General features: G+C 47.7%; 38 protein-coding genes and 1 pseudogene. 5 read left to right on the top strand and 34 right to left on the bottom strand.

Annotated elements, in window-relative coordinates; translation table 11 throughout:
* Positions 1 to 513: 513 nt before the first annotated feature.
* From dusB to pth, 11 genes are all read right to left on the bottom strand, one after another.
* Entirely contained in the window at positions 514 to 1,530 is a 1,017-nt protein-coding gene (dusB, locus tag ACKTSF_RS10290) for a tRNA dihydrouridine synthase DusB (protein ID WP_407889153.1), read from the bottom strand.
* Positions 1,531 to 1,539: 9 nt separating this feature from the next.
* Positions 1,540 to 2,427 carry an Hsp33 family molecular chaperone HslO gene (gene hslO / locus ACKTSF_RS10295; protein WP_407889155.1) on the bottom strand — a complete coding sequence of 296 codons (888 nt, stop codon included), beginning with the start codon at positions 2,425 to 2,427 and terminating at the stop codon, positions 1,540 to 1,542.
* Positions 2,428 to 2,625: 198 nt separating this feature from the next.
* The gene (gene ftsH / locus ACKTSF_RS10300) at positions 2,626 to 4,743 is read right to left on the bottom strand and encodes an ATP-dependent zinc metalloprotease FtsH (RefSeq protein WP_407889157.1); all 2,118 of its coding nucleotides are present in this window, start codon (positions 4,741 to 4,743) and stop codon (positions 2,626 to 2,628) included.
* Positions 4,744 to 4,853: 110 nt separating this feature from the next.
* Positions 4,854 to 5,396, bottom strand: a complete 543-nt coding sequence (gene hpt / locus ACKTSF_RS10305) for a hypoxanthine phosphoribosyltransferase (protein ID WP_020090275.1) — start codon at positions 5,394 to 5,396, stop codon at positions 4,854 to 4,856.
* 16 nt (positions 5,397 to 5,412) lie between these two features.
* Entirely contained in the window at positions 5,413 to 6,780 is a 1,368-nt protein-coding gene (gene tilS, locus ACKTSF_RS10310) for a tRNA lysidine(34) synthetase TilS (RefSeq protein ID WP_407889159.1), read from the bottom strand.
* Positions 6,781 to 6,972: 192 nt separating this feature from the next.
* Positions 6,973 to 7,527 carry a S1 domain-containing RNA-binding protein gene (locus ACKTSF_RS10315; protein ID WP_407889161.1) on the bottom strand — a complete coding sequence of 185 codons (555 nt, stop codon included), beginning with the start codon at positions 7,525 to 7,527 and terminating at the stop codon, positions 6,973 to 6,975.
* A gap of 484 nt (positions 7,528 to 8,011) precedes the next feature.
* Entirely contained in the window at positions 8,012 to 8,422 is a 411-nt protein-coding gene (locus ACKTSF_RS10320) for an FtsB family cell division protein (RefSeq protein ID WP_407889163.1), read from the bottom strand.
* Between the two features lie 110 nt (positions 8,423 to 8,532).
* On the bottom strand, positions 8,533 to 8,808 hold the full coding sequence (locus tag ACKTSF_RS10325; RefSeq protein ID WP_407889165.1) for an RNA-binding S4 domain-containing protein: 276 nt from the start codon (positions 8,806 to 8,808) through the stop codon (positions 8,533 to 8,535).
* 1 nt (position 8,809) lies between these two features.
* Positions 8,810 to 10,390, bottom strand: coding sequence for a polysaccharide biosynthesis protein (locus ACKTSF_RS10330; protein ID WP_407889166.1), 1,581 nt, complete (start codon positions 10,388 to 10,390; stop codon positions 8,810 to 8,812).
* Between the two features lie 209 nt (positions 10,391 to 10,599).
* Positions 10,600 to 14,133 (bottom strand): transcription-repair coupling factor, encoded by a 3,534-nt coding sequence (mfd, locus tag ACKTSF_RS10335; protein WP_407889168.1) that lies wholly within the window; start codon positions 14,131 to 14,133, stop codon positions 10,600 to 10,602.
* Between the two features lie 17 nt (positions 14,134 to 14,150).
* Positions 14,151 to 14,708, bottom strand: a complete 558-nt coding sequence (pth, locus tag ACKTSF_RS10340; protein ID WP_407889170.1) for an aminoacyl-tRNA hydrolase — start codon at positions 14,706 to 14,708, stop codon at positions 14,151 to 14,153.
* A 578-nt stretch (positions 14,709 to 15,286) separates the two neighbouring features.
* Between pth and ACKTSF_RS10345 the strand changes: the two genes are divergently transcribed.
* From ACKTSF_RS10345 to cbpA, 3 genes are all read left to right on the top strand, one after another.
* Complete coding sequence (locus tag ACKTSF_RS10345) at positions 15,287 to 16,246, top strand: L-lactate dehydrogenase (RefSeq protein WP_407889172.1); 960 nt, start codon at positions 15,287 to 15,289, stop codon at positions 16,244 to 16,246.
* Between the two features lie 538 nt (positions 16,247 to 16,784).
* On the top strand, positions 16,785 to 18,173 hold the full coding sequence (locus tag ACKTSF_RS10350) for a L,D-transpeptidase family protein (RefSeq protein WP_407889173.1): 1,389 nt from the start codon (positions 16,785 to 16,787) through the stop codon (positions 18,171 to 18,173).
* A 201-nt stretch (positions 18,174 to 18,374) separates the two neighbouring features.
* The gene (gene cbpA / locus ACKTSF_RS10355; RefSeq protein WP_057732787.1) at positions 18,375 to 19,016 is read left to right on the top strand and encodes a cyclic di-AMP binding protein CbpA; all 642 of its coding nucleotides are present in this window, start codon (positions 18,375 to 18,377) and stop codon (positions 19,014 to 19,016) included.
* Between the two features lie 396 nt (positions 19,017 to 19,412).
* Here cbpA and ACKTSF_RS10360 read toward each other — a convergent pair whose 3' ends face one another.
* From ACKTSF_RS10360 to ACKTSF_RS10405, 10 genes are all read right to left on the bottom strand, one after another.
* Positions 19,413 to 19,811 carry a type II toxin-antitoxin system PemK/MazF family toxin gene (locus ACKTSF_RS10360; RefSeq protein WP_020090454.1) on the bottom strand — a complete coding sequence of 133 codons (399 nt, stop codon included), beginning with the start codon at positions 19,809 to 19,811 and terminating at the stop codon, positions 19,413 to 19,415.
* A 37-nt stretch (positions 19,812 to 19,848) separates the two neighbouring features.
* A complete protein-coding gene (locus tag ACKTSF_RS10365) occupies positions 19,849 to 20,076 on the bottom strand; it encodes a hypothetical protein (protein WP_407889175.1) in 228 nt (75 codons plus the stop codon).
* An 84-nt stretch (positions 20,077 to 20,160) separates the two neighbouring features.
* On the bottom strand, positions 20,161 to 21,288 hold the full coding sequence (gene alr, locus ACKTSF_RS10370) for an alanine racemase (protein WP_407889177.1): 1,128 nt from the start codon (positions 21,286 to 21,288) through the stop codon (positions 20,161 to 20,163).
* Complete coding sequence (gene acpS / locus ACKTSF_RS10375) at positions 21,288 to 21,650, bottom strand: holo-ACP synthase (RefSeq protein ID WP_407889179.1); 363 nt, start codon at positions 21,648 to 21,650, stop codon at positions 21,288 to 21,290. The genes alr and acpS overlap by 1 nt, the downstream gene beginning before the upstream one ends.
* Positions 21,651 to 22,090: 440 nt before the next feature.
* Positions 22,091 to 23,233 carry a baeRF6 domain-containing protein gene (locus ACKTSF_RS10380; protein ID WP_407889181.1) on the bottom strand — a complete coding sequence of 381 codons (1,143 nt, stop codon included), beginning with the start codon at positions 23,231 to 23,233 and terminating at the stop codon, positions 22,091 to 22,093.
* A 472-nt stretch (positions 23,234 to 23,705) separates the two neighbouring features.
* Positions 23,706 to 25,295 carry a degradosome RNA helicase CshA gene (gene cshA, locus ACKTSF_RS10385; protein WP_407889183.1) on the bottom strand — a complete coding sequence of 530 codons (1,590 nt, stop codon included), beginning with the start codon at positions 25,293 to 25,295 and terminating at the stop codon, positions 23,706 to 23,708.
* Between the two features lie 194 nt (positions 25,296 to 25,489).
* Positions 25,490 to 26,875, bottom strand: a complete 1,386-nt coding sequence (locus ACKTSF_RS10390) for a UDP-N-acetylmuramoyl-tripeptide--D-alanyl-D-alanine ligase (RefSeq protein ID WP_407889185.1) — start codon at positions 26,873 to 26,875, stop codon at positions 25,490 to 25,492.
* Positions 26,876 to 27,091: 216 nt separating this feature from the next.
* Positions 27,092 to 27,877, bottom strand: coding sequence for a hypothetical protein (locus tag ACKTSF_RS10395; protein ID WP_407889187.1), 786 nt, complete (start codon positions 27,875 to 27,877; stop codon positions 27,092 to 27,094).
* Positions 27,878 to 27,950: 73 nt separating this feature from the next.
* A complete protein-coding gene (gene htpX / locus ACKTSF_RS10400) occupies positions 27,951 to 28,844 on the bottom strand; it encodes a zinc metalloprotease HtpX (RefSeq protein WP_407889188.1) in 894 nt (297 codons plus the stop codon).
* Between the two features lie 8 nt (positions 28,845 to 28,852).
* The gene (locus ACKTSF_RS10405; RefSeq protein WP_407889190.1) at positions 28,853 to 29,431 is read right to left on the bottom strand and encodes a LemA family protein; all 579 of its coding nucleotides are present in this window, start codon (positions 29,429 to 29,431) and stop codon (positions 28,853 to 28,855) included.
* 104 nt (positions 29,432 to 29,535) lie between these two features.
* Here ACKTSF_RS10405 and ACKTSF_RS10410 point away from each other — a divergent pair, with 104 nt between their 5' ends.
* On the top strand, positions 29,536 to 29,994 hold the full coding sequence (locus tag ACKTSF_RS10410; protein ID WP_407889192.1) for a low molecular weight protein-tyrosine-phosphatase: 459 nt from the start codon (positions 29,536 to 29,538) through the stop codon (positions 29,992 to 29,994).
* 82 nt (positions 29,995 to 30,076) lie between these two features.
* Here the strand turns inward: ACKTSF_RS10410 and ACKTSF_RS10415 are convergent, their stop codons facing one another.
* The 13 genes and pseudogenes from ACKTSF_RS10415 to ACKTSF_RS10475 all read right to left on the bottom strand — a co-directional run bounded on the left by ACKTSF_RS10415 (position 30,077) and on the right by ACKTSF_RS10475 (position 54,396).
* Entirely contained in the window at positions 30,077 to 32,455 is a 2,379-nt protein-coding gene (locus ACKTSF_RS10415; RefSeq protein ID WP_407889194.1) for an L-type lectin family protein, read from the bottom strand.
* Positions 32,456 to 32,789: 334 nt separating this feature from the next.
* Complete coding sequence (locus ACKTSF_RS10420; RefSeq protein WP_407889196.1) at positions 32,790 to 35,132, bottom strand: L-type lectin family protein; 2,343 nt, start codon at positions 35,130 to 35,132, stop codon at positions 32,790 to 32,792.
* Positions 35,133 to 35,591: 459 nt separating this feature from the next.
* A complete protein-coding gene (locus ACKTSF_RS10425; RefSeq protein ID WP_407889198.1) occupies positions 35,592 to 37,904 on the bottom strand; it encodes a lectin-like domain-containing protein in 2,313 nt (770 codons plus the stop codon).
* A 387-nt stretch (positions 37,905 to 38,291) separates the two neighbouring features.
* Entirely contained in the window at positions 38,292 to 40,616 is a 2,325-nt protein-coding gene (locus tag ACKTSF_RS10430; RefSeq protein ID WP_407889200.1) for an L-type lectin family protein, read from the bottom strand.
* A gap of 441 nt (positions 40,617 to 41,057) precedes the next feature.
* A complete protein-coding gene (locus ACKTSF_RS10435; RefSeq protein ID WP_407889202.1) occupies positions 41,058 to 43,541 on the bottom strand; it encodes a hypothetical protein in 2,484 nt (827 codons plus the stop codon).
* A 520-nt stretch (positions 43,542 to 44,061) separates the two neighbouring features.
* Positions 44,062 to 46,455: a hypothetical protein gene (locus tag ACKTSF_RS10440; protein WP_407889203.1), complete on the bottom strand. Its 2,394-nt coding sequence runs from the start codon at positions 46,453 to 46,455 to the stop codon at positions 44,062 to 44,064.
* A 428-nt stretch (positions 46,456 to 46,883) separates the two neighbouring features.
* Entirely contained in the window at positions 46,884 to 47,936 is a 1,053-nt protein-coding gene (locus ACKTSF_RS10445; RefSeq protein ID WP_407889205.1) for a WxLIP family cell surface protein, read from the bottom strand.
* A 134-nt stretch (positions 47,937 to 48,070) separates the two neighbouring features.
* On the bottom strand, positions 48,071 to 48,760 hold the full coding sequence (locus ACKTSF_RS10450; RefSeq protein ID WP_407889207.1) for a WxL domain-containing protein: 690 nt from the start codon (positions 48,758 to 48,760) through the stop codon (positions 48,071 to 48,073).
* Between the two features lie 551 nt (positions 48,761 to 49,311).
* Positions 49,312 to 50,025: a class A sortase gene (locus ACKTSF_RS10455; protein ID WP_407889209.1), complete on the bottom strand. Its 714-nt coding sequence runs from the start codon at positions 50,023 to 50,025 to the stop codon at positions 49,312 to 49,314.
* A gap of 192 nt (positions 50,026 to 50,217) precedes the next feature.
* Positions 50,218 to 51,618: pseudogene (locus ACKTSF_RS10460) on the bottom strand (FAD-dependent oxidoreductase).
* Positions 51,619 to 52,093: 475 nt separating this feature from the next.
* The gene (locus ACKTSF_RS10465; RefSeq protein WP_125701303.1) at positions 52,094 to 52,345 is read right to left on the bottom strand and encodes a type B 50S ribosomal protein L31; all 252 of its coding nucleotides are present in this window, start codon (positions 52,343 to 52,345) and stop codon (positions 52,094 to 52,096) included.
* Between the two features lie 100 nt (positions 52,346 to 52,445).
* Entirely contained in the window at positions 52,446 to 53,735 is a 1,290-nt protein-coding gene (murA, locus tag ACKTSF_RS10470; protein ID WP_407889211.1) for a UDP-N-acetylglucosamine 1-carboxyvinyltransferase, read from the bottom strand.
* Between the two features lie 124 nt (positions 53,736 to 53,859).
* Complete coding sequence (locus tag ACKTSF_RS10475) at positions 53,860 to 54,396, bottom strand: TetR/AcrR family transcriptional regulator (RefSeq protein ID WP_407889213.1); 537 nt, start codon at positions 54,394 to 54,396, stop codon at positions 53,860 to 53,862.
* Between the two features lie 542 nt (positions 54,397 to 54,938).
* Between ACKTSF_RS10475 and ACKTSF_RS10480 the strand changes: the two genes are divergently transcribed.
* A complete protein-coding gene (locus tag ACKTSF_RS10480) occupies positions 54,939 to 57,272 on the top strand; it encodes an ABC transporter ATP-binding protein/permease (protein WP_407889215.1) in 2,334 nt (777 codons plus the stop codon).
* The last annotated feature ends 399 nt before the right edge of the window (positions 57,273 to 57,671 follow it).

Consider the following 57,671-nt stretch of genomic DNA (forward strand, 5'->3'; position numbering starts at 1 on the left):
ATTGTTGTTACTTTTTGTTATAAAAGCGAATTGACTTCGCAAATATTGTTTGGGTTTGATACCAAGTATCAAACCGCCCTACACATATTTGGTTTGTCGAAACAATGTTCAGTTTTCAAAGGTCTACCAAGTTATCAGAGAAGCAATTGCTCCGTGACAACTTTTAAAGTATATCATGTTGTGAATTTCGTGTCAACATCTTTTTTCAACATCCTGAATATTTATTCAACATTAAGGACGCAATGAATATCGGATAAAACACGTTTTGACAACATAAATCATTCTATCAGTTGCTGTTTAACTCGTCAAGTACTAATTTCAAATTTGTATGACTATTCAACAATTTGTTATTTATGCATTAGCCGTCTCAAACAGCAACAGGTAATATCTTATCAATCTTCCCAAGCTAGGTCAAGAGGAAAAACACAATAAACAAAAAGAATTCAGAGATAACCTCTGAATTCTTACATTTTGCCGAAAAAGCTTAATTTAACAATCTTCAAGCGACTTGCACTATTTATCTGTAAACCGTTGAACCGGCGTCCGCTGTTCGCGTGCCGCAATCTTAGCCACGAATTGGTCTAAAATCTCAACCATGGTACTTTCATCAGTGGCATCGGTCAACGCTACTTTAGTCCGTGCCGCATGCGGAATTCCTTTGAGGTAATAAGCAACCTGCATTCGGAAATCCATCGGCCCCTCTTCCGGGCCGCGTGCTTCACACAACCGATGCAGATGTTTCTTTGCCAATGCAACCTTCTCTGCTACGGTTGGTTCCGGCAAGAGTTCACCCGTATCCAAATACTGATTGACACGACGCAACAGCCAGGGATTCCCCATGACCGCACGCCCGATCATCACGGCATCAGCACCAACCTCATCCAGCATCCGCTTAGCATCTTCCGGCGTTCGCACATCTCCATTTCCCATAAAGGGAACCGTCAAGTGCTCAGCCACCTGAGCCAAAACATCCCAGTCAGCATGACCCTGGTACATCTGCTTACGGGTTCGTCCGTGCATAGCAACCGCCGCAGCACCTGCGTGCTCTGCCGCTAAAGCATTCTCTACCGCATAAACGTGCTGACTATCCCAGCCTGTTCGCATCTTGACCGTTACTGGCTTATCAACAGCTGCGACGACCGCCGCAACCATGTCATGAACCTTATCCGGATCCAGCAACCATTTGGCACCGGCTTCGGTATTCACAACCTTATTCACCGGGCACCCCATATTAATGTCAATGATATCAGCAGCCGTCTGCTGATCCACATACTGAGCAGCTTGAACCAGCGTTTCCCGTGTTCCACCAAAGATCTGAATACTCATCGGGTGCTCACTGGGATCCACCGCCATCATATTAAGTGTCCGCTGGTTCTGATAGTGAATCCCCTGACCGGAGATCATCTCACATTCAACGAGGCCGGCACCAAAGTCCTTGCAGATTCGTCGGAAGGCAACATTAGTCACACCGGCCATAGGCGCCACAACCACCCGGTTAGGAATCTCAACATCACCGATCTTCCAAGTCATCGGGAGCACCTACTTTGCTTGAGCTTCGGCCAGGATCTGCCGTAAATCATCTTCGGAGAACTGATACTTGGTTCCGCAGAAGTGACAAACGGCTTCGGCACCATGATCCTGATCGATCATCTCTTGAATAGCTGTTGGTTGAATGGCCGCCAACGACTTTGCAAAACGATCCTTGGAACAGTCACACTTGAAGCCAACGGGCATCTTTTGTAGGATCTTGATCTCTTCATCTGGGAACAAGAGCTTCAAAATATCCTCCGGCTTCTGACCATCCAACAACAGTTCAGAGACCATTGGCATCTCCTTGATTCGTTCCTCTAAGCGTGAAATAGCTTCGTCAGAGGCGCCTGGCATCACTTGGATCATGAAGCCACCAGCAACCTTGACCGTATTGTTCGGCTGAACGAAGACAGAGACACCGACCGCACTAGGGATCTGTTCGGACTTTGCCAGATAGTAGGTAAAGTCTTCGCCTAATTCACCCGAAACTAATGGCACCTGTCCCGTGTAGGGTTGACCCAAGCCTTGGTCCTTGGTGACTGTCAACATCCCCTGGACACCCACAGCCTTCTTCACGTCGATCTTATGCTTCTCGTTCAACGGTAGGCTAATATGTGGATACTGTAGGTAACCTTTGACCGTTCCATCGGCATTTCCATCGGCCACGATGGCCCCCACGGGTCCGTGACCATTAACCTTGACCGTCAACGTTTCCTTTCCCTTCAGTAGCGAAGTCGACAGCAGCATCGTTCCAATCAACGTTCGCCCCAAAGCAGCCGTGGCTGAACTCCAAGTGTCATGCCGTTGCTGTGCCTCAGCAACTGTTTCTGTGGCATCTACCACGTAAGCCCGAAACATCCCATGATCAATCAAACTTTTTACTAAATAATCTGCCATTAAATATAAACGTCCTTTCATTGCACTTTGTCATGCCCTACATTACCAGAAAGTTCGGAATTTGCAAAGATATAGCTAACTGCACCTGTAAATTTTTGCGTAATTTCCCACCCACAGCACATTTTTACTGATGACCATCGTCCTCTATAAGTCACGAAAAGGTCCGAGACAGCCGTCCCGGACCTTAGATCGTTGCAATTATTCGGAATGGTCGGACTCATCGTGATCGTCTGGCGCTGCTGAACTTGCAGCCGAGCTAGCTGGCTCTGCTTCAGATTCAGTATCACTTGAGGCGCTGGAAGCCAACTTGGCTTCAGTAGAAGATTGACGTTCTGCTTCACGGCGTTCAAGTTCACGCTTAGACTCTTCGAAAGTTGCCGCCTTTTCGCTAGGGAATTCGTTCCCGTTGTCCGTTTCAGGCATTTTCCCAGTGTTAAACAAGCTGAGAATTTGCTTTTCGTCCAACGTTTCGTATTTCAGCAAGGCATCCGCAATAATCTTGTGTTCTGCTTTATGCTCTTCCAGAATCTGACGGGCAGTATCATGCGCTTCCCCGATGATCCGGCGAACTTCACTATCAATTAAGTTAGCGGTATGTTCTGAGTAAGTTGGTTGACCAGGATAGCCAGCCCCTGCAAATGGTTGTCCGCCAGCGCTTTCCAGCGCAACAGTCCCCAGTGCATCACTCATCCCATATTGGGTAACCATGGAACGGGCAATTTGCGTTGCCTGTTCAAAGTCATTGGAGGCGCCAGATGATTCAGAGTGGAAGATTAACTCTTCAGCCGTCCGACCACCCATTAAACCAGCAATCTGTTCCATGGCATCCTTTTTGGACATCAGCATCTGGTCTTCACGCGGTAACATGATGGCATATCCGCCAGCACGCCCACGAGGGACGATGGTTACCTTGTGGACCACGCGAGCGTCATTTAAGACTAACCCCACGATGGTATGCCCGGCTTCATGGTAAGCAACCGTCTTACGCTCATCAGGACTGATGACCCGGTCCTTCTTAGCAGGCCCAGCGATGACACGGTCTTCAGCTTCATCCAAATCAGAAGCATCGATCTGTGTCTTATTCCGCCGTGCAGCTAATAAGGCCGCTTCATTCAACAGGTTTTCCAAGTCGGCACCCACGAAACCAGGAGTCTGCTTAGAAATTTCCTTCAAATCAACATCATTGGCTAATGGCTTGTTCTTGGCGTGAACCTTCAAAATAGCTTCACGACCCTTAACATCTGGCCGGCCAACGAGAATCTTCCGGTCAAACCGACCTGGCCGCAGCAAGGCGGGGTCCAACACGTCGGAACGGTTCGTAGCGGCCATCACAATGACCCCTTCACTCCCCGTAAACCCGTCCATTTCAACCAATAATTGGTTCAACGTTTGTTCACGTTCATCATGGCCACCGCCCATACCGGCACCCCGTTGACGACCAACCGCATCGATTTCATCAATAAAGATGATCGAAGGTGCGGCCTTCTTGGCCTGTTCAAACAAATCCCGGACACGGCTAGCCCCGACACCGACGAACATTTCCACGAAATCTGAACCAGAAATCGAGAAGAATGGTACCGCAGCTTCACCAGCAACGGCTTTCGCCAGCAACGTTTTACCAGTACCAGGAGGACCCTCCAGCAAGACACCAGATGGTATCCGGGCACCTAACGCCACAAACTTACGTGGATTCTTCAAGAACTCAACAACTTCAACAAGTTCTTGCTTTTCCTCTTCCTCACCAGCAACGTCGGCAAAGCGAACCTTGTTCTCTTTGCTATCGGCTGGTTTGGCCTTACTCTTCCCAAAGCTCATGACCTTGCCATTGCCGCCACCTTGGCCGGCTTGACCCATCATCATGTAGAAGAAGAAGAAGAAAATAACTAGTGGCGCAACATAGACTAATAAATTAATCCAGAAGCCACTCGACTCTTCCGCTTTGGTGTTCATCTTAACATTGTGGTTCTTGGCAACCTTATCAATCTCAGAAACCGTTGAGTTATTGGTCAAGACTTGTGTGCTAAAGCTAGTCACTGCTGTGCTCTGTGAGCCGCCGAGACTAAATCCGGTGTTGGTTGTGCGCTTTTGCGCGTTCCGATATTCCCCGGTAATCTTGTAAACTCCCCCAGATGGTTGAATGGAGAATTTCTTGATCTTGTTTGCATTCAGATCTTTAACGAATTGACTCGATTGGATCTCTTGAGTTTGAGAGCTGTTGCCGTTACCGTTGAACAGGTAAACTACACCAATGACCAACAAGAAAATCACAATGTAAAACAGACTATTACGGAACAGTCCATTTCGTCGATTATTCATGTCGTGCCTCCTCACTCACAGTTCCCAACATCTTACTGTAGGAACGAATTTTAGAGCATATGCCCCTTTGACTAAATAAGATGTTATCACAATTGACTATCATTGACTAATTATTTATCTGAATAAACGGATGGCTTCAAAACACCAACATACGGGAGATTTCGATATTTTTCTTCGTAGTCCAACCCATAGCCGACCACGAACTCACTTGGCACGTTAAACCCAACGTAATCCGCCTTGGCTTCGACCACCCGACCACTCGGCTTGTCCATCAGCGTGCAGACCCGAATAGAGTTCGCTTTCCGATCCTTCAGTAGATCTTCCAGGTACTTTAATGTCCGACCCGTATCAATGATGTCTTCTACTAAGATAATGTCACGTCCTGTCACATCAGTGTCCAAGTCCTTCAGTAACCGAATCGTCCCAGAAGATGCCGTGCCACCGTTATAACTAGAGACATCGATGAAATCAATCGTTGCATAGATATCCATATCGCGAATAACATCTGTCATAAATAGAATAGCACCCTTCAAGACACAAATAATTAATGGTGTCTTATCCCGGTAGTCTTCTGAAAGTTGCGTACCTAACCGTTTGCAAGCCGCGGCAATGTCTTCCTCACTGTAAAGGACCTTTAAAATATCGTTATTCATGCTGTTCCCCTTTCGCCTATTCATGCTCTAATTTAATGTGATAGTTTCTTGTGCGCGCACGCTGTGGCTGAACTGCCCACTTCACCCCGAGCACCGCAATCACCTCATCTTGGACCGTCACCAGAACTGGTACGCTCGTCCGTTCTTCACGGGGAACCTTGGCATTAATCAATGCCCGCCGAACCGTCTGGTGATGCCCATCACCTAACCGCAACCGATCCGCTGCCTGCCACGACCGAACCCGTAATGGGAATTGATCCGCTGTCAGAGCGACGACTTCGTTTTGTGGTGAATGATCACGATCATCTGTGGTAAAACAGCCAAGTCGCCAGCCATTTCCCAACGTTCGCCATTGGTTTAATACTACCATAAAACTAAAAACTTCCTCGGATTTTTGCCGGAAATTTTCGAATTGCTTGAATGTAAACGTTCCATACTTTTTATCCAGTGACCAACCAGCGCCCAGATCAACTGTACCGGTCGGGTGCTGTGCGTTCGCCAATAACCGCTCACACGCTTGAAGCACCCTAGTTTCTGTGCGCAACGTTGGCTCACATTGCTTGATCAGTCGGGTCAAAATAAATTGTCGTCTGGCAGCCGGTTGCTTGAGGAACGCCTGTGTTTCAACGACTAACGGATCCCGATGCTGCACGATTTGTGACAAGCTGTCAGTCACGGCCTGATCTGCCACCTGGAGTACCGCTTGAAGCTGGCTGGCATACTCTCGTAAATGCCGCTCAACCTGCGGATTTTCTTCCCGCATGGCCGGCAGCAATTGTAGACGAATCCGATTACGGCTAGCCGTCAGCTCATGATTCGTGCTGTCCTCATACCAGGGAATCTGCCGTTGCTTGGCATAGGTCCGTAAGACCGTCTTTGTAAAGGGCAAAAGTGGTCGAATCAAACGGCCCGTGTGAAACAAACGACTGGCAGCCATCCCTGTGAGCTGATCAAGTTGCCCCCCCCGTAACAGTTTAAATAAAATGGTCTCGGCCTGCTCATCGGCCTGATGGGCAGTCGCAATCCAATCAGCGTCTTGTGCCACTAGCTGTTCCGCAAAGAACTGATAGCGAAACTGACGAGCGGCGTCCTCGATGCCATGGGTGGGCTGTTGATCCCTAGGCCAAATGGTCGCCACCAACGGGATCTGAAGCCGGTTGCACCAGTCTTTGAGGAAGGCTGCTTCCACGCGACTCTGCTCGCGTAATTGGTGATTCACATGAACAACCGTCAGCTGGGGCCGCTGGTCAACTGGTAGTTGTGCAAACAATGCCAACAATACCATTGAGTCAACACCAGTCGAAACTGCAATCAAACCATGTTGCCGGGGATCATTCCAGCCATGTAACTGACAATTGCGTTGAAAGTCCGTTTCCAGTGACACAGGCGCTCCCCCTCTTTCTGATTGTATTCGACGTTATGGGCGGTTCGACTAACCCGATGCCTAAGTGTCATTCGCCAATCGTGTCATTTGAGACCGCCATCACCGTTATAAGCCCAAACAACCATTAGTGGTTATGAAAAAGGGCCGCACAAGTGCGGTCCTCTTCATCTTGATGGCACGTTAGTCCGCTGACTAACTCCGCCGGCCGCCACGGCCGCCACGTTTGCCTTCAGTATTTCGTTTAATCGTTGCCATACGATCCTCACTTGATTTCAAGAACCCTGACATCATGTCGTCAAAATTTTCTTTATGGGGAGCCGCTTGATGGCCCGAGAATCGACCATTGGCTGAGCTATGGTGAGGCCGGGGACCGTTATTTTCAAACCGCCGACCGTGGCCATGACTTTCGCCACCATGGTTGGCAGCACTATTACCACTGCCGCCATGATGTTGTTCATGATCCCGGTGTTCATTGTGACTACTACTGTGATGGGGCCGGTCACCAGCCGGATGATCCGTCGCTTTGCGAATCGACAAACCAATCTTCCCATCGTTACCAACAGTCAAAACCTTGACCGTTACTTCGTCACCGACGGACAAAACGTCATGGATATCCTTGACGTAGCCGTCAGAAATCTCACTAATGTGCACTAATCCGGTCTTGTGGTCGCCTAAATCAACAAATGCACCAAAGTTCGTAATTCCGGAGACCTTTCCGGAAACTTTAGCTCCAACCTCGATTGCCATAAAAAAGAAGTTCCTCCTTAAAATAAGTGCTTTCAGTATAACACAATTTACCGCATTTCCACACGAGAAAAGCTAAAAAGAAAGTCCGTTAACCAATTTTTCTGAACTGTCGGAAAGCCCGCTAAATTAACTTTCGCGCTACCCATTAGTTTCTGGGTTCACTTATACTACCTGATAGCTAATCCGTTTGCCCTTTAAAGTGAGGAAATGGTTCCCGCGTTTTGCCGCGACCTTCATTCGGCTATGCAGCTATCACACGTTTTCCGATACTCCCCATTTTTTTGTTAACGTAGCTAGACATCTCACCACGTGCAAAAACCGATGGCAATATATCGCATAACAACATCAAACAATATTGCGCTGCTTTTGCGAATACCTTTATGCTACCCCCATTTACCGGAAAAGTCACAACAAACTCTCGACAAATGGTTATAAACTCATAAAATCCGCCAGCTCAACATGAACTGGCGGATTCTTAACTGAACTATTTAACAGTCACATCGCTCGCATGGTCCCCAGGTAAGCTATAGATGGTTTCCCCGGACTTCGAATAGTAGTACTTCGAGCGAACTAATCGGCCCAAATAGTCTTTGTTATTTAGTTGTTTGATTTGTAATTGAAGTTTGTGGTCCGTGGCTTTCGTGGTGGCCAGCTTTTGTTTGCTGCCAACCACTTCTTGCTGCACGTGATGCAGGCTGGCATTGGTCCGAACGAGCTGAATACCCAGAACGACTGCGAACACTGCAAAAACAGCAAGAATGCGGGTTGCACGCCGCATCCGACGTTTGCCGAGCCATTGATGATGATGAACCGTTGCCTGTTGGCGGTCCAGTCGCCGGGTATAGTCATTTTCTAAACGTTCGATCTTCGCCGGTTTCGGTTTTACGTCAGCCATTTTCCCACTCACTCCTCAGTTTTCACCAGATAGTTTAACTTGAGTATAGCAAGTTTCAATTTGCTCGTCTAGCACGTTTAGCATAATGTAAAACATTCGTCATATTTAACCTAATTTTCTTGCCGAAAATCTTGCGCGTAGTCTTCCTTGACGATGGTGTACATCCGTTCAGCATCATCTTTCTTCGTAGTTTCCAACAATTCGTTAACTTTCACCGTTAATGTTTTGTTACCGAACTTAATAACCAACTCATCATTTGTCATCACATCGCTCGAAGACTTGGCTACCTTGCCATTGATCATAATCCGACCCTTGTCAGCAATTTCTTTAGCGACTGACCGCCGCTTGATGATTCGTGAAACTTTCAAATATTTATCTAATCGCATATTATTTTCCTCCGTGTTGACTAAGTTGTTGCCATAATCTTAACACACTCTCGCCATGGGGAATCGCTAACCACTCTCGGACCGATAATAATTGCCACTTGAGGGCCAGGCCGATAAAGAGTACTCCCCCAACGGGAATCGTGACAAGTAGTCCGCCACCAATGGCCAAACGACTGGTCATCAGGGCCGGCCACCAGTGCTCCAAAGCAGCCACAGTGAGCCGAACGCCGAACACCATCAGGATGGTGCAAGCTATGAGAATTCGAATGTACGGCTTGGTCCAGATCCCAGAACGTAGTGTCACCGACGAACCGTACCAAATGACCACCAAAATAGCTCCCAGGCTAATCACCGTCAACCAGCTGGCGCCGATCGCACCAAAGTTACGGACGGCCCAGTGATTTCCGACCGTTTTGACAGCCAGACCAGCTGCCAGGGCTACCACGGTCAAACGGTACTGATCTTGGCTCTGAAGTACACTGTTGTACGTCTGAATCAATGTTGCCAGAATGATGCTGAGCATGTAGACCGCCAGCATGCCGGAACCCTGAGTATCTCCGAACAATAACCGGTTAATCCACGGCATCAAGCTGATCAGTCCGGCAGTAGCCGCTACTGCGACCATCAAGGCAATCCGCATCATGGTCGTTGTGAGTCGCTTAAAGGCCTCGGGCCGGCGTTCTTGCTGTGCCGCCGTCAGGGCAGGTAATAGTGAGGTCGCAAAAGCTACCGCGACCACTAATCCTAATTGTACCAGTGGTTGGGCACGGTCATAGACCCCTTTAAGGCTCTTTGCTGCGAGGTCTCCCATGCCACCGGCGACCAACCCATTTTTGACCGTAAATGAATCTACCAGTTGTAAAAGTACCAGCATCGCCGTCAGGAGACACAGGGTTCCCCCTTCAATCAGCAAGCGTCGACCAACGTGCGGCAGTCTAGCCACTGGCGCAACATTTCGTTGCTGCCAGTGAGGTAACACCAATAACGCCGCTATTGCAGCAATTGTGCCGCCGCTTAGCGCCCAAGTTCCCATCGTGTAGACGGACCAATCATGACTGGTCGCCCAACCAGCAGCCACCAGAATCACGACGACTCTGACCAGCTGCTCGACGACCTGTGAGCGTGCCGTGGGCAACATTTGGAAGCGACCTTGGTGATAGCCTCGCCCTACCGACAGTGCCGGCATAAATAGAAACATCCACGCCACCATCTGAATCAGTGGGGCGAGGTGGGCATCCCCCATTCCCCGAGCGATGCTGGGCGCACCCAACATCAAGCCCCCGAAGATGACGAGTGCTAGACCCCAGAGCCACCAATAGACTTGCCTGGCCACTTGTTGTTGGCTAGGTAAATCCGGTGCCTCCGCGACTAATTTGGAAATAAACACCGGTAACCCACTCAAGGCAAAAGTCATACCAATACCATAGAGTGGATAGACCTGCTGGTACACATAGAATCCGGTGTTTCCGACCATGTTCTGAAATGGCACGCGATACACGGCGCTCAGTAGTTTGGCAATGAACGCCGCAATGGAAAGAATCAGAGCGCCTTGCAAGGTCGTATTCACGTTGCGATTGCCCATCGATTCCCTCCTCCTTAGCCCTGCGGCTGGCACAGGTTTAGTTTGCGATACCCTTATTCCCCGCTTTACAGCCAAAGTTTACGCAAATATCCGCATAAATTTCACGGCATAGCCAAACGTTAAGACTGCATAACCTCACTGTCCAATCCCTATTTTCAACTAAAACAAGTGGCCGACATAGCGCAATATAACGAGTCGAAACAAGACAACTACTTCTCATCCGTCTTAGGCTTCGTCGTCTGCACGACGATATCGCGCAGGGCACCCATGAATAGTTGAACCTGTGGTAACCAGTCCTTGACCGTCATATTGGGTTGCAGGACTAATTTGACGTGTAGCCGGTCATTGTCTACCGCGACCGTGGCCTTCAGTTGGGTTGCAGCTAAGGCCTTGAAGACATCCTCGCCGCCCAAAATGTTGGTGCCTTGCTTGGAGATTGTCACGAAGACATCCCCGTTGACCCGCCGAATCTTATCTACCAAGGCTAGATCAGCCGCCAGCTTCAACTGACCGATTGTCAGCAGTTGTGCCACACTCTCCGGATAGTCACCAAAGCGGTCGATCAAGTCAGCCTGAATTTCACTAACCTCATCGTCACTCTCCAACTGGCGAATCCGCTTGTACATTTCAATTTTCTGTTGTTCATCCTCAATGTAATCGCTTGGCAGGTAGGCTTCAACACCCAGTTCGACAGTGGTATCCGTCTTCGGTTGCGTCTTCTTCCCACGCTTCTTAGCGACCGCATCACTTAACATTTGCGTGTATAAGTCATACCCAACGGAGTTGATGAACCCATGCTGTTGTTTACCCAGCAGGTTACCAGCCCCCCGAATGGAGAGGTCCCGCATGGCAATTTTGAAACCGGACCCCAATTCGGTGAAGTCCTTGATGGCTTCAAGCCGCTTCTCACTGACTTCCGTCAACACCTTGTTCGGCTTGTATGTGAAGTAGGCGTATGCCACCCGGTTACTCCGACCAATACGTCCCCGCAGTTGATACAACTGCGAAAGGCCCATTCGATCGGCATTTTCGACAAATAACGTGTTGGCGTTGGGAATATCGATCCCGGTTTCGATGATAGTCGTGGTGACCAACACATCGTAATCACCCCGTAAGAAGTCAAAGAGCACCCCTTCCAGTTGGGCTTCGGTCATCTGCCCGTGGATATAGCCAACTCGTGCTTCGGGAACTAGTGCTTGAATCTGACTGACGGTCTTTTCGATGTCGTCCACCCGGTTGTGCAGGTAGAAGACCTGACCACCCCGTTGCATTTCACGGCGAATCCCATCTTGGATAGCCCCAGCATTCTGTTCCATGACGTAGGTCTGAATGGGAAATCGGTTAGCCGGTGGCGTTTCGATCACGGACAGGTCCCGCACACCCAGCATGGACATGTGAAGTGTCCGGGGGATTGGCGTGGCCGTCAGCGTCAGGACATCCACGTTCGCCTTCATCTGCTTCAACCGTTCCTTGTGCTTGACGCCGAATCGTTGCTCTTCATCGACCAAAACGAGGCCGAGATTCTTAAATTTCACGTCTTGAGATAGCAGCCGGTGTGTGCCGACCACGATATCCAGTTGACCACTCTCCAGATCCTTGATCGACTGATGAATCTGCTTCGTCGTGCGGAACCGCGAGAACATTTCAACATTGATTGGATAACCTTCGAATCGGTTAATCATGGTGTCGTAGTGTTGCTGTGCCAGGATGGTCGTTGGGACCAAAAAGGCTACCTGTTTGCCTGCTTCAACGGCCTTAAACGCCGCCCGCAAGGCCACTTCGGTCTTCCCATAACCAACATCCCCGACCAGCAAGCGATCCATTGGCCGCGCCTTTTCCATATCGTGTTTCACTTCGTCGATCGTCCGCAATTGATCGGGCGTCTCAGCGTAAGGGAAATCATTTTCGAAATCCGTCTGCAGACCGTCATCGTTGGGAAAGGCAAACCCCTTCTCAGCTGCCCGTTTCGCATAGAGATCAACGAGTTCATCGGCAATATCTTCAATCTTCGCGGCAACCTTGCTCTTGGTCTTGGCCCACTCGGAGCCTCCAAGCTTGTTGATCCGCGGCTTCTTGTCCTCGGAGGACACATACTTCTGAATCAGGTTCAGCTGGGTTACCGGAATAAAGAGTTGCGCGTTGTCCTGGTAATCGATGGTCATGTAATCTTGGTGCACGCCATCCACCGTCAGTGTCTGCATGCCGATGAACTTCCCGATCCCATGGTTCACATGAACCACGTAGTCCCCGGGTTTCAAATCGGTATAACTCTTTAGCCGCTCTGCGTTGGCCATTGTCTGCCGCCGGGCCCGCTTCTTCGTGACCTTCTGAAACATTTCGGCTTCGGTGATCACGACCAAATTGGCTTCTGGCAACTCAAACCCGGTCCGTAACCGTTCGGGCACGAGCTGGGTCAGATTATTTTGTAAATTCTCTTCCTTGGTCAAAACAGCCTGAATTTCAAAGTCGTCCAACGTCTCTTCAATCTTGGCGAGACGCTCTTCGTCTTGAACCAGTAAGACCACCGTCTGTTTCTGCTTCTGCCAACGATCAATCTCGGTCTTCATCACGGGGAGTTGACCGAAGAACTGTTGCATGGCCCGCGTCACCACATTTGTGACGGCCTGGAAGCGGAGATTACCCATCCCCTTTTGGAACAGTGCCAGCATGACTTGCGCGTGCTGGTCATCCTTGATGATTGGCCGTAGTTCGCCGCCAAACGTCTGTTGCGCAAAGATTTGATGGTGTGTCAATTTATCCGTGGCCCAGTTGGCTTCGTCTTCCAGTAACTGCCGTTCGGCATCCTGTAGACGCGAATAGTCCCCGAACAACGCCAATCCATTAGCCGGTAAGTAGTCCAACAGTTGGTGATGTTCCGGGAATAAGTAATCGGCAAACTCCATGAGTTGGGGATCAACGGACCCCTTCCGCAAGCCATCGACCAGTGGTTTTACCTGATTGGTCAGCGTGGTCGTGGCGTCCTCATCTAGCTTGGCGACCTGTTGCGTCAGCTCAGCCATCAGTGCATCGGCACCGGTAGTCCGTTCATCGGCCGTTAAAATAAAGTCGGTTGCAGGCAGAACCTCCACCTCATCGACGTTCTCAATACTCCGTTGTGTGGCGGGATCGAAGTACCGGAGAGAATCCACTTCCGTGTCGAAGAAGTCCAGTCGGACCGGATAATCTGCCGCCAGTGGGTAAATGTCGATAATCGATCCCCGCACGGCGAAATCACCAGGTCCCGCAACAAGCTTTTGGTGGGTATAGCCCATCCCAAAGAGCCGTTGTTGCAAGTTCTCGAGATCGAAGTCGTCGCCTGTCTTGACAGTAAACCGTGCCGACGCAAAGTTTTCAGGTGCTGGTAAGAACCGACGCAATCCGGACAATGCCGTCACGATCACGACGGGCCGGTCACTCTGCAACGCCCGTAAGGCATCGATTCGTGAGGACCGGTATTCTGGCGAACTCGTAGCCACTTCGGCCGCTAATAGTTCTTCGACTGGAAATTCAAAGAGCTCATTTTCATCCAATAAGTTGGCCAAATCGTCAACGAGCTGTCCTGCGTGGTACAGGGTATCTGTCACGTAGACGATCGACCGTTGCTGTTCGTGGAGCAGGCTGGCAATGAACAACGTCTCCGCGGAACCGTTGAGTCCGGTCACCAATTGGCGTTGTCCGGTTCCTAACGTTTGGCGAACCGTCGCGTATGCCGGTGTCTGCGTCATAAATGCTTCTAAATTCACGAGATAACTTCCTCTTCTTAGTTGTACTTATTCATTAACTGAGTGAATTCCGTCCCGCTCAACCAGTCATCCAACGCTGCTACAGCTTTATCCGCGGATTGGTTGAAGAGCGGCTGCTGTTCCGTCGTGAACTTGGTCAATACGTAGTCGACGACGGACATTTTCTCGGGATGGCCAGTACCCACGCGCAGACGTTTGAAATCCTTGCTGGATACGTGGGCAATAATACTCTTGATGCCGTTGTGGCCCCCAGCTGAACCGTGATCGCGCAGGCGGATATGGCCCACGGGTAAATCCATATCATCATGGACGACAAAGATATCATCTAGGTCAATTTTAAAGTAATCCATCAAGGGATGTACCGCACGGCCAGATTCATTCATAAACGTCGTGGGTTTTACAACTAGCACCTTTTCACCATTCACAAGACCAGTCCCATAACGAGCATCCAGCTTGCGGGTGGTCAATTCAATCCCGTGTTGCTTGGCAAATTCATCGACGACCATGAACCCGGTATTATGACGCGTCCCATTATACTGAGGACCAATGTTTCCCAAACCAACGATCATTTTCATGCTTACTAATTTCTCCCTCTCATTGCAATATTCATCATTTATTTTACCGTACCTCCAGAAAAGAAGGGCAGAAACACCCCATTTCTTCTCAGTAGATGGACTTCCTAGTAACCATAAATGACCATCTCAATTCATTATTTAAAGTGGCCATTAGCATCTTCAACTGCCATCATACTGGCACATCGGCAGGTCACACAAGACTTAGTTGCCTAATATATGAAATAATTAATCTTAGCCTGTCACTCTTGCCTAGATCCCGAATCGCCTGCTGACGAGCGGTTAATCCCACCAATAGTTGTGGCAGTCAAGGGAAGCTAGAAACAAAAGAGCTGGACGGTCGCGTTTCTCCCCGTTCAGCTGGCGCAAATTATTCTAACGATACCAAATTAACATTCCTGAGTATAGCATAGTCGCCCCGTCACTGCACCGATTCTGCCCCTGGTGAACCGTTTCACTAAAAGAAAACGCTGTCTTTGCAAATTTTCAAGCCGGGCCGTGGTCGCACTCTGGTTTACATGTTATACTTGCAAGTGGGTATTTTTGCGTACCTTGATGTCAAAAATTTATTTAGGAGATGAATGGATTTGACTACTAAAAACCATCAAAAAGTAGTTCTCGTTGGTGACGGGGCCGTTGGCTCTTCATACGCTTACTCAATGATGAACCAAGGTTTAGCTGAAGAATTCGTGATTGTGGATGTTATTAAAGATAGAACTGAAGGAGACGCCTTAGACCTTGAAGATGCTCAAGTCTTCACTGCCCCTAAGAAAGTCTACTCCGGTGACTACGCTGACTGCGCCGATGCTGACATCGTCGTCATCACTGCTGGTGCCCCACAAAAACCAGGCGAGACGCGTTTGGACTTAGTTAACAAGAACTTAAAGATCTTGTCTTCAATCGTTAAGCCCGTTGTTGATTCCGGTTTCGATGGTATCTTCGTGGTTGCTGCTAACCCAGTTGACATCTTAACTTACGCTACTTGGAAGTTCTCAGGCTTCCCAAAGGAAAAGGTTATCGGTTCAGGGACTTCTTTGGACACGGCACGTTTACGCGTTGCTTTGGCTAAGAAGTTCAACGTTGACCCACGGAACGTGGACGCCTACATCATGGGTGAACACGGTGACTCCGAATTCGCCGCATACGACGAAGCAACGATCGGCTCCAAACCATTGAAGGCCATTGCCAAGGAACAAGGCGTGACTGACGACGACTTAGCTAAGATCGAAGACGACACGCGGAACAAAGCTTACGAAATCATCAACAAGAAGGGTGCCACTTTCTACGGTGTTGCCACTTGCTTGATGCGGATTACCAAGGCTATCTTGCGTGACGAAAACGCCGTATTACCTATCGGCGCTGCTTTGAACGGTGAATATGGCTTAGATGACATCTTCATCGGTACGCCTGCCGTTATTAACGGGAGTGGTTTAGCTAGTGTTATTGAAGTTCCATTATCCGACAAGGAAAAGGACTTAATGGCTAAGTCAGCTGCTACTTTGAAGCAAGTTACTAAGGACGGTTTAGCTGCCCTCAAGTAAATCAAATATACTTTGAAATCGTCGTTCCTGCGGGAGCGGCGATTTTTTTTGGGCCGGTTTGGGACGTTTCTCCCACCATGTACGTCAATACTAACAGGTCCCCTTACAATCGACAAACCAGTCAAAATCCGAAGAAATTTGGAATTCCTTTGACTTTTACCAAATTTTCTTTCCTGTTGCATATCTGGCCCCTTATTCATTCGTCACCAAATGCCTGTCACTCAAGGAATAACACCATGACTTACACCAACAATTTCTTCACAAATTTTGGGCCAATTCCCGAGCTATCACTGTTTAAGCCCCCAATGGCTTGCGCATAAATTTATAGTCCAAAGATAAGGCCTTTTACCGCCGTAACCGTCGACACCAATAATCTTAAATATTAACATCAGAAAATTAATTGGTTACGAAAGCGCTAACAACTAGGCAGTAAGATTGTTATTTAAGGTAGTTTGAAGTAAGCTAGGTTTATGCTAGGACGTGATCGTTAAGGACGACGACTTTCCTTCCACTGGCTTATTTTAGGAGGTCACTACCAATGAAAAAGAAAACCGGCTTCATAATCGGCATCGTGACCGCAATTGTCGCGGTCGGTGCGATTTACGTGGGCCAAGCTTATCACTATTCTTCAGCCAAGGTGTTCTTCAAGGATACCGAGATTGCTGGGGTCAATGTCGGCGGCAATACTGCCGATCAAGCGGCAACGAAACTCAAGTCCGCACTCAAGAATCAAGAATTAACCCTAAAGGACGGCAGCAAGACCGTTGCTACCTTCAAGACCCAAAAGGTTAACTTGAAGGTCACATCCAAGACAGCGCTACACCAGTTAATTGCCAAGCAAAACGTTTGGTCCTGGCCAGCACATGTCACGACTGCCACGGCCGACAGCATTAAGCTGAATGCCAGCAGCGCCAATCAGGAAAGTGTCAAAACGTTAGCCGACAATATTGCGACTAAGGCGAATACAACCCGAACGGCTGCCAAGAGTGCCACCTTTACCTATAAAGATGGGCAATATGAGGTCACGAAGGAACAAAACGGGAACCAATTGGATGCAGCGAAAGTTGCCACATCCATCACCAATGCCATCGAGAAGGGCGAAACCACGGTCAACGTTTCCAAGGATTATCTCAAACCCGCAGTTACCACCAAGAGCACTAGTTTCAAGACGGCTAAAGACAAGGCCGTTGCCATTACGAAGGAAAGTTACGTCTACAAGTTAAGTGGTCACAAGATCACCATCCCCGCAGCTACTTTAGCCAGTTGGCTGACTATGAAGGATGGTCAATTAGCAACCAATACGACCGCCATCAAGAGCTACCTGACCAAGCTCAGTAGCAAGTATGGCACTATCAACAAGACCCGGACCTTCAAGTCCACCAAGCGTGGCACGGTTAAGGTCAAAGCTGGCCTCTATGGCTGGAGTATCAAGGTCAAATCCGAGACACCAACCCTAAGCAAGCTGGTCTTAGCCGGCAAAGGGATGTCACGGACACCTGCCATTCAGGGTAGTGGTTACCACAATAGTGGCACCGACATCGGCAATTCCTACGTGGAAGTCGACAAGGTCAACCAACACATGTGGGTCTACAAGAATGGTAAGCTCGTGGTCTCGACGGACGTTGTAACTGGCCTGCCAACGACGGCTCACCATACCCCAACCGGTGTCTGGGTCATCTGGAGTAAGCAACGCAACACCACGTTACGCGGTGAAAACGACAACGGTTCCAGCTACGCTTCCAAGGTAAAGTACTGGATGCCAATCGATGACACCGGCGTTGGGATTCACGATTCATCTTGGCAACCCGAATATGGGGGCACATGGTATAAGAAACACGGCTCACACGGCTGTGTCAACACACCACCATCCAAGATTAAGTCTGTTTATGAGAACGTCAGTGTTGGAACACCTGTCATCGTGTTCTAATGAATTTTTAAAAAAGTTGTCATGCACCCTTTCACGTGCATGGCAACTTTTTTATGATATTTTTCATTATCCCTTTCAGACCGTCCTTTCTTTAGGAAAACTTTCCGAGTCTTTCACGAAAAAGAGCTACCATTTATTGGGGGAACTATGGTATTATTAAAGGAGATTATTAGAAGTTTCTAATTTTAGGAGGTCACTGCTATGCTGCTAAAATCCCTAGTGAAACCAAAAGAGCGGTTAGTTACGGTTCGCGAGGACGTCACCCTGGAACAGGCCCTGAAAGTCTTGGAAGATTCGGGCTATCGATGTGTGCCGATCCTAGATGAAACCGGACAGATCTTCCGGGGAAATATCTATAAGATGCATATCTATCGCCATAAATCTCGGGGCGGCGACATGCAGCTCCCGGTGACGTCATTACTGAAGAACGCCACGAAGTTTATTTCGGTCAACGCTGCCTTCTTTAACGTCTTCTTTTCCATCAAGGACTTACCTTACATCGCCGTGTTAGATGACAAGAACGCCTTCTACGGTATCTTGACCCATACGCGTCTGATGGATATGTTATCTCAATCTTGGAACGTGAACATTGGGAGTTACGTGATCACTGTCGTTTCTGCCGGTGAACGTGGCGACTTGGCTGGAATGGCTAAGATTATCACAAAGTATACGTCGATTGCCAGCGTCATCAGTTTAGACGCCCAGGAAGGTGAATTGGTTCATCGGACCATGTTTACCCTCCCCGCCGAAGTTGACGAAGAAAAGCTCGACCGCATCGTCAAAGCCCTCGAACGTAAAGAATTCCATGTTCCTGAAATCGAAGACTTACGCCACGAAAGCTAAATCAACAACAAAAAAATCGCCCCACCACTTACTGGCGGAGCGATTTTTTTGTTGCATGATTAAAGGTTGAAAGTAAAAATGTTTGCGCTACTCTTGCGACACTAGGAATTAGCACGGCTAAATTGGTAAAAACAGCCGCACTCCGGCCGCCTCCGGCTTTGATTGTGTACGTCAACTTCAATCACTAATCTCAAACTCAAACGGTTCCTAAAGTTTAAGCATAAGTCAACAACATTTCTAAACGCATAATCTATGTTTCCTCAGTCAACTATACCGGCCGGTAAGGCGGTGGTGGGACAACGTTGCCTACCGCAGGCGATCCGTTACAGCTCATCCGAAAAGTAGTAACAAAAAAGTCCAGAACAAAAAGTTCCGAACTTAACTGTCACTAAATTTCTATGTAGTGCGGGTGTTACTTCGTTTCCGCTTCTTCTTCGACTTATCCACCAAGCCCACGCTAGTCGCCAAGGCAGCATCGACCGCTGCCATGGTCTTGACATCCAAGTGGGTCACCTGATCCTTCAACCGCTGCTTATCAATCGTCCGAATTTGCTCAAGCAAAATGACGGAATCCCGCTCGATGCCGGTTCGATCTGCCGAAATACCGACGTGTGTCGGCATTTTAGGTTTCTCGATCCGGGCGGTGATTGCCGCCACAATTACGGTTGGACTGTAGTGGTTCCCCACGTTGTTTTGGACGATCAGGACGGGACGCATACCGCCCTGCTCCGAACCAACGACTGGTGATAGGTCGGCGAAGAACACATCACCGCGTTTAACTTCAACACGGGCCATGGGCCGCCATCCCCTATCTACTATTCTATTCTAGTTTTTAATGTTGTGTTCTACGAAACTTGGTCAATCGCCGCTCGGCTTCTTCTTCGCACGGCGTAAAGATTCGAGCAATATCCTGATTGATGAGTGCCATCGCTTGATACCCTGCAATTAACGAAAGTTTATCAGCTGCAGCCGACCGCAACGGTACCAACGCCTGACGCCGGACCCTCTTGGAAATGTGTAACCGTAAAGCTGGTCTGTCTAATTGCTGAGAACGGATCATGATTTTCCTCCTAGGTTGTGAATACATCTCGACTCATATAGTTTACCACGAATCACCGAACCTGGACACTATAACCCGTCTAAATTAATTCAGATACCGCCGAGGCAACCGACCGGTAAAGCCACAAGCAATCTCGTAATGGATAGTTCCACAGTAATCAGCCACGTCTTGCAACGTAATCTCAGCGCCGTGATCCTGGCCCACTAGGGTAACCATTGTGCCCCGAGAATACTCATGGGGTAAACGCACCATCAATTGGTCCATGCAGACCCGACCAATGATTTCACAAGCTTGACCGTCAATCAACACGTGGAATCCCTGCAATCGGCGTTCGTAACCATCGGCATAACCAATTGGAACGGTTCCGACCCATTCGTCTTGTTCAGCGGTATAAGTGGCCCCATAGCCGACGGCATCGCCAGCCACAATTTTCTTTGCGAAGACCACCTCACTAGTCAAGCTCAGTGCTGGCTGTAATGCATATGGCGCTTCGATGGCCGTCCCGGAAGGATTCAAGCCGTAACCAGATACCCCGAACCGGACCATATTGTCATTACATGCCGCGTGCCACAGACTCGTCGCCGAATTGGAAACGTGAACGTAACGGGGCCGATGCGGTAGATTATCCGTGAGCGCATGCCACTTAGCAACTTGTTGCTTGAAGTAGTGGTCATCCGGACTATCCGCCGTAGAAAAATGGGTAAAAATACCTTCAAAGTCCAGAGTTGACTGATGACTCTTTAAAAAGTCAATCGCCGTAGCCAATTCATGGACTGTCCGAAAACCAATCCGTCCCATCCCGGTGTCCAAGCCTAGATGAACATGTAGGGGTTCTGCGGTTGGTTCTGCGAGATCCAAATAAGCTTGGGCATCGGACAACCAGTCCGTTGCCGCAACCGTCGTAGAGATTCTCTCAGCTGCCATTAACGGTGCATCAGCTGGCGAGGTCACCCCTAGGATCAGGATGGGCTCGTTAAAACCGGCTGACCGTAATTCCAAAGCTTCATCCAAAATCGCCACGCAGAATCCAGTAGCACCAGCGTCCTTAGCTGCCTGTGCAACCTGAATTGCCCCATGACCGTAACCATTAGCCTTGACGACCATAAAAAGTTCACAGCCTTGATCTAACCGTTCAACCTCCGCGTGAATGTTGTGCCGTAACGCAGCCCGGTCAATGACCAATTGCGTTGGGCGGTGTACCCCAACTACCATTACGCTTGCCCTCTTTCTAAAATGACCTGTGTCATGACCACGGTCGCCGTGTGGGAAATCGACACGTGGGCCCGCCCAGCAAAGGGCTGTCGGCACACAATCGGTTGACCAGCATCGTTATCTCGGATCTCAACATCCTGAAAGCCTACCTCCCGGCCAATACCAGTTCCCATGGCCTTGCTGTAGGACTCTTTGGCGGACCAACGCCCAGCGATAAATTCCACTGCCCGTTGCCCACGCAATTCGTGATAATCGTCTAGTTCGGCAGGCGTCAAGACCCGTTGTAAAAACTGTGGCTGCTTCGCCACAACGTCCCTGACCCGTGCCAAGTCGGTAATATCGATACCAGTTCCGTAGATCATGATGTCACCTCTCCATAATGTCTAGGTTATATTCTAGCACAGCTGTGCCGAATTAACCTCTACAACTTAACCGGTTAAGCGAAAACATAAACTAATCTAAAGGTGTTGACTATCACCCTCTATTTTAAGCCAACTAAAGATTGGAAGTCCAAGTGAATTAACTTGGAAAATGGCGACTTTGAAACGCGGGTTGGGCGGTTCAAAGCGAGCTGGCAGACCGCTTCTCAGGCTGACGGCGTCCTACCCACAGCTTTCCAGCCTAAATTTTATGAACGGTAAGCCGGCCGTTTTAAACAATGTAGCCAACATTTTGAATCCAATTTAAAAGTAGAGGTACCCAGCCCGATAATCTATGAAAACAGCAAAAAGTGCCGGTAGACCGCCACTACGACTGGGAAGCCACCGACACCTTTACAAGTCACTTTTTTCGCCAAACCACCCTACAGTTGAACGGACTCTCTGATCCGCAACTGTGCAGCAATGGGACTACGCGTCGGCATTGCATCTGCCGGCAGTACCTCGACCTGCCCACCACGTTGCGAGACCAGCAACGCGAGGTCGTTGTACAAGTTGTTCTGTCGACTCAGAGCCGTTGCAGTCATCATGGCACCACTCTCTGTTAAGTGACCGGACTGACTCGCATCGTCTTGAACCCACAGCTTGGCAATCTGCCCTTGCACCGCAGCTGTTGCCAAGGTACCCAGATCCTGCACAACTTGATTCTGTTGCCGAACTTTGTCATAGGCATCCTGTCTAATCTGTGTGGCCTGGACGTGACGTTGCTTATTTACGCCGACCGTTAACGCCACTAGGCTCTGGTTTGCCGCCGCCAGATTCGGATTTTGTACGACCTGAACGTTGGCGTCCAAATAGGCATTCTGCGAAAGCTTGCGGAAATTCCCTTGATTGTTGGCGGCAGCAACGAGAATCAAAGGTACTTGATCAACATTAGAGACGTGCTGGCTCACGTAAGCATCAACCGCCATAAAGTAGTTTCGTTGGTCGGCAGCCTTACTGGCATCCAACGTTCCCGTTCCGCTGTAGTGCGTACTGTCCCCAGCGGAGCGTTGCCAACGACCACGATCGCGAAGCTCGCTCCCCAACGCCTTTTCCAAGGTCGTCGGCGCTTCGACTGGTAGGTTAACCAATTCAGGACGCCCATCGCGAATCTGGGCCAGTTCAAAACCCTTACTATCCAATAGCAATAGATCATAATCACTCGTCAAGTCCCGCGATTGCAAGATTGGTAAAATATTCGGCCGATACGTCACGGTCACGGTTGGCGCCACCGCAGTGTGTAACCAGTAGTGATAACTCTCCGTGGCTCCAGCCATAATTAAGAGTCCCCGGGCACTCCCATTAGTCAGTGGGCCCTGTTCGTACGGTGCAAAGAACGCCTCATACGCAGCCCACGCACGGTTAGGCGCGACACTCTCAAGCTGTCGCTTCCCCGCCTTGAGCAAACTATTGAACTGAGTCCGGTCAGTTGCCGGCAGACCAGTTACAGGCAAGATCATGGTCATGAACGGTCCTGGCTTAGTGGCAAGAGCAGTCGCAGCGTGTAAGTCAAAATGATTGGCCATAATTAGTAACCTCCGTGGTTATTTGTCTAGGGTCAGTTTACTCGATAAGGTTTATCGTATTGTTTCAATAAGACAATAATAGCATGTCGCGGAATAAAACACAACAGAAAATATACTCTCATAAATTGATTTGTGGGGTAATAAGTTTCACAATATACCACAAAGCCCGTTGTATTGGCCATCAACGGATTTTACCTTTTCCAATAATTCATTAGATGATTGCTCCTGTAATAACGTTTATGTGCGTATGGCAATCTCTCAGAGCCGCCGATTTTTCAACGTCTATCAGTCAGTCTAATTCACTTTGTGGTTGCTTATAAAGCATTTCATACTTTGCATGGTTAGCAGGTAACACTTTGACAACAACGGCTCACGTTCCACTTTCACAACGCATTAAAAAAAGTGCATAAGAAAAAGCAACTCCCAGTCTGCCTAACTGAAAGTTGCTTCCTTCTAATCAATTATCTTAAATTTAGTCTTTTTTCCGAATGGTGAACCCACGGCCACCTTCAGAACGCCGACCACCGTTGTTACCACTGCGACGATTACGATCGCCACCATGGTTACGAGAGTCATGACTACGTGAAGAATCATGTCCACCACGAGAACCGTGATGTTCGCCGCCATTACCGCCGTTACCACGACGATCTTGACGATGACGGTAGCCACCGCCACCATTGCCACCGCGACGATTGCCGCCACCATGGTGGTAGCCACCACCGTGACCCTTGCTACCGCGCTTAGGTAATGGACGTTCTGGCGTGATCTTAACAGGAACTTGGCTATTGTTGTCCTTAGTCAAATCATTCAGAAGAGCTGCGACCAAGTCTTCAGCATCATATTGTGCCAACAGACCTTCAGCCGTCTTCGCATACTTTTCAGTATCCGTCTTGTTAATCAAGTCAGCAATTGTATCCTTAGCTGCACCTAATTGACTAACAAGTGCTTCTTCATCCGAAGGTGGCTTCAAAGGAAGCATCCGCACCTTCGTTAGCTTTTCGATTTCACGCAGGTAATCCATTTCGTTAGGCGTTACGAAAGTCATGGAAACCCCATGCTTCCCGGCACGACCGGTACGGCCGACACGGTGAACGTAACTATCTGGATCTTGCGGAATATCGTAGTTGTACACGTGGGTCACATCGTTGATGTCAATCCCACGAGCTGCAACATCGGTCGCAACCAAGATATCCAACTTGCCATGACGGAATTCGTTCATGATTTGGGTCCGGCGCTTTTGCGTCAAATCACCATGAATCCCAGCAGCGTTGTAGCCACGAGCTTGCAAGCCACTGGAAAGTTCGTCAACCCGACGCTTCGTCCGGGTGAAGACGATGGTCAAATCTGGATCTTGTACATCAAAGAAACGGGTCATCACGTCAAACTTCTCAAAGTCACGAGAACGGACGTAGAATTGATCGATCAAGTCGGTCGTTAATTCTTTGGCCTTAATCTTCACGTGCTTAGGATCGTGCATGAATTGCACCCCAACCCGCTTGATTTCTGGTGGCATCGTTGCGGAGAAGAGCATCGTTTGACGCGCTTCTGGCAATTGCTTGATGATATCTTCAATGTCGTCCAAGAAACCCATGTTTAGCATTTCATCGGCTTCATCCAGAACTAACATCTGAACATGGTCCAACTTCAAGGTGTGGCGACGGATGTGGTCAAGTAAACGACCTGGCGTCCCAACAACGACTTGAGGATGATTCTTTAAGGATTTGATTTGCCGACGAATGTCAGCACCACCGTAAACAACTTGGACATTTGCCCGTTCGTTACGGCCTAATTTATAAATTTCTTCTTGGGTTTGAATAGCCAGTTCCCGTGTTGGGGATACAACCAGCGCTTGTACGTTTTCGTTCTTCTTATCAATCTTTTCAAGAATTGGTAAGGCGAATGCCGCAGTCTTCCCTGTCCCGGTTTGGGCTTGTCCAATAACGTCTTGACCAGCCAAAACCATGGGGATTGTCTCGGCTTGAATTGGGGTCGCTTCTTCGTAACCTGCTGTCGTAACAGCCTTCAGTAGGTCTTCAGAAAGACCCAGTTCTTTAAACTTCAAAAATAATTTCCTCCTAATAGGTGCATCGCCTCAGTGCCTCATAAATCTTGGAAAAAATCCGTTTTCCATGATGCGATTAACGATTGGCTAAGGCGGGGTAAGTTTGTTTCTCTAAATAAGCAACTAAGCCATCATACAACGGGGAAACAAAATAAGCAACTCCCACGACTCGTGGAAACTGCTTACATGAATATTTATTTTTCTTTCGACTCCTGTAGCGCCGCTAATACTTGCTCTAAATGAATCCCGTGCGATCCTTTTAACAAAATCTGATCATCCGCCGTCAGAATATCCTGAAGCGCCAATGTAAGCGCTGGCAAGGATTTCGCATTGAAATGGGTGACCGGCAAATCCGGCTTTTCTTGTGCCAAACGCTTTTGTAACGCAATCATGTGCGATCCGACCAGATAGATGTGGCTAATCTTATCGGGATCAATGGCACTGGCAACATCGGCATGCATCGCATCCGCCTGAGTTCCAAGTTCCAGCATATCGCCAAGAACCGCATAACGTTTGCCAACTACTGGGGTCTGCGAAAATGCCGCTAAAACCTGCTTCACAGCCGTTGGATTGGAATTGTAAACATCGCTAAGAATATCCTCACCGACGGTCCCCTTGACCCATTCAGCACGATTCTCAGTCAAGTTAACAGCTGCAAGTGCTTTCTGTGCATTCTCAGGCCGAATCCGATAAACATTGGCCACTGACAAGGCCGCCAACGCATTATTCACGTTATACGTCCCGATCATTGGAATTGTAAAGGATTTATCAGGCCAGAGGTTAGTGGTAAAACTGGTAGAGGTTGACGTTGCTTCAATATTAGTCGCAAACAGGTCAGTCGTCTCACGTTGGCCAAAGGTCCGTTTTCGAAGATTCAGATTAGCCGTCCGGTCACGTAACAATGGCTCGTCACCATTATAAACGATGATGCCATCCTCGCTGAGACCATGGGTAATCTCCATCTTGGCATCAGCAATCTTGTCTCGGGTCCCGAAGAACTCAATGTGGGCCTCACCGATCATGGTGATAACGGCAATATCGGGCGCAACCAGCTTACTCAGAAAGTCGAGCTGACCCGGCCGGTCCATTCCCATTTCCACGACCAACATTTCTGTGTTCGGTTCCATAGAGAGCACGGTCATTGGTACCCCAATTTCATTATTGAAGTTGGCGTGGGTCTTGGTCACGTTGAACTGGGTCGCCAAGATACTGGCAATCATGTCCTTAGTCGTCGTCTTCCCGTTGCTTCCAGTAATAGCAACCACCCGAGGATTAATCTTCGTGAGATAGTACTGGGCCAATGCCTGGAGTGCCTTCAGCGAATCAGCAACTTGAATCACAGGGAAGTCGGCGGGGGCCGTCGCTAAGTCCCTAGCCCAGAGCGTTGCGGCAGCGCCATGATCGATGGCCGACTGAATAAATTGATGGCCGTCCTGTTCACCCGTCAGCGGAATAAAGAGGCCTCCGGGTTGGAGGTGTCGACTGTCAAATGCCACACTGGTGACACTGATACTCCGCCATTGTTCGAAATCATTGACTGCCCCAACTGCATGGGCAATTTCAGCAAGCTGCATCTTCATGTTTTATGCTCCTATGTAACGGGCAGAGCGTAACGCCCTTCCGCCTTAAGTTAGTGTCGAGGAAGTTAGTCAGCCTCCCCAATAGTGTCGAAATGAAATACTGAGACTCATTATACCATGAATTCTAACGGACTAGCTTAAAACTCGTCAGATTTTGGGGAGCCTTAACGCACAAAACCACCGACAGCCGTTAAGCCATCGATGGTTTTGACACTTTTAGATTAAGTCTTTAACATCACTGAATACCTGATTATCGTGAATGCTTAATGCCCATTCACGCGTGGTCAGATCGTAACGCAAGCTTGCCACCTCACGAGAGTCGGCATACACCTCTTCTTGCGAGTACCAGGTGTTTTGCCGCTCTGGATGGGTAATCGCTCGTACAGGAATGACGTAGGTACGGTGCCGTTCGACCAGTTGATCGAAGGCAATGATTGTGCCATCTAACAGTCCTTGGACGAGTTGCATCAGGATCTCATGCGGAACGTCACTGATTGCCAAGGGCCGGGCAAATACCCAGCGATTGTTATGCATCGCGCGCAGATGCCGCTTGATACTAACTTCCAACACGTGATCAAAGTTTGGCAGGTTGCGGTAATATGTTTTGTAGAAGCCATCGCGTAACGTTAAATAGGCATAGTCGTTCTGCAATTTCGCATAGAACGGTGTCCGAATATGCGTTTCCATATGGGCCAGATACAGGAGCTCGGCAATTTCTGCTGGTAACAGGAAATCCAAGTCATCACCGTGAGCATAATCTACCCATTTAACAGCGTATTCGTGCTTCGCCAGCAAGTAGCGCCGAATCTGAGTTTGACCCGTGATGGTCTGCAGACGCGTGTGGGGATTAATCTCAACGTCGCTCCCAGATTCATCATTTAACAAAAGGAGCTGATTGGGTATCGCTGGGATCCCATTTAAAAAATCAGCCGGTGATATCCCCAACGAATAGATCATATTCGTCACGGGTTCTAAACTCAAATACACAAAATTTCCACGCATAGCCTTACACTCTTTCCCCTGATCTCACTGTTAATTGTACTACGAAACTCACGTAAAAACTGCACCTTTATTTTTACATTTTTTCGAGGCGCGCAATGCGATCAGCGATTGGTGGATGTGTGGCAAATAAGTCACCCAAGCGGTGCTTGTTTTTAAAGGGATCCCCAATGTATAGTGCTGAACTGTTCGGATCCGCGGCCTTCATTGGCTCACTATCATCAATCTTCCGTAGTGCATCGATCAGGCCCTGTGGATTCCGTGTCAGCTCGACGCTGGAGGCATCGGCGAGATATTCTCGATTCCGGGATAACGCCATCTGCGCAATGCTGGCAGCGAGCGGCGCCAGGATGACTAACACAATGGAAATGACTAATGCAATGGCATTGCCACCGGAATCCCGGTCACTATCACGCCGACGACCGCCACCCCACCACAACCAGTTGCTAGCAAAATTGACCAGCATCCCAATTGCAGCGGATAACGCCAACGCAATCGTTTGTAACCGAATATCGTAGTTGCGGACGTGAGAAATCTCATGCCCGATTACCCCTTCGAGTTCTTCCCGGTTTAAGCGATCAAGAATTCCCGTCGTGACTGCAACTGCAGATTTCTCTGGACTATTCCCGGTCGCAAACGCATTCGGACTGGGATCATCTATAATGAACACGCGCGGCATTGGTACCTTACCAACCATTGCCATGTCTTCAATGAGGTGCCACAGCTGTGGGGCCTGACTCACATCGGTAATCTCGCGCGCGTGATTCATACTCATCACCACGTTGGTCGACTGACCGATCATGATGAGCATGTAAATGACTGCAACAACCGCGGCAATAATGGCACCTGACTCCCAGTTGTTCCAGAACAGATAACCGAGAGCCGCACCGATGGCTAAGACCAATAGGCCAAAGCCAAACATGACGTAGCCGGTACGTCGCTTGTTTCTGGCAATTTGTTCAAAGAGCATCTTATCGCCTACTTATTGGATTGGTTGAAGTCGTCAAAGTTAACCTTGGGAGTCGTTTTCTCCTCTTCAGGAACTTGCAAGTATTCGCTGACCTGAAAGTGGTGAACTTTAGCGACAATGTTACTTGGGAACGATTGGATCATCAACGTCAGCTTAGCCACAGAACTGTTATACAGCTGGCGGGAATAGGCAATCTTATTCTCAGTGTTGGTCAATTCTTCCATCAGCTGTGTAAACTGCGTATTAGCCTTTAAATCTGGATAATTTTCAGATAAAGCAAATAAGGACCGCAGGGTAGTGGATAATTGATTAGAAACTTCCATCGTTTGTTGATGGTCATCGGCAGGAATCGCAGTTAATTGATTCCGGAGTTCGACCACCTTTTTCAATGTTCCCTGTTCATAGTTGGCGTATCCCTTGGTTGTGGAAACCAGGTTCGGAATCAAATCATTCCGCCGCTTCAACTGTACATCAATCTGACTCCAAGATTCTTGCACGTACGTCCGGGTCTTAATCAGACCGTTGTAGGCGCTCACGTACCAAATTACCAAGATAGCTAACACGATAATTAAAATAATCCAGGCCATATCTATCACTCCTTCTCAAAATTTCTGGTACACTCATCATAACAAAGGCTAAAACCAGACTCCAGTATGTATGCCTGGCTTTACCAATAATTAGGAGGTTTCCCATGCAGCACGTGCTTTTTGTTTGCTTAGGTAACATCTGTCGTTCCCCCATGGCTGAAGCAATCTTTAACGACTTACTTGAACAGCACCAACTCACCGGTCAATTCGCAGTCGCCTCAGTTGCCACCAGTTCGGAAGAAGAGGGTAATCATCCCCATCCTGGCGCACTCAAAGCCATGCGCGCCCATGGACTCGATGCCAGTCAGCACCGTTCTCGCCCAATCACTGCCGAGGACTTTGATTGGGCCGATACCATCATCACCATGGACCACGCCAACGTGGCTAACCTACAGCGAATGGCCCCTAATCGCGTAGATGCCGCCAAGGTCAAGCTCTGCCTCGACATCATACCAGGACGTGAAGGAGATCCCATTGACGACCCTTGGTATACGCACAAGTTCGAGTTAACTTATCAGGAACTTGCAACCGCTCTGCCAGCTTGGCTGGATGAACTTAAGTAACTGAAATCAATCCTATGCAATGACCTTTGCGTGCTAACTACGGTTGGTAACCATGGTCATTGCATTTTTTCGTGGCTTGCATCTATACGGTTACTGGAACTTGTGCAAATGTCCATTTAATACGACTCATGTACTGTCCCTGCTGTGCATCGCCGCTAACATCAAGAAATAGTCCTCGGTCAGGCCGCTCCTTCCAAGAATCCGCAATGTCCAGAATGTCATCATCTGCGACCGTTTGGTGCGTCTCAATATCCACGGTCCCCTGCGTCAAACTATTTTCAGTGCCAGTTTCATCTACATATTTCAGGTCGCCCGCTAAAAGCCCACCGCGTAATCGCGATGTTACCGGTGATGCACTCGCCTGCAGCGTCCAAACATCACCCTTACCCATGGAGTCAAAAACTTTGACAGACCAGTTATTATCGGGTCGGAGCCGCATAGCAGCCCCGGTCATCCTTTGGGGATTATCGCCATTAAAAGTTGCAAAAGAGCTGACCGAGAGACTTCGGGTCCCATTCTTAACCGTAACCGTATAGCGCAGATTATTCACCGCACTAAGATGATCCGAAATGTCAGTTGCAAATAATTCGAGAACGTTGCTATGACTGCTGCTACCAATCAGTGCAGTTGCCGGAATAGTATAAGAAAAGTCATAAATCCCATCACGATCATCATCCGAAACTATTGTTGTTTGTAAATTTTCACCGTTGTATCTTGGCTGAATAGTCAGTGTCTTACCCGTAATCGCGGCATGATTGATATCCTGATAGACGACCTTTCCCGTAATTCTGACGTCAGCAGCTGTCGTCAGGGCCTGTCGTCCGACTTGGTTTTGGGAACCAGCAACAACATGATCGCCGGTCAATGCCATTGTCATCACACGTTTCCCTGCCGTTCCAGATACGACCTGAAAGCCACTCGTTGTCGCTTGGGTAATCGCATTAGTCCCTTCAAATCGGCTGGTTTTTGGCACCACCACATCCGGCTTTTTAGGTGTTGCTGTCTGACTAGTAGCCATTCCGGTCAGGGTGATGGTCGCACTGGCCGTTTCCCCACCAGCCTTATTTTGTGAAAGAGCTCGTGCAAGCTTCTGGCTGACCGTTTGACCACTGATATCATCTGAATTAACGGCAATGGTCTCTGCAAGCCTGCCGTCATCATAGGTCACCGCAGCCGAGTCATATGCAATATCCTTGGGTAAATTCAGCTTACTCTGAATATCCTGCCAGGCGTCCCGCCCGCCACGATAGGTCAGTCGATACTTCAACGTCAGTCGGTCCCCCGTGTAGACCTTGTTGCTGGGACTCTGAATGACCATATTCGCTTGCGAATTATCAACTAATCTGGCAGTAGCATCGACATCAACCAACCCGGGAACCTGTTCAAAGACGATTAAATTATTCTCAAAATTATCACCAGTTGATCCCGTGAATCCCCAGCGAACACGCTTATCCGGACCTAGATGCAACATTGTAAGATCGACTGGTACAGATCTCGTTGACACCCCTGCGGTTAAGTTAGCGCCGGTTACTGGATTCTTATCATTAAACGCGTAGGTCATTTTTCCGACAGTCGAATTGGCTTTAGGGGCTTGCCACTTCAAGGTTAGATGCTTCCACGCTCCACCATCGTTACGTAGCAATGCAAAACCGTCAACAATGGCGCCTTGATGAGCCATTGTCGCATAACGGTAGGAGGCCGTTTTATGCTTACTGCCCCAGCCAAGGAATCCCCCTTCACTCCAGCTTAAGTTCCTATTGATAATTTTATAAGTCCCCGGTTCTCCCGGATAATTAGAGGCAATATGAGGATAACCACTACGCATATCTGAATCGAATTGCGTTGCAGACGACCCTTGTTGTGAAAAATAATTATTCCAACCAGCATCATTGCTAGGCGCGCTTCTCCCGTTGGGCAGTCGATTGTCAAACGTGTCAAACTCCAACGCCCAACTATTTTGGATGCCTGTCGCCGCGAGTGCTTGCGTTGTTCGATACTGATTGTTGGCATCCGCTCCCCAGACACCCAAAGTTTCACCCCGAGCTGCAATGGGATTAGCCTCATCCGTATGATCAATAGCACTAGCTTCAAGGCCCCCATTTTGAATGACAAATGCCATCCCATCACCAGGCCTTTGTCCATTGCCAAAATACATCCACATTGAAGCCGTTTGATTTTCTCTCATATTCATTTTAGCCACGTCACTAGTCCAAATCGTGCCTAACTGATTCGCGCCATCAGTCAATAAGACTGCCTGGTGATCACCACGACTAGTCCCAATTACATTAGCTGAATTATTGTCTATGTGTCCCCTTTCAAAATAACTATCAATGGTTAAGCCTTCTGGCGCTGAGGCCTTAGGAATCGAAATAGATTCCGCTTTAGCCGCCATAGAATTACCCCAAAACACAAATCCTAATCCAACGGCCACGACACCCAATAATAGCGTACGAATTTCCAAAGTAACCTCCCCTTAGCTTACCAGATTGATCAGTCGAATCGTTTGCTTCTACCTACCATAATTAAATCTTGCGCCACCCATTTTATAATAAATTTTATGGTAAGGCATGTTTAATAGCAATACCCAATATCATTTTCGATTAGTATAGCACATTATCTATCGATTTAGCTAAAGATCGCTGATATAATAATATTTATGGCGAAATTCATCACAAAATTTATATCCCACTTTTAGCAGATAAAGGTAGTTAATCAGTATGATGTTTGCTAAACTAGCACTAACAAAAAAGGATGCCATATTTTACAGCATCCCCTTGACTCTTCGTCGTATTCCACTATGGTGTATTCGTCAACGTCCAGGTAACCGTCCCGTTGTATTTCCCTTGCATGGCCCCACCATTGAGCTTAAGTAAAATTCCAGAATTACTGTCCCAATTATCTGCAATGTTCACTGGTGTATTTGACCCATCCGAGACATGGTTAGTGATTAACGTCTGCGTAGAATCGGATAACGTATATTCATCAGTTCCATCATTGTAGATCAACTGACCATCCAGCGTTGTTTCTGGTGCTGAATTTAGTGACAGTGGCGTTGCTTTAGCATACAGTTTCCAAGTCGTACCGGAAGTCACCGTATCATTAATATTAAATGACCAATTTGCGTCAGACCGACTGACAATCTCCTCCGAGCCATTTAGAGTTGCATCGTAATTCAGATCGCCGGAAGAATTTCCAAAATCAACGTTACCAATTACGATCGCAATCGATTGGGTATTCGACATATTGCTACTACCATCTACCGCGGTTAACTTTAACGTGTATTTTCCAGCTGGCAACGTACTTGCAGCCAAGTTATACGTAAATCCGTTCGCTGGATTTGTGTCACTCAGCGTAGTCGTTGGTAGTGAAGTCGTGGTTCCCTGATCGTCCGTTAGGGTCGGATAAAGTTTGACATCTGTGTTTTTTAAGACCGTCCCATCGGCTCTAGAGACCTTACCAGTTGCGTTCAAATCCTGGCCTTGATTGACATTGATCGCATCTTTATCTACATCAAGTGCCAAAGCCTGTTGCTTGATGCTGAATTTATTAACCGTCGCACTGGCCATCGTTCCCGTTCCAACAAAATTGGACGTGGTATCAGGCACCGAATAGGCTTTATCGTTTAGTGTCTTCCCCTCCAGTGTAATGGTTGCCGTTTTATTCGTAGCGCTCAAGGTTCCAACGTCGACAGCCAAACTTTGCCCCGTTGCGCCTTTACCAGAGATGCCACTCATATCAACAGCTGTGGGAGTCGTGCTGCCAGGCTTTTGAATAGTTCCGGAAGTTACTTCAATGCCCTTAGGAATGTGCAACTGGGAGACCACATCTGTCCAATCCGTATCGCCAGAGTCGTAATTAACCGTATACGCTAACCGAACCTGACTGTTCCCGTAAATTGACTTGCCAGAAGTAACTTCTGTATTATCATCAGATTCATTGATCAGCTTTGCCGTTGCACTCGCGTTGGCCTGTCCTGGGACATGTTCAAAAACAACCATGCTATTCTGGGTACCATTAGATGGATAATCCGAAGCATCATTTGAGAGTCCTGTAGATCCTGTCATTCCCCAGAAAACCTTACCATCGGTCGCAGCTGCGTTAAGTTTTGTCGTATCAATCGGCACAGTCGTCACCTGATTATTGACCGCGTCGGGCGCTCCCGTTGCAGAATTCACATTATCAAAATAATAACTCATTTTCCCTTCTGTACCGCCATCAGTTGGTGCTTTATAATCCATCGTGACGTGATGCCAATTTTGATCTGAGAGCAACGTGCTGGAGCTCGTAATCAACCCAAATTGATTTTGCTTATAATAGTGATACTTTCCAGTTGTATAAGAGTTCCCAAAGATCGTATGGCCGTCCAACCTTTTACCCGTTAAAGTGTAATCAGAATAAGTGTTATCACCTGCCGGATAGCCGGACGAAATGTGCTCCCCTTTAATCGTCTGGGCTGTCCCCAAGTTTCCCGTCTGGTTTCCATACCCATAACTATCGCCCAAATCAAAAGCATCCGAATCATTATCATCCAAGTTCCAGTTTGCTATACCTAGCGTAGCCGGCCACTTTACAGAGGGATCAGTTTGATTCAGTCTTGTATCAAATTCAACGGCCCAGCTATTCTGAATTGCTGTACCCTTAATGGTGTCAAGTCCCCCAGTCGTTGATTTCGGGTCTGCTCCCCAAACGCCTAAGGATTCACCAGCGCCGGAGAACTCATTATTGCTGTCATTTTGTAACACGAAGGCCATACCTTCCCCGGGAACAGTTCCGTAAGTAATATCTGCACTGACATAAATCCACATTGATAGCCGTTGATCCTTATACAGATTAAATGAGCGATCATTCGACCAGATGGCGCCGCCAGTGTCATGATTATCCGCGTACGCCGTGAGTTGAACACCATCCATCGGTAGCCGATTCGCATTTCCAGTTACTGGCAGATATTTAGCTTGATTCTCTAGCCCGGTCGTGCCCAAAAGAGAGGGCCGATTAAAATAAGCATTGTGCTGAACTTGAATGCCTTGCGGCGCACTGTCCATTGGATCAGCCGTAGCTGTCTCCCCGGTGTAAAGCGAGACACCCCCCAGCGCAATCGCAACTCCCACAAGCGTCATAATTCCTTTCCTAAATTGCATATGATAGCCCCCCATTGCTCAAAAACCACACAATAACGCTATGATATAATCCCTCAACTTTTAAATTCTGGTTCATGCTGTTAAAATTGCCATCCGCATAATGGCGTTGTCCCAATCAGGCCCACACTGGCCCCGCCATAAGGCAACTGACCAAATAATACTTTCAAGTGTCATTAGGTTTGTTCATTGATTACTTCTGGGCTCAATATCTAAATTAATTATACGATGATAAGCGAAAACGTTATAGAAAAATAATTGTGAACCCCATCAAAATGGCGTAAAACCCCAAGGAAATTTAAGTTATGCTGTTAACCAAACTTACCAACCCACTAAAGGGGGCTTTAGTGGCAATGTAATCGTTTTCTTAAGCGTTTCAGTTCAACCAACACGCACCAAAAAATCACCCACATTTCTGCAGGTGATTCATGAATTGCTCAATTTCAACGAATCTGTTCACACTCACGGCGCGGCCGTTAGTGTCCACTGAATCTTACCGCTGTAGGTTCCTTGGGTTGCGTCGCCATCCACATCTAGTAAAAGCCCGGTATCACCGCTCCAACCGCTGGCGACATCGGTGGTCTGTTCGGTACCATCTGAACTGCCCGTATCAATGTTCACAGCAGTTGTCCCCAATGTCTGTGATTGCGCCGTCGAGCTACTCTTATAGATGAGATTGCCACTTAGCTTATTTCCCGGCGCATCAACATCATCGCGGTACAGGCCATCCGTCTGCGCACTAAGTTGCCAGGTACTCCCCTTCGTCAACGTATCATCAACATCTAAGTCCCAACTGCCATCTCGCATCACAGTCTGGCTACGCCCATTCAGAAATGTCGGCATAAACGTCAACGTTGCTGAAGTATCCCCTAATTTAATCTGACCAATTGTCAGGGAGGCGGAAACCGTATTAGAATTATCGGTCCCATCCGTCGCATAAAGCGCTAGCGCATGGGGATTTGGTGTCGTAGTCAGTTGACTCCCCGGAACAGTCACACTAAATGTCCGTGTTGTACCACTACCAGTGGGATGCGCATCGCCAGTTGGTAAAGTCTCGTCTTGACCATCCCACGTCGCGTGTAAGGTCACATCATTATTAGCGACCGTGCTATCCGCCACATTTAGCGTTCCCGTGACTGTTGCACCAGCAGTTGCACCGGCATTCACAGACTGTGCTTTCCTGTCATCATCTAAGGTTAATGTGAGCGGTGACTTGGTGACACTAAAAGAAGGCGTGGTTGCCGTAGTAATGGCATTGCTCCCAATGAATTTGCTGGTGGCTACGGCATGACTCGCTGTGCTATTAGTGACAGCCCCATTCAGCGTGACTGTCGCCGTCTTACTCGTTGCCGCAGACAGGTCACCCAAGCTAACATCAACGTAACCATCCGTCGCCGGTGTTGTGCTGAAACTCTTAGCGGCGCCCGACCCAATCGTGTAGCTGCCACTACTCAGTGTCACACCGTCCGGCACCTTTAGTTTGGCATTAATCCCGTTCCAGTCGCGATTGGCGCTCTGATCACTTAAATTATACTTGAGTTGTATCTGATCATTGCCCTTAACAAATGTGGACCCACTCGTCACCGTCTTATCCTGCGTAACGTCGGTCATTGTTGCATCTGACTTAGCCTCAACCTGCGTTGGCACCTGTTCAAAGACGACTAGACTCGTCTCGGTACCTTCGTCGGGATAATCGCTGTTAGTTGTGTCCCCAGTGGATCCCGTGAAGCCCCAGTATACGTCTGGATCAGCTTCACTAACCCCCAAATTACCTAAGTCAATATCTTCTGTCACCGATTCAGACGACTTGGTAGCACCCCCGGTAGCGGGATCCTCATCATTATAAGTGTAGGTCATCTGACCAGTGGTGCCGCCATCGGTTGGTGCTTTATAGTCAATAACCACGTGGTGCCAGGCGGCATCGCTAATGATGTCATCCCCATCGGCACTTCGGATCAGTCCAATATGCTTTTGTGTGTAGTAATAGCCGGTATGAAAGAGATTCAAAATATCATTCGAGAAAAAAGCATTCTGCCCAGTACTCGTATAGGTACTACTCAATCCTGGATATCCGGATGCCAAGTGTTGACTAGTAATATCTTCGGTAGGCGTTGCCCCATCCGTCCCGCTATAGCCATAGCCTTGCCCATTATCAAAATCATCGGGCGTACTGTTGCTAATGTTCCAACCCGTACCAGGAGCGGTTTGATTGAGGCGTGTATCGAACTCTAACGCCCAGCTATTTTTGATAGCCGTACTAGCAATTGCATTGTTGGTATCTGACTTGGGATCAACACCCCAAACACCCAGAGACTCTCCAATACCAGAAAACGCTTGATTTCCCTCATTAGCGTCCCCATCATTCTGTAGAACAAAGGCCATGCCGTCACCAACTTGTTGTCCGAGAACCCCACTAACATAAATCCACATGGAAGCCCGCTGATTCTGATACATGTCGAAGGACTTGTTGTGAGACCAAACGGCGCCCCCAGTATCATGATTACCATATGCCGAGAGCTGAACGCCATCCATCGGTGCTAGGGAGGATCGCCCGGAATTCGGTAATATTTTAGCAGCATTGGCTATATTATTGGTACCGATAGTAGCGGGCACATCAAAGTACCCCTTACCAGAAATCTCCAGTCCCTGTGGCGCTGTCTGCATCACAGCTGTTGGATCAGTAGCGGCCCTAGCCCTAGCCGACATCACAGTCTGCCAAGCCCCCAGCGTGCCTACAACAAGCAACCCGAATAAGATTTTTCTCCTTAACTTCATCGTTAAGCTTCCTTCGTACGATTTGTGAACGGTAATCTTAGGCCGTTCGGAACACCAGTATTTCGGCTGATGCACTTTTTAATTTATTATCATAGAACCTGTCATCTTAGCCACTTAAATTCTATAGAAACGTGATCATTTCCATCAAACATAGTATAGCACCTACATAGTCAAATTAAAGTGTGCACCCATTCCTATTTACTGGACTACCGGGGATTACGCCCACGTTCACCAAACTTTGCGCTCACAATCCTTACCAAGCCAGGTGTAATAGAGCTACATCCACCTTTGGCACTTAGCTAGACGCTTTCAAAAATCACCCCATCAACTAAGTCGATGGGGTGAGCCATATCGTGAATTTGCTATAACTGTCAGCTACTCACTTAACTATTGCGTCGTTGCCGTATTAGACAACGTCCAGGTCACCTTACCTTGATAGTTGCCCACCAAGGCGCCGCCGTTCAGCTGGAGTAAAATCCCAGTGTTGTCCTGCCAATCACTAGCAATATTAAACGGTGTATTTGACCCATCTGACTTGTGATCCGTAATAATTGTATCGGCCGTTGGTGATAGTTGTTGCATGTTGGTGCCATCATTACTATAAACTAACTGGCCATCTAGCGTACTACCATCCGTGTCTGAGGTTAACGCAGACGCTTTGGCAGAAAGCTGCCAGTCCGTCCCCTTGGTCACAGTATCATTAATGTTAAATGTCCAATCGGGATCGGCACGTTCAACGATCTGCTTGGACCCGCTGATTTGCGACTGATAAGTCAGATCACCTGAGTTACTGCCGAAAGCTACATTCCCAACCACGACGGTAATCGGGATAACACTCGTCAGATTATTCGTCGCATTGTCTTTCGCAAACACGTACAACGTATAGGTTCCGGCGCTCAAACTGTTGGAGGGAAAGGTAAACGAAAAACCACTAGCCGGATTTTGATCACTCAACGTAATCGGAGACATTAAGGTAGCTGCCGATGCACCAACCGGCGCCCAATACGGGTTCAGTACTACTTTACTATTGGTCAACGTTGAGCCATCCGTTGTCGTAATTTTACCAGTAATTTTTGCATCTTGTCCCACGTTAACATTTACCTGCGTCTGATCCATCGCTAATACTAATGCTGGGATATCTTCGTGTGTAATCGTGAAAGCCGGTGTTGCCGCCGTCGAAACAGCGTTGGTTCCCTTAAAGTAACTGGTTAAATCTGACCCACTACTGTAAGTGTTGCCACTCGTCGGATTTTGCGCCTTTCCGCCCATGGCGATCTTCACGCCGTCTATCCCAGACAACGTTAACCCGTCAGCAGAGCCATCTTGGGCTAAGTTCACGTTAGCATAACCATCACTTTGTTTGGTCACGGTTGCCTCGCGGGTACTACCATCCTCATAGGTGATTTTCGCGGTACCATCCAACGTAACGTGGTCTGGAACCTTGAGTTCCGCATTCAAGCCCTTCCAATCGGTATCCCCACTGGTTCGCTGTGCGTTGTAATTTAACGTGACGTTAGACCCACCCGGAATGCTAGTCTGACCATCATCAGTTACGTCAACTTGTTGACCGTCTTTTTCACACGTCATCCCTGCCGAAGCAGTCGTCTTAGTTTGCCCGGGGATTTGGTCAAAGACGACTAAATTACTTTCACTACTGTCACCCGTTGAACCGGTAAATCCCCAGCGAATTCTAGACTGTCCCGTGCTCAAATGAAATTGACTAAGATTAATCGGTACCGACCTAACTGAGGATGTGGCTTGTGGTAACCCGGTCTGAGGATTCTTGTCATTATAGCTATAAGTCATCGTTCCCTGAGCACCCGCAGTCGCTGGCGCTTGATAGTCAACCGTGATGTGATGCCAATTATAATCCGCTAAACTTGTCGCAACCGGGAGATAGCCCAGATGGGTTAACCCATAGTAATAGTACTTTGATGAAAGCCAATCACCTGGACCATAGCCTGAAACAGGCCCCATTGCTTGATAGGAATTGCTATCTCCTGGATAGTTAGACGCAATGTGTGCACCACCAATACTAACACTGTTTCCAATTGGTCCATCTTCATCAACTTTTTGATAAGCAGACCCCAAATCAAACGCTGAAGGCTTGCTAGCGGTGACGTTCCATCCAGTAGTTGGCGCCGCGTTATTTTTAAACGTATCGAATTCAAGCGCCCAGCTATTCTGAATGGCTGTGCTGGCTAAGGTTCCAGTTTGCGCCGTCTTCGATTTAGGATCAATGCCCCAAACACCAAGCGATTCCCCATTGCCGGAGAACTGGTTGGTATCTCCCGCATTCTGTAGCACAAAGGCCATGCCATCGCCAGGTGTCGCTCCCTTGGCACCACTGGCAAAAATCCACATTGATGCCGTTTGATTTTTATATAGATCAAATGATTCTTTGGTTGACCAAATAGCTCCGGTTTGCCCAGTCTTATCTTCCGTAATCCGCACCGCATTATTAGTCATTCCGGCAACCGGACTGGTAGCTGAGACAACCCCAGCTGAGTTGGAGCTAACCGAACTATTCTGCGCAAACGAAAAGTAATCTGCCATTGGTGTCCCCTGTGGTGCGTTTGCCAACGCATCTGTTGCAGTATAAAACGGTCCCGCACTCGGGGCAGCCTTAGCTGATACCCCCGATAAGACCACTCCCAGCCCCATAACACTCAAGACTGCCCCCCACTGCAACAACCTCTTCTTAAAACTCATTGCGATTCCCCCTCATACCCTATTCCCTATAGCCACTCTCTTTACCTGTCTCAATTCAAACATAGTAGTCAGCCATGTCTTCAAAGCGTCCAATTTTAACACTCACTATTTGCAGGTAATGTTACTGAACTTACTTGTTACCCGTAACTGGTCACCCTTTAAATGCTCCGCTACCATAATGACCCCAGTATACCATCAATTGCATAACGTTTGAAAGAAAGCATATCAATTATTTTATACCTAGCCTATGCCGGGGTACACAAGCGTTCTAAGACACCTTATTGCCCAACATTAGCTTTTTAAAAGTAGCCACAAATTTAATCTTTTCTATTCACTATTCAACATATGTAACGTTCAACTATCAGAGCGTCATCCCTCTGTCTGCGCATGTTTAAACAAAAGAGCATCACCCGTCAAAATAACGAGTGATGCTCTTTCATGTTAAGTAGTCGGTTCAGAATTAACAAATGTCCAATTAATATTTCCGGAATAACTCCCCGCTGTGGCACCCCCGCCAACGACTAATCGAATGCCCGAATTGTCTGTCCAATCGCTGGCAATGTTTGTCGTCGTAGTTGTGTCGCCAGAAGTACCACTCGCAATCTTCGTCGCGGTCCCCGGTGATGTTCCCAGTGGTTCATCTACCCCATTAGCATCTGGGTAGACCAGATAACCATCCAGCTTTGTGCTAACGGCTGTCTGTGTTGCATCAGTCATTAAGGGGTCTGCATAGGCATTGAGCTGCCACGTACTATTTTTCATCCGCGAATCAGTAACGTTCAATCCCCAAGTTCCATCCCGACTGAGTGTCGTATCGGCTCCGGTTAATGCCATTTTCCCAAACGACATATCATTGACGTTCCCCAACTCAACCGTGCCAGCAATGACCTCCTGAGAGATTACCGGCGATCTACCGTCACTTGGATTCGTATCAGTAGCATAGAATGTAACTGTATTCGATCCCGCTTTGAGTTTAGCATTCGGGATTAAATAGTGAAAACCAGTAGTCCCATAGTTGGGATTGTAATGGTCAACATCGCCTTGTATGAATGAATCCTGGGCAACCCCATTTAATACTGGGTGTATAGTCACATTCGTTGGAGATACAGTTGTATCAGTTGATTTAACAACACCTACAATATCTGCATCAGTTTTTCCACCATAATTTACTTTCAATGTACCGTTAGTAGGATCAACTGCCATCGAAATTTTAGACTGAGCTACTTTAAAACCAGTCAAATCAGCTGAAGATGATGCGTTACTTCCTTGGAAGTAATTAGTTGTACTCCCCTCAGTTGATGCTGTATCAGTTGCCGTTCCATAAAGCGTTATCTTTCCTTCTTGAGTACCGGTCAAGTTAACCCCATTGTCACTATTTCCCATTGCAACGGGAAGACTGGTGCCGTTAAGCTTTGAAATATCAACGCTACCACCGTCAGAACCATCAGGATTAGTAATTTTCCCAGAAGTTAAGTGAATACTCTTTGGAATCGTAAGCAGTGCATTAACGCCCTCCCAATCTTTCAACCCACCATCTCGCTGAAAAGTATAGTCTAATTTGACTGGTTCACCACCGGAAATTGTCGGTGTAGACGTCCCACTAGTATCAACCGGAGTATAGTCTCCAGACTCGTCCTGTGTACTCAATGTTGCTGTGGAACTATTTTCAACGTCCCCAGGAACTTGATCAAAAACAACCAAATTATTTTCCGTACTCGTACCTGTTGACCCAGTGAACCCCCAACGAACCTTAGTTGAATCCGTTAGATTAAATTCACTTAGCTTAATTGGCACTTCCGCGGAATTAGCAGGTGTTTTTTCTTCTCCTGTATCTGAATTCTTATCATCATATACATACTTCATTTTCCCTATGCCATCACTTGAGGTAGGCGGCGTATACGTCAGTGTGACGTGATGCCAACGATGGTCAGTCAACTTGTCAGTTGTCGAATCGGTAGTCTTACCCTCATCGAGATAACCAAGATGCGTCATTTTGTAATAATAATAGTTAGTCTCGTACCTAGACTCCGCCCAATACGGAAGTCCTAATAATCCTCCAGTTTTCCCCCAAATTTCCCCTCTATATCCGTTTTGAGTCATTCCAGTGTAGGTACTAGAGTCTGCAGGATAGTTCGAAGCGATATGATTGTCATCACTATTAATCTTGCCAGCAGTTCCAGTCGGATTTCCTGAGGAGTCAAAACTATTATAGTAACTTCCCAAATCAAACGAAGAAGGTGCATAGGGAGCATCTAGATCCCACTGTGAAATGGCCGCAAAGGGTGCAGACGGAACAAAAGTGTTATTAAACGTATCAAACTCTAACGCCCAGCTATTACTAATTGCATTTTTAGCCAAATCAGTTGAATTCCAATCTCTTGGGTCCATCCCCCAAACACCCATGCTTTCGCCGACACCAGGCGTATAAACATTATTCTTATCTTTATCTGGCATAGCTGCTTTAGAAAACGCATGGACCCCATCGTCAGAATTTTGCAACACGAAGGCCATACCATCTCCCAGGCCATCCTTAGTGTACGCCGCCTCAGTACTAGCATAGACCCACATAGATGCTGTTTCCGGCTTCATTAAATCAAAAACTTTATCGTTTGACCAAATAGCTCCCCACGAGTTTTTAACACCTGCTCTCGAAATCTGAATTGCAGAATTGTTCGAACCAGTTGTCCCTGCATCAACTAAAGTTGCTGAGTTAGTACCTGTGGCTCCTGTAGCATCATCGCCATGCCAAAAATAATCTTTATACTCATCTGAATTCAGGTCAACCCCTTGGGGCGCACCAGTTAAAGCATCAGTATAATTATTATATGTTGTTTCAGCGGCACTCGCCTCTGTCCCCGACCACAGCCCTAGTCCGGTCACGGCCAAAGTAACGGCTACCCCCAATAGTCCCTTTCTCATTTCCATCTAAAAACAACTCCCTCATTCGAAGATTCCTCGAGTTCTTCCGCGCATCCTCAACTTTGTTAAACGATCAATTATTATAATTCGATTGTGGTTACTGCTGACGGTTTCTTTTATTCAACCATAATGACTTAGTCACGGTATGTATTCTAACTGAACTTACGTGGAGACCCGTCAACGAATGTATTTCTAAATATTTAACCACCCTAATAAATATAGTATACCATCAACTGCTCAGGATTATAAGAGAAAATATTGATTATTTTATAGTTAACAGCAAATACATAGATCGGCTTCATAGCGGGTTTTACAACTAGTTGCACGCTCAAATCACCCATTTAGCCGTCTTATTGTGTTCAAAAGTAGCAGCCCACACTTTATCCACAAGAATTTAGTTCTGTAACATTAAAAGTTCCTAAAAAACTCGACGCCTGCCAGCATCCACTGTTTCGCGAATTTTATCGTTTTAACCCCAAAATAAATGGATTACCCACAATTTTAGTCGGTAATCCATCACAAAACATTATTCAACTGAGTTAACAAATGACCAATTGATTGTTCCCGAATAGGAGCCCCCAGTCGCACCACTATTAACCTTTAACCGAATCCCCGTGCTATCGGTCCAGTTAGCCGCAACGTTGGTTGAACTCGCGGTTCCATCAGAAGTTCCGCTAGCAATCACCGGTGAGCCACTACTATCCAATGTCGTGGTGTTGCCATCCGCATCCGTATAGATTAGTGAGCCATCCAGCTTCGTACTTGATGGCGTACCATTGAGATACATGCCATCCGTGTTGGCAGTTACTGCCCAGTTGCTATCCTTTGTCTGCGTATCATCAACGTTTAAGCTCCAGTCAGTCGAGCGGTTAATGATTGTACTACCGCTCCCCGTCAGGGTCGTCGGGTCGAATATCAGATCGCCACTAGTATGACCAAATCCCACAGTTCCTGCAGTCACCGTCGTTGAAACCGTTGCGGACTTATCACCTGCCGGATCAGTGGCGTAGAAGCTTACGGTATTGTCGCCAGCCGTCAGCTTATCGTTAGCAATTGCGTATTTAAACCCGTACAGAACGCCCGATGTCGCAGAATCCAAGTCCACGGTATCTTGTGCGACACCATTAATCGTTGGGTGAATCGTGATGTCTGAATTACTAAGTGTCTTGTCAGAAGGCACGGCAACCCCTTCAACGATAGCGTCATCACCACCAACATTAACCGCTAAGGTACTCTTGCTTTCATCCAATTGCATCGCCAATGCCGGATCAACCTTCTTAGTAATCGTAAAGCTAGGTGTTTTTGCCGTGGAGGTCGCGTTACTCCCGACGAAGTAACTGGTTTGTGCTGCTTCACTCACGTCGCTGTCGGTCGCCACGTTTTTAACCGTCCCGTACAACGTCACCGTTGCCTTTTGGGTACCGCTTAAGGTCAAACCACTATCCGCTAACGGAACCGATAGCGTTTGACCAGACCCCGAGGACGTTGGTGCCACAATTTTCGATACATCGACCTTATTATCGTTACTATCCGTATAACTCGAATCCGGATAGCTGATACTCCCAGAAGTCACGTCAATATCATCAGGAATTGTCAGATCCCCATTGACTGACTTCCAATCTTCATCCCCGCCAGTCCGCTCCAGCGTGTAAGTTAGCTTAACGTCACTGTCGCCAGAAACTGAATCGCCGTCACTGACATTCTTGGTATAATTTCCATCGCTATCCTTCGTCGTCATCGTAGCCGAGGCATCCGTTTGAGCTTCACCAGGGATTTGGTCAAAAATAACCAAATTGTTTTCTGAATAAAGTCCCGTAGAACCCGTGAATCCCCAGCGAACCTTCGTCTGTCCCGAAGAAAGCTTAAACTGACTCAAATCAATCGGTACCGTCGCGTAGTCCGTCGACGCCTGTGGCAACCCCGTATCTGGGTTCTTATCGTTGTAGGTATACGTCATGGAGCCATCGCCACCTGACGTGGTCGGCGGCGTATACGTTACCGTGATGTGATGCCAACGATGGTCGGACAGATTCCCAGAGCCACCAGTAGCACCTTCGTCCAAAAGGCCTTTATGTTGCAGGTTATAGTAATAGAAGGTCCCATTCCCTGTTATCATATTTCCATTTAGCGGGTTCTTAATCTTTCCTTTCCCAACAACGCTAGTTCCCGTATAGGTGTCAGTAGAGCCTGGATAATTGGACGCAATGTGAGTGTCCGTGATCTGTGATTGGCTTGACGGCGTATCAGCTGGCCCACTGACATCGTAAGAAGAAGGGCTGCTATTCGCAAAGTCATAACTACTATTGGTCCAGCCAAGCAGTGCTCCCCAATAGGTCCCGCGCTGTGGGATATCATCATTGGGATACGTATCAAATTCAAGCGCCCAACTATTCTGAATAGCCGAACTTGCTGGATTGGTGTTCGCGAAGTACTGGTCTGCGACTCCCCAAACCCCCATGGACTGCCCAGAACCAGAATAAGCATCTGTGCCGCCATTTTGGAGCACAAACGCCATGCCATCACCAACGTTGCTGGCACTCTCACCACTGGCGTAAATCCACATTGAAGCCGTTTCACTCTTGCTTAAGTCAAAGGTCTGATCCGTTGACCAGATGGCCCCCCAACTATCCTGAACGCCGGCCTTGGAAATCTGAATAGCTGAGTTTCCCGTTCCAGCTGGACTCCCAGCAGTAACCAGTGATGCAGCGTTATCACCGGTCGCCGTATCCACCGTCTTATCAATCGTAAAATAGTTAGAGTCTAAGCCACTTTGAAGATCAACACCCTGTGGCGCGCCCTTCAAAGCAGCATCACCAGTGTTGAAGATTGTAGAGTTGGCACTGGCTGGCACTACCGACCACAACCCCAATCCGGCCACAGTCAAAGTGACCACGCCTAATAATCCCTTTCGCACATTCATCAAATTTACCCCCTCGCCCGTTAGTCACGCGGGCTTGTTCGCGTATCTTCAAACTACTGATACGTTCTCTAATTGACCTAACCAATCGTCAATTAGTAAACCACTTGTTTGTTCTGATGAATACAGTATACCATCAGGTCATTGGAATGGTAAGGGGTGAAATAGGAAGATTTTATGAGCTTGGTTTCAGCGTAAAACGCTGTTATACCGGTAATCAAGAGTCTGCAAATTATCTATCTCCCTTTTTGCCGGGTTAGTTAAATAAGCCGTTTTAAGCTTTCTTTAAGTTACAATATAAGCTTAGTGTAACACGGATACCATTTCAGACTATCACGATCAAAATTCGTAACTATAAAAGCGTCGCGACGAGTCGAAATCCAGCAATTACTGCTGCTCCACTCGTCGCGACGCTTTTAATTTACAGTTATCTATTCATCGTCATCCGTTGCGTCGTCGTCATCTTTCTTCCGGTTTCTCAGCAGCAAGTAAATAATCACTGCCAATAACAGGACGATGATGATTCCGCCGGCCACAAACCACCAGAAATAATTCTTCTGCGGCGTGTTGATCCGGTTCTTCAACGAATTAACATCCTTTTGCGTAATTGTAAAGTTCTTGGTGAATTGCCAGTGGTAACCACCCTTGGCATACGCATCCAACTTCAAAGTGTAATCCCCAGCGGCCAACTGCTTGTCACCCCACGGAATGGAGTAATTAAAGTTCGTGTTGGGCGCCATAGCCATACTTTCCTTGGTCTGTGATAAGACCGTTTTTGAACTGCCTTGCTTGGTGACCTTGGAAACAACCTTCAAGGCCTTCATCAGACCTGGACGAGGATTTTGTAAGTTCGCCTGGATTTGATTCAACCCACTAATTTGGCCAGCCTTAACGGTATGCAGCCGCATATCAGGTGCCACGTCAATGCCGCTTTCACGTAAGCGCACACCCACGACGTAAGCGAACGCGTTACTAATTGTCACACCATTTTTCTTACTGTTGGTATTCTTATTCTTCTGTTCCTTAACGTAAATACCACCTAAGATCATCCCATCGATCTTCTTGGCAGGCATTTTATACTCAACTGACACTTTCTTAGAACTCTTAGCATTCACAGTGACATTTTGGTTACTATTTTTACCAAAGACATCCTTGATGCCAACTTTTAATGAACTATCAAGCTTGGGATTAGCTTCACTATAATCAACTACCCCATTGGTGTTGGTCATCGCTTGGTTCACGCCAACCTGGAACTTCTTCGTCTTATTACTCGAATTATGAATAACAATTGTCAGTTTCTGTTGCTGACTTGGCTTTACCCGTAATGCAAAGTAGGTGACTTTCTTATCATCCTGATTCTTTGGTGTAATCGTGCTAACCGAGTAGCCAACGCTTTCTGCCTTTGCAGTACTAGTCTGCTGCATCCAGCCAAATGCCACCAGCAACGTCCCTAGCGTCACTAACATCCTCAACCAACGTTTCATGATTAACCTAGCCTCCATCATCATTTATCAACCGTTTTCTTCATTGTAACAAAGAATGCGGTAGCTGTCGCTACCGCATTCTGAATTTAATATTTAAGGTAACTTCGCAACCCTGTTAAACCTGTTTGATTGGATTAAGCTTGGGTTGAAGCAGTGTCAGCAATCGTCCAAGTTAAGTTGGACTTGTAGGTTCCGGCACTGTTACCACCGGCGATTGATAAGTTCGTGTCCTTCGTCAACCGGTTCATCCAAGTCCCAATACCATTACCAGCCGTCGCAGAAAGCACCGTGGCACCGTCGCCACCGGCAGTGATAGAAGGTGCGGCAGCAACAGCAGCCTTAGCGGTAACATCGTCATTGTTAGTAGCAACGGCGCCGGCAAAGTTGATTTTAGCACCTAACAACGTGGTTGAAGTGTCACCATCTTTGACAAAGTTATCGGCCTTAACAGTAACTGTCCAAGGATCTTCGGAACCAGCGTTAACAACTGCAACGTCACCAGCCCCAACCGTAACCTTATCAGCACCAGTAGCAGACTCGTTTGAAGAAGTTGCACTCGTAGTTAATGAGCTAGCTGTAATCGTTTGAGCAGCACCGGTAATAGCAGTTCCAGTATCTGGACCGAAGACCATATCAGGTGCAGCAACTAACTTGATAGAACCAGAATGGGCACCTGAACCACCATCACCAGCAGTTAAGCCAACAGTAGCGGTAGTTGTTTGATTGTCAGTACCATCAGTAGCAGCGTTAGCCGTAACAGTCGTGAAACCAAAGCCAGCAGCAAGTGCAACAGTAGCGATTAATTGTAAAGTTTTCTTAGTCATAATAATTTATCTCCCTCAACTTGATTGTCTTTGTTCTTTACTCTTCTAAATCTTTTGTCCAAAGCAACGACTCTATTTTATGAACCTGCCCCAACTAGAGGCGCTTCGTTGGAACCATCTGATGAATTCATCTGATTACATAAGTTATAATAGCACGAATTTTGCCTTCTGTCCACAATTAATTATGTGTGGGGAAGATTATTTTTCTCCAAACTGTTTAATGGTGTGTCGTTACGTTTATAGGGTATACGAATAGGTGCCATAATTACTGTCATATCAACGTTTGTCGGCCATTAATTTTTACGGTACGCATTATTGTGTTAGCTTGTTTCCGTAAAAATGGTCACCTGATAGTCGATTTTTGATTACCGTTTACAGGGTATTCGTTCGTGGTGAGTTTTAGTTGTGTACTTGAACCAACCCGCAAGAACGCTTATATATCGGCAATTGCAGCTAATAGCCGTCAATTCTTCTGTCTCGAGACTTCACAAGCCAAAAAATTCAAAAAAAATAACATTTTTTGCAATTTCGCAAAAAACGTCATTATTTCGTTAGTTTTTATTGTTAAAGCCACTGTGGAAGCCCTTCTGAACCGAGACTGGCGCATCCTTGTAGGCCATCTGCTTCACGTAATTTCCACGAATCATCAAACGATTAGCTCCAGTTGCGTCACAGGTGATCAGCGTCACCATTGTCTTCTTCGTCTGATCGACCACCTTGACATCGGTTGCCGGAATGAATTTTCGCACGCTAACTTTATAGACGAAGACCTTTTTGGCATTGGTCAAATAAATCTTTTGGCCGACCCGTGTCTTCCAATATAATGGACTAAATAAAATTGTCTGGGAACTCATATGGTGACCCGCCAGCGGGTAATTCCCCCGTCCCATTTGCTGGTCCGGCCGCATGGTTCCGGCAGTCAATGCCAACACCTCATTACTGACACCCTTGGCGATTGGCAGGTGGATCTTTGACTGCGGCATGTAGATTTCACCCACCACGTGGATATCAGCCGTATTCCAGCGTGCATTGGCGACCGTGGAGAAATCCAACGACTTAACCTTACTGAAATCATACGACGCTTTTTTCTTTTCGTTCTTCTGCACGGTCTTTTTGGAGATCTGCGGTTGATAGGAAGAAATCAGCCAATTTTTAATTTGCTCGTTAAAGATCAGCCCGAGTGAGATGATAATTAAAATGATAAAAATTGTCGTCCAGAACCACCGCCAACGGTGCTTCGGCTGCTGTTGCTGTTTATCTGCCATAATGACTGCCACTCCCCCCAGCTATTCGCTATCCTCATGGGCAAATTTTACCGCATTTACTGTTAAAAACAAAGTGAAACCGTTCCGTCACGTTCCGTGGTCGCCAGTTTTCACCACTTTCCCTTTGTATTCTGCCATGTGTGCTGAACATAGTAAAGGCGGGAAGCCAACTGCCTCCCGCCAATCCATCATTTACTTTTTAGTTTTCTTATCCGGTTCAATGCCCGCCGTAATCCGTGGTGTCCGATTACCCCGCTCTGCTTCCTGAGTAACCGCCATTTGTGCGGCCAAATTCAGGAAGTTAAAGGTATCATCGAAGTTCGGGTTGAATAACATATCTACAAAGGACAGGTCGTCGATTGTATTGCGGTTCTGAATCGCAATCGATACGGCATTGGCTGATTGCGCGACCTCGTGTTTACTGAAGAGTTGAATCCCCAACACCCGCCGGTTATCGCGGTCATAGACCAGGTTGATGAGCAGTCGATCCGTGGTCGGCATATACTCAGGACGCCAAGTACTCTCAAAGGTCACACTATCCGCGTTCAGACCTGATGAAGCTGCATGCCGCAAGGTCAACCCCGAGGAAGCTAACGTCCGACCAAAGATATTGATGGCCGAAGTTGCCTGGGTACCCATGTAACGTTGCAGGTGCCCAAACACGTTGATGCCGGCCAGCATCCCCTGGCGCACAGCATTCGTTGCCAACGGCGTATAGGCGGGTTGGCCAGTTGGGTTAAAGTTAACGACACTGGCATCCCCACAGGCAAAGATATCTGGGTTCGAAGACTGAATGTAGTCGTTGATAATAATGGCACCATGACGATCCATCTTCACTTGACCACGTAAGAGCGCCGTATTGGGCACAAAGCCCGTGCTAACAATGGCAACATCCGCACGGTACGTCTCACCATTGGTCTCAATGGCAAGTCCCTTGTCATCCTGAGTGAATGCCGTGACACGGCTGTTCAGGACCACTTCCACGCCTTGATCACGTAAAATATCAACCACTTTGTCTGACAGATTCTTATCAACATAGTGATCCAACAGAATGTCCTGCGACTGAATCAGTAGCACATCGTGACCGGTTCGCGCGTAACTCTCTGCCAACTCAGTCCCGATATACCCGCCACCGATGATCGCAATGCGGTTATGATCCTTAGCCGCCTGATACACGGCCTTGGCCTGTTCATAATTCTTACACAGCAGAACCATGTCTTCGTCAATTCCGAAGATTGGGGGAACGTTGACGGTCGACCCCGTGGCCATGATTAGTTTATCGTAAGTGTCACTGGTCAGCTTGCCAGAATCCATATCGACAATGTCCACCGTCTTATTCGCAGCGTCAATCTTCACGACGTTGTGACGAGTGAGGACGTTGGCACCCAGCTCCGCTAACTATTCGGGGGATGAGTAGAACATGTCCTCCAGGTGTTTAACCTGCCCATCTAGAAACAGTGAAATCCCCGTCGATAGAAATGACACGTTGGTGTGTCGTTCGTAGATGGTGACTTCCGTTTCAGGATGATCCCGTAGTATTTGAATCGCGGCGTTCGTTCCTGCATGGGTGCTTCCAACAATAATGACCTTCATCATAGTTCCCCCTCATATTCTGCAACGCATAAATTTAGTGGTGTCCTTCGACGAACACATGAAACCTGGGCAACTCGTTAGGCCCTTATTAACAATTATCTTCTCAGTTCAATCCATCACCGACGCCTCATCAAAGGAACTCACTGGCTATCCAACGGTTGAATCACCCATTAAATATGAACCACTGAGACGGCTCCAGTTCCCGGTATAGCGGGATGTAAAACGGATTATATCACTACTGATAATGTATTTTCACCCAATTAACTTAATTTGTCAAAACAAATACTCTCCTTATGAACAAGATCCGCATTCTAAAGGGATTTTGCCAACAAAAAGGCTGGGACACTTCTGTCCCAACCTGACGTATAGAGTGCATGATTAATGTTGTGATCCTACTCATCAGCCGTGAATTTGGCCAACAAAAAACCGGTAACAGTTAAAAACTGCCACCGGCGACAAATCATATTTATTATAATTAGTCGTTTGCCAAGCCGTACTTCTTGTTGAAACGGTCCACGGCACCATCGGCCTGAGTAAACTTTTGCTTACCAGTGTAGAATGGGTGTGAATCTGAAGAAATTTCGACACGGATCAATGGGTAGGTGTTGCCATCTTCCCATTCAACCGTTTCGGCTGAAGTTGCCGTTGAACCAGACAAGAACTGGAAGCCAGTACTTGAGTCTTGGAACACAACTTCGTGGTAATCTGGGTGAATTCCTTGCTTCATAATGTATTACGCTCCTTTGCCCTGGTTCATCTACTGAGCCAGAGATTGATTTAATCGTCAACCGTTGAATTATACCATGAAAGCCATCTACGAGCAATGGCTAAGCTTGGCCGTTTTCTACCAAGCTTTCTGTACTCACAATTTCAACATCCGCGTTTAACGCCGTCAACTTCGCAACGATCCGGTCATACCCCCGCAGAATGTTATCGGCAGCTTCGATTTCAGTGTCGCCATCAGCCATGAGTCCCGTGATGACCAGCGCAGCACCCGCCCGGATTTCGCCAGCTTGGACCTGACTGCCAGTCAGCCCCTCGCTCGGATCGACAACGATCATGTCATCTTCTGAACGAATGTTAGCGCCCATCTTCCGTAATTCCGCGATGTGCATGATCCGCTTAGGATAGATGGTGTCAATAACCACGCTGCTTCCGTTGGCCCGGAACAGTAGCGGCGTTAAGGGTTGCTGCAAGTCCGTCGCAAATCCAGGAAACGGCATGGTCTTGATACGAATCGGCTTTAAATTCTCCGACCGTGGCACGTAAATGCTATCTTCATTGATCTCCAGGGGCACACCCATTTCAATCATCTTAGCCGTAAAGGCTTCGAGATGTTCTGGAATCACATTCTTGATGACGACGCCATCCCCAACAGCCGCAGCCATCGACAAATAAGTCCCGGCTTCGATCCGATCCGGAATAATTGTGTGGGTATTCATCGCCCGTAACGTTGGGACACCCTCGATTCGAATGACATCGGTGCCAGCCCCACGAATGTGCGCGCCCATATTATTCAGGAACGTCGCTACATCGATGATTTCGGGTTCCTTGGCCGCATTTTCAATGACCGTGGTCCCCACCGCTTTGACCGCCGCAAGAATCGAATTGATCGTGGCCCCAACTGAGACCATGTCCAAAAAGATACGTGCGCCATGCAAGCCTTCGGGACCAGTCGTAATGCGAACCGTGCCGTCATGCTCTTCCACTGAGGCACCCAAGGCCTCGAATGCCTTGATGTGTTGGTCAATTGGCCGTGGCCCAATGTTATCGCCACCAGGGAAACTCAGCGTGGCCCGTTGGAACCGCCCCAACAAAGACCCCATAAAATAGTACGATGCCCGCAAGCTCTTGATTGCTTTGCTAGGGAGTGGCGCCTCCACGATCTCAGTAGGGTCAATGGTCAAGACCCCGTCTTCAAACGTCGAGTGTACGTTCATTGATTTTAGAATTAACATTAAATTGTGCACGTCAAGGATATCCGGTACCATATCAAAACGGACCGGTGTATCAGCAAGAATCGCTGCCGGAATTAAAGCCACTGTGCTATTTTTTGCGCCACCAATCGTCACTTCTCCAGAAAGACGACGGCCGCCGTGAATTATCATTTTTTTCATTATGAAGCTATCCTCACTTAATAATCTTCCATTTAATTCCATACAGTCAGATACCATGATAAATAATGCTGAGCAAAAAGACAACACTTTCCCGGTATTCTGGCCAAAATGTAATATTAGCCGACTACAATACCCCGTTTCGAAGGTCATCTAGGTTCTTGGCAAGTATGGTGTCGATAATAATTTGGGTCAATTTATGCGGGGATTCGGGCATACCGTCCTTCACCCATTTTTTTAAGATATTTTGCAAGCCCGCACCGATGTACACGCCCTGGTAATCTGCAATGTGTGGTGGCTTTGGCCCGGTATGAGCAATCAATTCCTGCATCCGTTTCAACAGATCGGTTCGTCCCTCGATGAAGACTAGATTACTTAACTTCTTATCTTCATAAAAGGCCGTCAGGAGATGCTCTAAGGCCTGACTGGGTGTTGCGCCCTCTAACGGGTGCAGACCGGCCACAAACGCCTTCTCAATGCTCTCCACGCAATCATAGATGTCGGTGTAGTACCGGTAAAACGTCGTCCGGTTTACATCGGCTTGCGTACAGACTTCTGTGACCGAAATGGCGTTAATCGGTTTACTCTCAAGCAAAGACAGCACAGTCTCTTGAATCACCCGCTGTGTGTACTGAGCGCGCCGATTATTTTTAACACCAACCATAGATTTCACTCCTATTTGCCATCAAACTCACTATGAATACCGCTTGCGTTACCCATCTATCGGCTACGTTATCGCCTCTGCGACTGACTAACAGATTAATTATAAGAGACTTTACGTGCCGCCGACCCCCACTTCATGGTAAAGTTAAAGCCGGTCAACACAAAGTTTTCATTCTTGATTCATTGTCCAATGTAAGCGCAATTTAGTCACGCAAAATATCCAAGTTAGGTAAGTAACAGGCCTTTAGTCCCAAAATCACCTAAGTTTCGAAGTACCTGTACGATCGCACCAAGCACGTAGACTAGCCACACTACCACAACGCCTAAGACACCCATACTAATCATGGGCCGCCACCGTGGCTAATCATGCGTGCAACACTCTCGTTAAAAGTGTCGCGTTAACAACAGTTCTGTTGACATTGGCGCTTGCTAATTAAGTTATTTATTTTTATCATGTTAGACACGGTGTTGCATTAATGTATAGTTTATCAGAAATACACTGCAAACAACAGCCGAATTCAAAAAATGGAAGGATTATTTTAAATGCTGGAACTAAAACACATCAAGAAATATTACTACGTGGGGGACTCCGTCACAAAAGCCCTCGACGATGTTTCTGTTGCATTCCGTTCCCAAGAATTCGTCGCTATTCTTGGTCCTAGTGGTTCTGGGAAGACGACCATGCTGAACGGTATCGGTGGTCTGGACATCTACGACTCAGGGGACTTGGCCATTGAAGGCAAGTCGACCAAGGACTTCTCTGCCGCCGACTGGGACGCCTACCGGAATAATTCCGTGGGCTTCATCTTCCAGAGCTACAACATCATCAGTCACCTGAGCATTCTCGATAACGTCGAAATGGGGATGACCCTGAGTGGCGTCTCCAACACTGAAAAGAAGGAAAAAGCGCTCAAGGCTCTTGACCGCGTTGGTCTGACCGACCACATCAACAAGAAGCCGAACCAATTATCCGGAGGCCAACTCCAACGGGTCGCCATTGCGCGAGCTATCGCTAACGAACCAGAAATCCTGTTGTGTGATGAACCAACCGGTGCCCTAGATACCGAGACCAGTGAAGAGATCATGAAGCTGATCAAGGAACTCTCCGCGGAACGGCTGGTTATCATGGTCACCCATAACCCCGATCTGGCCCACGAATACGCCGACCGGATTATCGAGTTCGCCGACGGGAAGATTCAGCGTGACTCCGATCCTTACGACGACCACGCCGATGCCGAGCAATTCAAGTTAAAGAAGACCAAGATGACCTTCTGGACTGCATTGAAGTTGTCCTTTAACAACATCCGGACGAAGAAGGGGCGAACGGCGCTGACGGCGTTTGCCTCCAGTATCGGGATCATTGGGATTGCCATCGTTCTGGCCCTGTCCAACGGATTCCAGACGCAGATCAACAAGACCCAGTCCAATACGCTGGCTCAGTTTCCCATCACCATTTCGCAAACGGCTCAGGACAGCTCAACCACTGGCCCTCAGAACAATAAGAAGACCACCAAGTCCAACAAGGTCGTGGCCAAAGTTAGTGACGCCGATAAATCCGTCCACCAGAATAAGATTACCAAGAGTTACTTAAAATACGTTAAAAACATTAACGGCGACTTAAGCAAGAACATCACCTACACCTACTCAACCGGGATGAACCTCCTGCGGCAAACGAATGGTAAGACCAAGACGGTCTCCTTCTCTAACACCGATAGCAGTAGTGCAAGTGGCTCGAGTGCCATGCAATCGGCCATGTCCGCTTCGACTGGCGTCGGTGGCTCCGTCTATCCAAGTGCCAACGATGGCGGTACCAACTTCCTGAAGAAACACTACAAGGTCATCGCCGGAAGTTATCCAAAGAGTGCCAACGATGTTATCTTAATCGTCGACCGCGACAACTCGACAAACATCAATGCCCTGAAGAATCTGAACTTCGACGTTAAGGATAATCAAAAGCTGAACTACGATAAGATTGTCGGAACGAAGATCAAGGTTGTCAACAACAATAATTACTACCAGAGCCTGCCTACTGGCAATTACGTGCCAAACAAGGCAACGAACGCCCTCTACAATAATAAGAGCAACACGACCATCAAGATTGCCGGAATTTTGCGAGTCAAGGCCAAATCTTCCGAAAACGTACTATCTTCTGGGATTGCTTACAGTGACAAGCTAACCCAAAACATTATCAAAACCAACAAGAACTCTGACATTGTGAAAGCCCAAAAGAAGGCTGACAGCAACGTCATGACGGGTCAAACCGTCAACAAGGATACCAAGACTAACCTGGTCAGCTACCTCGGTGGCTCTACCACACCAGCTAGCATCCTGATCTATCCGAACACTTTCAAGAATAAGGATAAGGTCCTGACCTACCTGGACAAATACAACAAGGGTAAGAGCAAGTCCGACAAGGTCATTTACACCGATATGGCCGGGACCGTTTCCGACCTGACTGGAGGCTTGATGGACGCCATCACCTACGTCCTCGTGGCCTTCGCCGGGATCTCACTGGTTACCAGTATGATCATGATCGCCATCATCACATACACCTCCGTCCTCGAACGGACCAAGGAAATCGGGATTCTCAAGGCCTTAGGGGCCCGAAAGAAGGATATCACCCGGGTATTTGATGCTGAGACGTTCATCCTCGGTGTGGGTTCCGGGGTCCTTGGGGTTGTCATTGCTTGGCTCCTGACCTTCCCAATCAACATCGTCCTAAAAAACATCACTGACCTGAGTAATGTGGCGCATTTGAACCCCGTCCACGGGATCATCCTGATTATTATCAGTACTGTCCTGACCATGTTGGGTGGCCACATTCCAGCACGAATGGCAGCCAAGAAGGATGCCGCAACAGCGCTACGTTCAGAATAGGTTTCCAATTAAAACGCCTTTGACTACCGTTCAGTTCGCAGTCAAAGTAACTGAACAAGTTCCGTTTTAAAGTCACAAGTAAACAAAAATACCCCGCAAATCGAAATTGATTTGCGGGGTATTTTTACGAGCTGTTAAATCATTTAAACATAGAAAGCACAAAAACAGCGTTCAAAGTCTGCTAACAAGATCCAAAGACGTAAAACTAGTTGCAGCAGTTACCTACAGCTACCGTAATTTCTCACCAATTTAATAATATCCTCATTGCTGCATGATAGCATTCAATTACGATAATTGGTGACAGTTCCTGTAGCCGTTAGTGAGCTAAATTGGGACTCAGCCGTGGGATTTCCCAAGTGTCCTTCTTGAAAAATGGCGACTTTGAGACGTGTTTCTTCA

This window comes from Levilactobacillus muriae (assembly GCF_045862015.1).
Classification (GTDB): Bacteria; Bacillota; Bacilli; order Lactobacillales; family Lactobacillaceae; genus Levilactobacillus; species Levilactobacillus muriae.

Coding starts and splice junctions, on each gene's coding strand:
- dusB (WP_407889153.1), bottom strand. CDS start 1,530: ATGACTTGGAAGATCGGTGATGTTGAGATTCCTAACCGGGTGGTTGTG.
- hslO (WP_407889155.1), bottom strand. CDS start 2,427: ATGGCAGATTATTTAGTAAAAAGTTTGATTGATCATGGGATGTTTCGG.
- ftsH (WP_407889157.1), bottom strand. CDS start 4,743: ATGAATAATCGACGAAATGGACTGTTCCGTAATAGTCTGTTTTACATT.
- hpt (WP_020090275.1), bottom strand. CDS start 5,396: ATGAATAACGATATTTTAAAGGTCCTTTACAGTGAGGAAGACATTGCC.
- ACKTSF_RS10315 (WP_407889161.1), bottom strand. CDS start 7,527: ATGGCAATCGAGGTTGGAGCTAAAGTTTCCGGAAAGGTCTCCGGAATT.
- ACKTSF_RS10320 (WP_407889163.1), bottom strand. CDS start 8,422: ATGGCTGACGTAAAACCGAAACCGGCGAAGATCGAACGTTTAGAAAAT.
- ACKTSF_RS10325 (WP_407889165.1), bottom strand. CDS start 8,808: ATGCGATTAGATAAATATTTGAAAGTTTCACGAATCATCAAGCGGCGG.
- ACKTSF_RS10330 (WP_407889166.1), bottom strand. CDS start 10,390: ATGGGCAATCGCAACGTGAATACGACCTTGCAAGGCGCTCTGATTCTT.
- pth (WP_407889170.1), bottom strand. CDS start 14,708: ATGAAAATGATCGTTGGTTTGGGAAACATTGGTCCTCAGTATAATGGG.
- ACKTSF_RS10345 (WP_407889172.1), top strand. CDS start 15,287: ATGGATTTGACTACTAAAAACCATCAAAAAGTAGTTCTCGTTGGTGAC.
- ACKTSF_RS10350 (WP_407889173.1), top strand. CDS start 16,785: ATGAAAAAGAAAACCGGCTTCATAATCGGCATCGTGACCGCAATTGTC.
- cbpA (WP_057732787.1), top strand. CDS start 18,375: ATGCTGCTAAAATCCCTAGTGAAACCAAAAGAGCGGTTAGTTACGGTT.
- ACKTSF_RS10360 (WP_020090454.1), bottom strand. CDS start 19,811: ATGGCCCGTGTTGAAGTTAAACGCGGTGATGTGTTCTTCGCCGACCTA.
- ACKTSF_RS10365 (WP_407889175.1), bottom strand. CDS start 20,076: ATGATCCGTTCTCAGCAATTAGACAGACCAGCTTTACGGTTACACATT.
- alr (WP_407889177.1), bottom strand. CDS start 21,288: ATGGTAGTTGGGGTACACCGCCCAACGCAATTGGTCATTGACCGGGCT.
- acpS (WP_407889179.1), bottom strand. CDS start 21,650: ATGATCTACGGAACTGGTATCGATATTACCGACTTGGCACGGGTCAGG.
- ACKTSF_RS10380 (WP_407889181.1), bottom strand. CDS start 23,233: ATGGCCAATCATTTTGACTTACACGCTGCGACTGCTCTTGCCACTAAG.
- ACKTSF_RS10390 (WP_407889185.1), bottom strand. CDS start 26,875: ATGAAGATGCAGCTTGCTGAAATTGCCCATGCAGTTGGGGCAGTCAAT.
- ACKTSF_RS10395 (WP_407889187.1), bottom strand. CDS start 27,877: ATGCGTGGAAATTTTGTGTATTTGAGTTTAGAACCCGTGACGAATATG.
- htpX (WP_407889188.1), bottom strand. CDS start 28,844: ATGCTCTTTGAACAAATTGCCAGAAACAAGCGACGTACCGGCTACGTC.
- ACKTSF_RS10405 (WP_407889190.1), bottom strand. CDS start 29,431: ATGGCCTGGATTATTTTAATTATCGTGTTAGCTATCTTGGTAATTTGG.
- ACKTSF_RS10410 (WP_407889192.1), top strand. CDS start 29,536: ATGCAGCACGTGCTTTTTGTTTGCTTAGGTAACATCTGTCGTTCCCCC.
- ACKTSF_RS10420 (WP_407889196.1), bottom strand. CDS start 35,132: ATGCAATTTAGGAAAGGAATTATGACGCTTGTGGGAGTTGCGATTGCG.
- ACKTSF_RS10425 (WP_407889198.1), bottom strand. CDS start 37,904: ATGAAGTTAAGGAGAAAAATCTTATTCGGGTTGCTTGTTGTAGGCACG.
- ACKTSF_RS10430 (WP_407889200.1), bottom strand. CDS start 40,616: ATGAGTTTTAAGAAGAGGTTGTTGCAGTGGGGGGCAGTCTTGAGTGTT.
- ACKTSF_RS10435 (WP_407889202.1), bottom strand. CDS start 43,541: ATGGAAATGAGAAAGGGACTATTGGGGGTAGCCGTTACTTTGGCCGTG.
- ACKTSF_RS10440 (WP_407889203.1), bottom strand. CDS start 46,455: ATGAATGTGCGAAAGGGATTATTAGGCGTGGTCACTTTGACTGTGGCC.
- ACKTSF_RS10445 (WP_407889205.1), bottom strand. CDS start 47,936: ATGAAACGTTGGTTGAGGATGTTAGTGACGCTAGGGACGTTGCTGGTG.
- ACKTSF_RS10450 (WP_407889207.1), bottom strand. CDS start 48,760: ATGACTAAGAAAACTTTACAATTAATCGCTACTGTTGCACTTGCTGCT.
- ACKTSF_RS10455 (WP_407889209.1), bottom strand. CDS start 50,025: ATGGCAGATAAACAGCAACAGCAGCCGAAGCACCGTTGGCGGTGGTTC.
- ACKTSF_RS10465 (WP_125701303.1), bottom strand. CDS start 52,345: ATGAAGCAAGGAATTCACCCAGATTACCACGAAGTTGTGTTCCAAGAC.
- murA (WP_407889211.1), bottom strand. CDS start 53,735: ATGAAAAAAATGATAATTCACGGCGGCCGTCGTCTTTCTGGAGAAGTG.
- ACKTSF_RS10475 (WP_407889213.1), bottom strand. CDS start 54,396: ATGGTTGGTGTTAAAAATAATCGGCGCGCTCAGTACACACAGCGGGTG.
- ACKTSF_RS10480 (WP_407889215.1), top strand. CDS start 54,939: ATGCTGGAACTAAAACACATCAAGAAATATTACTACGTGGGGGACTCC.